General features: G+C 65.7%; 19 protein-coding genes and 3 pseudogenes (2 of these 22 running past the window's edge). 9 read left to right on the top strand and 13 right to left on the bottom strand.

The genetic code is table 11. From position 1 onward, the window contains the following. Positions 1–1,316, bottom strand: partial view of an NADPH-dependent 2,4-dienoyl-CoA reductase gene (locus tag PSEMO_RS16010; protein ID WP_075803949.1) — the 5' portion only. It extends 721 nt beyond the left edge of the window; only the first 1,316 of its 2,037 coding nucleotides appear in the window; its start codon is at positions 1,314–1,316; the stop codon falls past the left edge of the window. Positions 1,317–1,499: 183 nt separating this feature from the next. Here PSEMO_RS16010 and PSEMO_RS16005 point away from each other — a divergent pair, with 183 nt between their 5' ends. After that, on the top strand, positions 1,500–2,609 hold the full coding sequence (locus tag PSEMO_RS16005; RefSeq protein WP_075803948.1) for a carbon-nitrogen hydrolase family protein: 1,110 nt from the start codon (positions 1,500–1,502) through the stop codon (positions 2,607–2,609). Between the two features lie 4 nt (positions 2,610–2,613). After that, complete coding sequence (locus tag PSEMO_RS16000; RefSeq protein ID WP_075803947.1) at positions 2,614–3,654, top strand: AraC family transcriptional regulator; 1,041 nt, start codon at positions 2,614–2,616, stop codon at positions 3,652–3,654. A gap of 501 nt (positions 3,655–4,155) precedes the next feature. On the opposite strand, the gene PSEMO_RS15995 is transcribed toward PSEMO_RS16000, so the two are convergent. Continuing rightward, the gene (locus PSEMO_RS15995) at positions 4,156–5,007 is read right to left on the bottom strand and encodes a DUF2242 domain-containing protein (RefSeq protein ID WP_075803946.1); all 852 of its coding nucleotides are present in this window, start codon (positions 5,005–5,007) and stop codon (positions 4,156–4,158) included. 203 nt (positions 5,008–5,210) lie between these two features. On the opposite strand from PSEMO_RS15995, the gene PSEMO_RS15990 reads away from it, so the two are divergent. From PSEMO_RS15990 to PSEMO_RS15980, 3 genes are all read left to right on the top strand, one after another. Beyond that, a complete protein-coding gene (locus tag PSEMO_RS15990; protein ID WP_075803945.1) occupies positions 5,211–6,875 on the top strand; it encodes a cyclic peptide export ABC transporter in 1,665 nt (554 codons plus the stop codon). 324 nt (positions 6,876–7,199) lie between these two features. Beyond that, positions 7,200–9,596, top strand: a complete 2,397-nt coding sequence (locus PSEMO_RS15985) for a TonB-dependent siderophore receptor (protein WP_075803996.1) — start codon at positions 7,200–7,202, stop codon at positions 9,594–9,596. Between the two features lie 340 nt (positions 9,597–9,936). Continuing rightward, positions 9,937–12,174: a TonB-dependent siderophore receptor gene (locus PSEMO_RS15980; protein ID WP_075803944.1), complete on the top strand. Its 2,238-nt coding sequence runs from the start codon at positions 9,937–9,939 to the stop codon at positions 12,172–12,174. Between the two features lie 155 nt (positions 12,175–12,329). On the opposite strand, the pseudogene PSEMO_RS15975 reads toward PSEMO_RS15980, so the two are convergent. The 6 genes and pseudogenes from PSEMO_RS15975 to PSEMO_RS32540 form a co-directional block, all read right to left on the bottom strand. After that, positions 12,330–16,295 (bottom strand): annotated as a pseudogene (locus PSEMO_RS15975) (amino acid adenylation domain-containing protein); the annotation flags it as partial. 146 nt (positions 16,296–16,441) lie between these two features. Further along, positions 16,442–28,618 (bottom strand): non-ribosomal peptide synthetase, encoded by a 12,177-nt coding sequence (locus PSEMO_RS15970; protein ID WP_075803942.1) that lies wholly within the window; start codon positions 28,616–28,618, stop codon positions 16,442–16,444. Position 28,619: 1 nt separating this feature from the next. After that, positions 28,620–39,428 (bottom strand): non-ribosomal peptide synthetase, encoded by a 10,809-nt coding sequence (locus PSEMO_RS15965; protein WP_075803941.1) that lies wholly within the window; start codon positions 39,426–39,428, stop codon positions 28,620–28,622. Next, positions 39,425–42,796, bottom strand: a complete 3,372-nt coding sequence (locus PSEMO_RS15960) for a non-ribosomal peptide synthetase (protein WP_075803940.1) — start codon at positions 42,794–42,796, stop codon at positions 39,425–39,427. Before PSEMO_RS15960 ends, PSEMO_RS15965 begins: the two co-directional genes overlap by 4 nt. A 374-nt stretch (positions 42,797–43,170) precedes the next feature. Further along, positions 43,171–43,653, bottom strand: a complete 483-nt coding sequence (locus PSEMO_RS15955) for a DUF6392 family protein (RefSeq protein ID WP_075803939.1) — start codon at positions 43,651–43,653, stop codon at positions 43,171–43,173. Continuing rightward, positions 43,654–44,631, bottom strand: a pseudogene (locus tag PSEMO_RS32540) (S-type pyocin domain-containing protein). Positions 44,632–44,677: 46 nt separating this feature from the next. Here PSEMO_RS32540 and PSEMO_RS33825 point away from each other — a divergent pair. After that, positions 44,678–44,881, top strand: a complete 204-nt coding sequence (locus PSEMO_RS33825; RefSeq protein WP_075803937.1) for a hypothetical protein — start codon at positions 44,678–44,680, stop codon at positions 44,879–44,881. 91 nt (positions 44,882–44,972) lie between these two features. Here the strand turns inward: PSEMO_RS33825 and PSEMO_RS34300 are convergent. Beyond that, positions 44,973–45,134 (bottom strand): annotated as a pseudogene (locus PSEMO_RS34300) (hypothetical protein); the annotation flags it as partial. Between the two features lie 489 nt (positions 45,135–45,623). On the opposite strand from PSEMO_RS34300, the gene PSEMO_RS15940 reads away from it, so the two are divergent. Then, the gene (locus tag PSEMO_RS15940) at positions 45,624–45,866 is read left to right on the top strand and encodes a hypothetical protein (protein ID WP_075803936.1); all 243 of its coding nucleotides are present in this window, start codon (positions 45,624–45,626) and stop codon (positions 45,864–45,866) included. 100 nt (positions 45,867–45,966) lie between these two features. On the opposite strand, the gene PSEMO_RS15935 is transcribed toward PSEMO_RS15940, so the two are convergent. After that, positions 45,967–46,944, bottom strand: a complete 978-nt coding sequence (locus PSEMO_RS15935; RefSeq protein ID WP_075803935.1) for a TauD/TfdA family dioxygenase — start codon at positions 46,942–46,944, stop codon at positions 45,967–45,969. 225 nt (positions 46,945–47,169) lie between these two features. On the opposite strand from PSEMO_RS15935, the gene PSEMO_RS15930 reads away from it, so the two are divergent. Then, positions 47,170–48,360 carry a PepSY-associated TM helix domain-containing protein gene (locus tag PSEMO_RS15930; RefSeq protein ID WP_075803934.1) on the top strand — a complete coding sequence of 397 codons (1,191 nt, stop codon included), beginning with the start codon at positions 47,170–47,172 and terminating at the stop codon, positions 48,358–48,360. Then, complete coding sequence (locus PSEMO_RS15925) at positions 48,357–48,896, top strand: thiamine pyrophosphate-binding protein (RefSeq protein WP_075803933.1); 540 nt, start codon at positions 48,357–48,359, stop codon at positions 48,894–48,896. The genes PSEMO_RS15930 and PSEMO_RS15925 overlap by 4 nt, the downstream gene beginning before the upstream one ends. Positions 48,897–49,001: 105 nt before the next feature. On the opposite strand, the gene PSEMO_RS15920 is transcribed toward PSEMO_RS15925, so the two are convergent. The 3 genes from PSEMO_RS15920 to PSEMO_RS15910 form a co-directional block, all read right to left on the bottom strand. After that, positions 49,002–49,223 carry an MbtH family protein gene (locus tag PSEMO_RS15920; protein WP_075803932.1) on the bottom strand — a complete coding sequence of 74 codons (222 nt, stop codon included), beginning with the start codon at positions 49,221–49,223 and terminating at the stop codon, positions 49,002–49,004. Between the two features lie 52 nt (positions 49,224–49,275). Next, positions 49,276–50,670, bottom strand: a complete 1,395-nt coding sequence (locus PSEMO_RS15915; protein WP_075803931.1) for an aspartate aminotransferase family protein — start codon at positions 50,668–50,670, stop codon at positions 49,276–49,278. A gap of 220 nt (positions 50,671–50,890) precedes the next feature. Next, positions 50,891–57,671, bottom strand: the end of a protein-coding gene (locus PSEMO_RS15910) for a non-ribosomal peptide synthetase (protein WP_075803930.1). 13,793 nt of this gene lie beyond the right edge of the window; the window shows 6,781 of its 20,574 coding nt (coding positions 13,794–20,574); its start codon lies off the right edge, out of view; the stop codon is at positions 50,891–50,893.

Raw genomic sequence — 57,671 nt, 5'->3', positions numbered from 1 at the left:
AACTTGCGATCGAAGTAGCGCAGGGTCTCGTAGAACTCTTCCTTGCCCGGCACGCGCTTGGCGACATTGAACTGCCCGCCGATCTGCCCGGCGGCATCGAACAGCACCACCTGATGCCCACGCTCGGCGGCCACCGTCGCCGCCGCCAGACCGGCAGGGCCGGCGCCGACCACGGCAATACGCTTGACCTTGGCGACCGGGATGTAATTCAGCTCGGTCTCATGGCAGGCCCGCGGGTTGACCAGGCAACTGGTGAGCTTGCCGCCAAAGGTGTGGTCCAGGCAGGCCTGGTTGCAGCCGATGCAGGTGTTGATTTCGTCGGCGCGGCCCTCGGCGGCCTTGTTGACGAACTCCGGGTCGGCGAGGAACGGCCGGGCCATGGAGACCATGTCGGCATCGCCCTCGGCCAGCACCTGCTCGGCGACTTCCGGGGTGTTGATGCGGTTGGTGGTGATCAGCGGGATCTTTACCGCCCCACGCAGCTTGGCGGTGACCTTGCTGAACGCTGCGCGTGGCACCTTGGTGGCGATGGTCGGGATACGCGCCTCGTGCCAGCCGATCCCGGTGTTGATGATGGTCGCCCCGGCCTTTTCGATGGCCTGGGCCAGTTGCACGATTTCGTCCCAGTTGCTGCCGCCTTCCACCAGGTCGAGCATCGACAGGCGGAAGATGATGATGAAGTTCGGCCCTACGGCTTCACGCACCCGGCGGACGATTTCCACCGCCAGGCGCATGCGGTTCTCGTAGCTGCCACCCCAGCGGTCGGTGCGCTGGTTGGTGTGGGCGGCGAGGAACTGGTTGATGAAGTAGCCTTCCGAACCCATGATCTCGACGCCGTCGTAGCCGGCGCTCTGGGCCAGTTGCGAGCAGGTGACGAAGTCGGCGATCTGCTTCTCGATGCCCTCCTCGTCCAGCTCCTTGGGCTTGAACGGGTTGATCGGCGCCTGGATGGCGCTCGGCGCCACCTGTTTCGGGCTGTAGGCATAGCGCCCGGCGTGGAGGATCTGCAGGCAGATCTTGCCGCCGGCCTCGTGCACGGCCTGGGTGACGATCCTGTGCTTTTCGGCCTCTTCAGGCGTGGTCAGTTTGGCCGCGCCGGAGTACACGCCACCTTCCACGTTCGGCCCGATACCACCGGTGACCATCAGGCCGACGCCGCCCCGGGCACGCTCGGCGAAGTAGGCGGCCATGCGCTCGAAGCCGTCGGGGCGTTCTTCCAGGCCGGTGTGCATCGAGCCCATCAGGGTGCGGTTGCGCAGGGTGGTGAAGCCAAGGTCCAGCGGGGCGAGCAGGTGCGGGTAGTGAGCGGCGGTCATGATGATCTCCACGGCGAATCACGGAATGCGGGAACCTCGTTGGCGGGCCCCGTCGATTTGTCTGGAGCCGACATTAAAGGGCGCTCCATCGCCGCTCAATGACCGAAAGTGACAAGTTATTGATCCAAACGCACCGGGGCGATTACCCTTGGGGGCGAATTCCCTGCCGGCCTTGTCCGCCTCATGCGCAAACTTCTTTCAGGCGCCCTGGCGCTTGTCCTCCTCGCCGCCTTCGGTGGCTACATGCTCTGGGCCGAGCAGCGCCCGGAGGGTCATTACCTGTCCGACCTGCGCGTCGAGCTGGCGCTGGACCAGGGCGTGCCCAGCGGCCAGGGCAACCTGCTCGGCATCGAGCCGACCCTCTACCCCGGCGACTACCAGAACCTCACCCGCCTGCACCGCAAGCTTGCCGCGTACCTGGAGCAGGCGCGGGTCAAGGGGCTGGTCAACGAGCGCACCGTGGTCGTGCTCCCGGAGCATATCGGCACCTGGCTCTGGGCCCGTGGCGAAAAGCGCGAGATGTACCAGGTCACCCGGCTGAGCGAGGCCTACCAGTGGCTGGAGCTGAGCAACCCGCTGCGTTATGGCCTGGCGATGTACAGCGCCACCGGCGACGACCGCCGCGGCGATGCGCACCTGCGCATGAAGGCCGGACAGATGGCCGCGGACTACCAGAAGCTGTTCGGCGACCTGGCCCGGGAGTTCGGCGTGACCCTGGTGGCCGGCTCCATCGTCCTGCCCGAGCCCTATCTCGATCACGGGACGCTGCGTGCCGGCTCCGGTGCCCTGTACAACGCCAGCCTGGTGTTCTCGGGAACCGGCGCGGTGCTCGGCCAGGTCCATCGCCAGCAATACCCGGACAGCAATGTGCGGCGCTTCATCGACCCGGGCACGGGCTCTGCGCCGCAGGTGATCGACACGCCCGCCGGGCGTCTCGGCGTGCTGATCGGCAGCGACGCCTGGTATCCCTCGAGCTATGAACAACTGGCCGCGCAGAACGTGCAGATCATCGCCAACCCGGCGTTCGTCGGCAGTTGGCAGGGGCCGTGGCGGGGCAACCGGCATCAGCAGCGCGCCGCGGAACTGGACCTGCAACCCGGTGAAACCAGCGAGGAACAGGCCTGGTATCACCTCAGCGAAACCGCCGTGCCGGCCGGGATCGCCAGCATGAGTGTGTTCCTGCGTGGGCAATTCTGGGAGGTGCGCGGCGAAGGTCTCGGGTTCGCCAACCTGAACGCCCTGTATCACGCCAGCGCCAGCCACGGCGCGCGCCTGCTCAACCTGTGGCTGTAGGTCGATGAACCGGCCACGGGTGCGGCTCGGCGATCTTTCGGTCGGTTTTATCCAGAGGATGGAGCTTGCCCTTGGCGAACTCGGCCAGGACCCGGCGCCGCTGCTCGAGCGTTATGGCCTGAGCCCGACGCGCCTGGCCGAAGCTGGAGCGCGCCTGTCGATCCCGCGCTACATGCACCTCGGTCATGCGGCCATGGAACAATGCCGCGAACCGGCCCTGGGGCTGCGCATGGGGCGTCTGAGCCGGCTGGGCCAGGCGGGGCTCGCCGGCATCACTGCGGCCCAGGCCCCGACGCTTGGCGAGGCGGCGCGGACGCTGCTGCGTTTCGAGCCTCTGTACGCGGCCAACTATCGCGGCCAGTCGAGCTTCGAGGAAGACAGCCAGGGTGCATGGCTGCGTTTCTATTCCATCAGCCCGTACAACGCCTACAACCGCTTCGTGGTCGACTCGGTGCTGTCCGGCTGGCTGGCCCAACTGGCGGACCTGGCGGGGCAGCCGGTGCTGGCCGAGCGGATCGAGATCGAGTTCGACAGCCCGGCCTATGCCGAGGCCTATCAGGGCCTGAGCCTTCATCCTGTGCACTTCGCCGCCCCGGACAACCGCCTGCGCCTGGCCCGCGCCACCCTTGACCTGCGTAACCCGGCGCATTGCCCGAGCACCTGGCAGCACCTGTTGCAGCTCTGCGAACAGGACCTGCTGGAGCGCACACGGATCCGCAGCCTGGCCGAGCGCATCGCCCACCTGCTGGGCCCGTTGCTCAATGGCGGGCGCGAGCCGGACCTGGAAGAAGTGGCGCGCCGCCTGCAACTGCCGACCTGGACCTTGCGGCGCAAGCTGGCGGAGGAAGGCACGCAGTTTCGCGCGATCCTCAATGACACGCGACGGGACCTGGCGATGAGCTATATCCGTGATACCGAGCTGGCGTTCGGGGAGATTGCGTATTTGCTGGGGTTTGCGTCGGCGGAGGCGTTCCAGCGGGCGTTCAAGCGCTGGAGCGGGGTGACGCCGGGGGAGTTCAGGCGTAGCCAGCGCAGAGGAGAGTAACGCGGACCCTGTGGGAGCTGGCTTGCCAGCGATAGCTATGGTGAATTCACTGCAGCAATCGCTGGCAAGCCAGCTCCCACAGGGTCCGCGGCGCTCTTGCAATCAATAAAAAAAGGGCCGGTTTCAAAACCGGCCCTTTTCATTCACAGCTCTGTCGCATCATCCGCCGGCTCTGGTACATCCAGCTCCGACGCGTGGAATTCGAGAAGTTCTTCCTGATAGTCATCCATAATCCTGCTCCGTTTCTTCGTCTGTCATGTCTGTGTCCGATTCACCCTAAAGTGCACGGGTGAAGAAAAAATGACAACTGCCTTTCAGAAAATAAACGGTGCAGGTGTTACAGGATTTATCCCCGGACTAGGGTTTGTACGGAAAGTCGCCGAGCGGCGATCAGGCAAGGCGAAAACAGGCGAGGAAGCGGAGTTTACTGATTGTAAATGAGCATTCCGAGCCTGTTTTCAACGCAGCATGCTCGTCGCGCAGGCACTTTCCGTACAAAGCCTAGAGCGGTGCGGAAGGCTCGCCGTTGGTCGCCGGCGCGGTCGGCTCGTTGACCACCGGCGTGGTGGTCGGCTCGGTCACCGTTGGCGCAACCTGCTCGGCGGTGATCGGCGCGGCTTCAGCCGGCGGCGCGACCGGCTGCGAACCCTGGCTATCATCCACCACCGGCGCTGCCTGGGTCTCGGCCACCGGGGCAGCAACGGGTGCGGCTGGAGCCGGCGCTTCGGCCTGCGGTGCAACCAGCGCCGCCGGTTCCGGCATGCCCAGCTCGGCAGCCGGTTTGGCCGGCGCCGGCGCTTCAGGCACAACGGCCTGCTTCTTCGGCGCTGGCGGCAGGAAGCTTTCCACCAGGGCGAAATAGCGCTCGTAGAACTGCGCCGAGGTCACCGTCTCGCTGGCGACCTTGACCATGGAGTCGTCGGAGGAGCCGATCGGCATCGACACCGAACCCAGCACGCCCACGCCGAGGCTGGCCGAGGTGTTGGACTTCTTCAGCGCATAACGGTCCTGCAGGGCATTGGCGAACACGGTGGAGCGCCCGGCGCCACTCATGTCGTCGGCACAGACGATATTGAAGCTGATCTGCATATGGCTTTCGCCGGTCTGCTGGAAGCTCTTGTTGCCGTTGACCTGGCCCTTGTCGGCCGTGGTGATGATGTAGCCCTGGCTGAGCAGCGCACGCCGCGCGGCCTCGCAGGAGCCGGCCTCGCTGACCGGGAAGCTGCGCGAGTAGGTGCCCGAGTTATCGAAGTTCTCGTGCTCGTACACGGCAGCCTTCTTCGAGCTGCAACCGGCGACACCCGCCAGCACAAGGGCCAGCCCGAGCGCACCGCAGACGGTTGACTTAGACATTGCAAATCCTGGAGGGGAAAAACGAACGGCGCCTATTGTGCTACAGCTGGCCGGGCACTTAAACCGCCAGGCTCCGAATCAGCGACAGAATTCATCTCGCCGACATGCGGTCGCACTACGCTGTGCCGCTAAATTTCCCGCCCGGGAGCTCGTCCTCTCCCTGACGGCGCAGAGCCCGTTTGCCCGCAATCCGAGAGAAACGCATGACCCTCAAGACTGAAAGCCTGGCCCGGGAAACCCTGAGAATCCTCAAGCCCTACTGGTGGCTGGTGGCTCTGTCGACGGTACTGGGCGTGGTCAGCGGGCTGAGCGTGACCGGCCTGATCGCCACCATCAACCGCGCCATGACCCAGGAAGGCGGCCCCGGCGTCGACATCGCGCTGCTCTTCGCCGGCCTCTGCGTCCTGACCCTGGCCTGCTCCACCAGCTCCAGCCTGCTGAGCAACCGGGTCGGCCAGCGGGTGGTGGCCAACCTGCGCCGCGAGCTGGCAGCGAAAATCCTCGTCGCGCCCATCGAACAACTGGAACGCTACCGCGCGCACCGGCTGATTCCGGTGCTGATGACCGACGTCAACACCCTGAGCAACTTCGCCCTGGCCGTGGCGCCCATGGTCATCGCCTTCACCGTGACCCTCGGCTGCCTCAGCTACCTGGCGTTCCTGTCCTGGCAGATCCTCGCCCTGACCCTGCTCACCGTGATCATCGGCGGCGGCGCCCAGTACCTGGCGCACAAGGCCACCACGCGCAGCATCCTGCGGGCCCGCGATGGCGAGGACGAGTTGCAGAAGCACTACCAGGCGATCTCCGCCGGGGCCAAGGAGCTGCGCATCCAGCGCCGCCGCCGCCAGCACCTGCTGGACGAGCAGATCCACGGCACCACCGAGCGCATCTGCGCCTCGAACATCCGCGCAGTGGACATCTTCGTCAGCGCCGAGACCTTCGGCTCCATGCTGTTCTTCGCGGTGATCGGCATCGCCATCGCCTTCCAGGCCCTGTGGCCGGCCACCGACAAGAGCGTGCTGGGCGGTTTCGTGCTGGTCATGCTGTACATGAAAGGCCCGCTGGAGCGCCTGATCACCTCCCTGCCGATCCTCTCCCGGGCGAAGATCGCCCTGCGCCGGATCGCCGAGCTGTCTTGGAAATTCTCCTCGCCGGAGCCGCACCTGCTGGTCAAGGATCGCCCGTCGAGCCTGGGCGCCATGCGCACCCTGGAACTGCGCCAGTTGCGCTACGACTATCCGCCGGTGGAAGGCGTCGAATCCTTCCACCTCGGCCCGGTCAACCTGAGCATCAAGCAGGGCGATATCGTCTTCGTCGTCGGCGAGAACGGCGGCGGCAAGACCACCCTGATCAAGCTGCTGCTGGGCCTGTATCAACCGCAGCAGGGCGAGATCCTGTTCAATGGCCAGGCGCTGGCCGCCGAGCAACTGGACGACTATCGCCAGCTGTTCACCACGATTTTTGCCGACTACTACCTGTTCGACGACCCGCTGCCGGGCGACGCACCCATCACCGCCGACGCGGCGAAATACCTGGAACGCCTGGATATCGCGCACAAGGTCGGCATCCGCGACGGCGCCTTCACCACCACCGACCTGTCCACCGGCCAGCGCAAGCGCCTGGCGCTGATCAGTGCCTGGCTCGACGAACGCCCGTTGCTGGTGTTCGACGAATGGGCCGCCGACCAGGACCCGGCCTTCCGCCGGGTGTTCTATACCGAGCTGCTGCCGGAGCTGAAACAGCAGGGCAAGACCATCATCGTGATCTCCCATGATGACCGGTACTTCCCGGTGGCGGATCAACTGGTGCGGATGCAGGGTGGGCGGATTTCCGTGGAGCAGGTAGAAGACAGCGCCATTCCTGCCTGACTCAGATTTGGCTGACTGTTCACCGAACCTGTGGGAGCTGGCTTGCCAGCGATAGCTATAGTGAATTCACCGACGCTATCGCTGGCAAGCCAGCTCCCACAGGGTCAGTGGTGCCCTCTAGATCAAGACACCATTCGTCGCTTTATCCCCTCCCCCGCCCCGGTCCAGCCGCGGCGGGAAAAAGTCTTTGCCCCGAACAATATGCAAATTTTTAGAAATGGATATCATTAACGTCGCGCAAAAACGCCATCACCCTGATATCAATCCAGATCCCACCCAATGCAAAGACTGCAACGACGCTGTCCGCTGCGCCTCGCCTGGCTGATGAAACAGCTGCTGCACCGCCGCCCGGCGCTGCTGGCCGGTGCCGCCCTGCTGCCACTGATGATCAGCACCCAGGCCCAGGCCCGGGAAATCAGCTTCGATATCCCCGCGCAACCGCTGTGGAGCGCGCTGCAGGAATGGGGCCGGCAGAGTGATTTCCAGGTCTTGGTCAACCCCGACGATATCCAGGGCAAGACCAGCAGCCCGGTGCAAGGCCGCTATTCTCCGGAGCAGGCGGTGCAGATCCTCCTGCGCCACACCCAGATCAACTACAGCCTGGCGGGCGATACCCTGACCCTGGTGATGACCCAGACCTCGTCGACCCTGGACATCACCCCGACCTCGATCAGCGCCGAGCCGCTCGACCCGACCACCGAGGGCACCGGCTCCTACACCACGCCCATGCTGACCATTGGCAAGTCGGCCGAGTCGCTGCGGCGCACCCCGCAGTCGGTCACGGTGATGACCCGCCAGCTGATGGACGACCGCAACCTCACCAGCCTCGACCAGGTCCTGGCGCAGACCCCGGGCATGACCTTCGGCCAGCGTAACTACGGCTCGCACCTGTACCAGTCGCGCGGTTTCGCGGTGAACGACGAAAGCTACATGATGGACGGCATCCCCGGGCAGGCCTACAACCCCACCGCCTGGCTGCCCACCGACATGGCCATCTACGACCGCGTGGAGGTGCTGCGCGGCGCTGCCGGCCTGCTGATCGGCGCGGGCAGCCCGGGTGGCGCGGTCAACCTGGTGCGCAAGCACGCCAGCGCCGAACCGCGCCTGACCCTGATCGCCCGCGCCGGCTCCTGGGACAACTACCGCCTCGACCTCGATGCCGGCGGCAAGCTCAACGACGACGGCAGCGTGCGCGGCCGCTTCATCACCGCCTACGAGGACGACGGCTCCTACCTCGACGAAAAGCACACCAGCGCCCCGCTGTTCTACGGCATCGTCGATATCGATCTCGACGAGGACACGGTGCTGACCACCAGCCTGCGTCGCCAGACCAGCGACGTGCGCGGCTACTCGATCTTCGGCCTGCCACGCTACAGCGACGGCACCGCCCTCGACGTGCCGCGCTCCACCGCCCTGGTGCAGGACTGGAACCGGCACCAGCCGGAGATCACCGAGGTCTTCGGGGAAATCGCCCACCGCTTCAACGACGACTGGACCGGCAAGCTGTCGCTGATCCATTCCGAGGGTGGCTTCCATCAGTCCATCGCCTATGCCCGCGGCGCGGTGGACCCGGTGACCGGCAGCGGCTCGCAGTTTCGCGGCGTCGAATTCCGCCACACCGATATCGACAGCACCGGGGTAGATAGCGTGCTCGACGGGCATTTCGAGCTGTTCGGCCAGGCGCACCAGATCTCCAGCGGGGTCAACTGGTCGCGCCAGACCGTGCTGGAGAAGCGTGCACCGCTGGCGCTACGCATCCCTATCGATCTCGAGGATGTCGACCATGACGCCTTCCCCAAACCGGCGCGTCCGGCCTGGTCGGCGATCAACCGGGTGGTCGACGAACGCTACGGAATGTTCACCAAGGCCAACCTGCACCTGGCCGATCCCCTCGCGCTGATTCTCGGGGCGCGGCTCAGTTGGTACACCTATGACTTCGACTACCGCATCGGCGGCGGCGACTTCACCGACCACCAGCAGGCCCGGGTCACGCCGTTCGCCGGGCTGATCTACGACCTCGACGACGACTGGTCGTGGTACGCCAGCTACACCGATATCTTCCAGCCGCAGAGCATCTATCGCTCGGTGGACGGCTCGACCCTCGACCCGTCCATCGGCGCCAGCTACGAAACCGGGATCAAGGGCGAGTTGCTGGACAAGCGCCTGAACGTCTCGGCGGCGCTGTTCTATATCCGCCAGAAGGGCGTGTACGCCATCGACACCGCCAGCGACGGCAAATGCCTGACCAACGATGTCGCCGGCACCTGCTACGTCAACAGCACCGTGCAGCGCAGCCGGGGCATCGAACTGGAGACCAGTGGCGAGGTGCTGCCCGGCTTGCAGGTGCTGGCCGGCTACACCTTCAACCTGACCCGCAGCAGTACCGGCGGCGCGGTCTCGCCGGAAACCCCGAAGCACCTGCTGCGCGCCAGTGCCAGCTACACCCTGCCGGGCGCCTGGGATCGCCTGAGCATCGGCGGGGGTGTCTCGGCGCAGTCCGGCTACCGCAACGATGCCGGTCAGGGCGTCGATTATGGCGCGGCGGGCTATGCCGTGTGGGATGCACGCATCGCCTGGAAGCTGGACGAGCACTGGACCCTCGGCCTCAACGGCGACAACCTGTTCGACCGCAAGTACTACGCCGCCGCAGCCGCCCTGGACCGCGGCAATCTCTACGGCGACCCGCGCAGCTACATGCTGACCTTGCGCGGCGACTTCTGACGCCCCCGCTTCACCTCCCTTCTGCGGCGTTCTGCCGACAATTTCTTCCTATCTCGACTGGCATGGATGCCTTCAGGCATACCCCTGTAGGAGCGTGGGTCGACGGTATCAAGGCGCCACAAAACCGACGATCTGCGCCCAAAAACCGTCATCACGCACAAATCAGCAGAAAGTGAAAATTCCGTTAAATCCTCGCACCTGCAACTCGTTCTCTACAACGACCAAACGCGCTCCGCCAGGAAAGACCCGGCCTCCCCTCCCTTGAAGCCGGCGCAGAAGCGGGCCGTTGACTCAGCACGCCATCACTCATGACACAACCCTTAGAACGAGTCTTCTGCACATGCATACACCGTCCCGACTTACGCCCTTGAGCAAGGCCTTGCTCCTGCGCCAGGCCGCCTTCAGCCTGGCCCTGACCCTGCCGTTGGCCGCCCAGGTCCACGCCCAGGACGTGGAGGGCGAGAGCGAGGCCAAGGCCGCCAACGGCGCCCCGGCGACGCTGAACCTGGCACCGACCAACATCAATTCCGAGGTCCTCGGCACTACCACGGAAAACACCGGGTCCTATACCACCGGTGCGGTGACCATCGGCAAGGGTGCGCATTCCCTGCGGGAAACCCCGCAATCGGTGTCGATCATCACCCGCAAGTTCATGGACGACAAGAACATCACCAGCCTTGACCAGGCCTTGTCCAAGGCCCCTGGTATCTCGTTCACCCAGCGCAATTTCGGCTCCCACCAGTTCATGTCGCGCGGTTTCACCCTCGGTGAAGAGTCGTTCCTGATGGATGGCGTTACCGGCCAGACCTACAACCTGACCGGGTGGATGCCGCTGGACATGGCCGACTACGACCGCGTCGAAGTCCTGCGGGGCGCTGCGGGGCTGCTGGTCGGTGCCGGGAGTCCGGGCGGTGCGGTCAACCTCGTGCGCAAACGCCCGACCGCAGACCCGCAGTTCTCCATCACCACCCGCGCCGGGTCGTGGGACACCTACCGCATGGACCTCGACGGCAGCGGCCGCCTCAACGACCAAGGCACCCTGCGCGGCCGGATCGTCGCGGCCTACGAGGACAAGGGCTCGTACATCGATGCGCAGGAGACCCAGACTCCGCTGCTCTCTGCCATCGTCGAAGCCGACCTTTCGGACAGCACCACCCTCGCCGCTAGCGTACGCCGACAGCGCAGCAACATGAACGGCTACAGCATCTACGACCTGCCGCGCTACAGTAACGGCAGCGGTCTGGATATCTCGCGCTCCACCTCGCTGAGCCAGAAATGGGCGTACAAGGACGTCGAGATGGACCAAGCGTTCATCGAGCTGAGCCATCGCTTCAACGACAACTGGACCAGCAAGACCACCATTGCCCACACCGAGGCCACCATGGACTCGGCGGTTCCCTATGCCCAAGGCGCGATCAGCCCAGTCACCCAGACGGGCTCGACCTATCGCCTGGTGGAATTCCGCGACGTCAGTTCCAAAGGCAATGGCGTCGACACATTCCTGGAAGGCAACTTCGATGCCTTCGGCCTGACACACCAGGTGACCTTGGGCGCCAACTGGTCGAAGCAGACCGCCAGCACCAAGCGCGCGACCAACAACGCGTACTTCGGCCGACCGATCAACATCTTTGACGTCGACAACAACGCCTTCGACAAGCCCACCCAGCCCGCCTGGTCGCAGATTTTCGAGTACACCGAAGAGCGCAAGGGCCTGTACGCCAACACCCGCATCCACCTGGCCGAGCCGTTGACCCTGGTACTGGGCACCCGCGTGAGCTGGTTCGAGTACGACTACAACGACAAGCTCGCCGACAGCAACGACTACGTGAACAAGCAAACGCGCGAGGTCACGCCGTTCGCCGGCCTGATCTACGACATCGACGAAAACTGGTCCTGGTACGCCAGCTATGCCGACATCTTCAAGCCGCAGGCCAACAACCGCACCGCCAGCGGCTCGCCACTGGATCCGGCGATTGGCTCCAACTATGAAACCGGTATCAAGGGCGAACTGTTCGACAAGCAATTGAATGTGTCGATGGCGCTGTTCTACATCAAGCAGAAAGATATCGCGGCGATCGACAACAGCGTCGGCCCGATCTGCATAGGCAGCGATGCGTCCAACAACTGCTACCTCAACGATGTTGTCCAGCGCAGCAAGGGCGTGGACCTCGAAGCCAGCGGTGAAGTGTTGCCTGGCCTGCAGGTCATGGGTGGCTACACCTTCAACATGCTCGACAACAGCTCCGCATCGCCGGTTCTGGTCGACACACCGAAGCACATCGCCCGCCTGAGCACCATGTACACCTTGCCCGGCGAGTGGAACCAGGTCTCGATGGGCCTTGGCGTTTCGGCCCAGTCACGCATCGAGAACAGGATCAATGGCGTTGACGTCAACCTCGGCGGGCGCGCCATCTGGGACGCTCGCGTCGGCTACCAGATCGACAAGCACTGGAACATCGCGGTCAACGGCGAGAACCTCTTCGACCATCGTTACTACGCAGCAGGTACCGCACTGGACCGGGGCAATATCTTCGGTGCACCACGCAGCTACATGCTGACCCTGCGCGGCGATTTCTGATCGTTCGGCAGCGGTAAAACAAAAGGCCAGTCGGTTATCCCGACTGGCCTTTTTTGTTGCATCTGCGCGGACCCTGTGGGAGCGGGTTCACCCGCGATTGCGATGGTGAATTCACTACAGCAATCGCGGGTGAACCCGCTCCCACAGGTATCGCGTTACTCCATGCCTTCGAGTTGCTGCGAAACAGCAGTCAAAAGCTCCGGCGCCAACACCACATCATCATGCTTCACCCCCGCCAGCGTCGCCGACCAGACCTCCTCCAGCCCGCAACCCGCCTTCAACAGCACCTGCGCCGCCGCCACCTGCTCTTCAGTGCGACTGCCACCGGCCCACCAGCAATGCGGCTTGACCCGCAGCGGCTTGAGCACGAACGCCTGCCCCAGCGCCATGTTCGCGCTGAGCAATTCATAGCCGCTGGCGATCTCCGCCTGCACCCCGATATCCCGGTGAATCGCCCGCAGCGCCTCGATGTCCGTGCCGCTGATCCCAGCCACCTGGACCATCACCCAATCCGCCGCTTCCTTCGGATCCTCAAAGCGCGCAGTGCCTTCCTCGATCAGGTCCAGCACCACCGCCTCGCCAATCCCCGGCGCGAACGCCAGCAGGCTGCGCACCAGCCCTTCCCACGGCCCGGCTTCAGGTTCCTCGGCATCCTCATTGGCCAGCACTTGTTCGCCCCTGGGCAGGTGGGTATCCACCAGCCCGAGGAAGCCCACGGTCTCGCCGGAGGTTTCCAGGACATGCGCCACCTCGATGGCCAGCGCCCCGCCCAGGGACCAGCCGAGCAGGTTGTAGGGCCCGTGCGGGCGCACCTTGCGGATCTGCTCGACGTAGTAGCCGACCATGTCGTCCCAGGAGGTTTCCTTCCAGCCCGGCACCACATAGCTCTTGTTGACCACCCCCAGCACACTGCGCTGCGGGCCCAGGTGCCCGGCCAGCGGATAGTAGGCGTAGGTACCGCCGCCACCGGGCGGCAGGCAGAACAGCGGGGCCTTGTCGCCGGCACTGATGTTCATGCTGACCACCGGGTTCCTCACCCGGCGCTCGCCCGCAGCGATGAAGTCCGCCAGGTCCTCGAAGGTTTCCAGCAACAGGAAATCATGCAGGCTGAGGCTGGTCTCGAAGGCCTCGCGCAAGCGGCTGACCAGGGTGATCACCAGCAACGAGTGACCGCCCAGGGCGAAGAAGTTGTCCTTGAGCCCGACCCGCTCGACCTTGAGCACGTCCCTCCAGATCTGCGCCAGTTGCCGCTCACGCTCGTTGCGCGGCGGTTCGTGTTCGCCCTGCGCCTGGCTGGCATCGGGCTTGGGCAGGGCCTTGCGGTCGAGCTTGCCGTTGGGGGTCTGGGGCATCCTGTCCAGCCAGGTGAAATGGCTGGGGACCATGTAATCGGGCAAGCCGGCTTTCAGGTGGGCCTTGAGGGCGCTGCGCAGCTCCGGGGTGTCCTGTTCCGCGATCAGGTAGGCCGCCAGCTGGTGATCGATATCGATCACTACAGCTTCGTGGACCGCCGGATGCTCCAGCAGACGCGCCTCGATCTCGCCCAGTTCGATACGGAAACCGCGAATCTTCACCTGGTGGTCGAGACGGCCAACGTACTCGATCACACCATCAGCGCGGTAGCGGGCCACGTCACCGGTGCGGTACAGCCGCCCGCCGGTACTGGAAAACGGATCGGGCACGAAGCGTTGCGCCGTCAGGGAAGGACGCTGGTGATAACCACGGGCCAGGCCGTCGCCACCAATCAGCAACTCGCCCCGGGCACCGACCGGCAGCACATCGAAGTCATCGCTGACGATATGCAGCGCCGTGTTGGCCAGCGGCTTGCCCAACCAGACGTCATCGGCGCGGGTCAGGTAATGCCGGGCCGACCAGATGGTGGTCTCGGTCGGGCCGTAGACGTTCCACACGTGGCCAGCCTGGTCGATCAGGCGCTGGGCCAGTTCAGCGCTCAGCGCCTCGCCGCCGCAGAGGAGGGTCTTGCCCTTCAATGCACCGGCTGGTGCGGCGTCGAGGATCATCCGCCAGCTCGACGGTGTGGCCTGGATCACGCTGGCCTGCTGCTCGGCGATTACCTGCAGCAGGGCTTGCGGGTCCTTGTTCTGGTGGGTCTTGAGCAGGACCACCGCAGCACCGCGGATCAGCGGCAGGTACAGCTCCAGGCCGGCGATATCGAAGGACAGGGACGTCAGCGACAGCACCCGGTCAGCCGCCGTCAGCCCTGGCTTTTCCGCCATGCTGCAGAGGAAGTTGACCAGGGCCTGGTGGTGAATGGTCACGCCTTTCGGCAGGCCGGTGGAGCCGGAGGTGTAGATCACATAGGCGAGGTTCTCCGGGCCGGCCGAGGCCGGCGGGTTTTCGCGGCTGTAGCCCTCGAGCCAATCGCCGCCCTGATCCAAGCACAGGGTCTGCACGGCAGGCGGAATGCTCAGTTGGTCGACCAGGGAAGACTGGCTCAACAGCAGTTTCAGTCCGCTATCTTCCATCATGTAGGTCAGCCGGTCCGGCGGGAAGTCCGGGTCCAGCGGCACATAGGCGCCACCGGCCTTGAGGATCGCCAGCAGGCCGACGACCATGTCCGGCCCCCGCTCCAGCGCCACGCCCACCAGCACATCCGCGCCGACACCCAGCTCACGCAGCTTGTGCGCCAGCTGGTTGGCGCGGGCATTCAGTTGCACGTAACTCAGCGATGCATCGGCGGACACCAATGCAACTGCATCCGGCGTAACAGCAACCTGGGCCTCGATCAACGCTGGCAGGCACTGCTCGCGGGGATAGTCGAGCTGGCTGCGGTTCCAGTCCACCAGCATGCGCTGGCGCTCGCCGGCATCCAGCAAGGGCAGTTCGGCAATCCGTTGCCCGACATTGGCACAGATGCCTTCCAGCAGATGACGCCAATGCCGGGCAAAACGCTCGGCGGTGGCCGGGTCGAACAACGCCGTGGCATAGGTCAGCGCCGCGCCGATACCGCTGTCGCGTTCGAGGGTTTCCAGGGTCAGGTCAAACTGCGCGGTGTGCTGGCCGAACTGCAGCTTCTCCACGCTCAGCCCCGGCAACTGCCGGGCCTGGCCCTGGGCCTGGGTCTGGTGGTTGAACAGCACCTGGAACAGCGGGCTGCGGCTCAGGTCGCGCTCCGGCTGCAAGGCCTGCACCAGTTGTTCGAACGGCAGGTCCTGATGGGCCTGGGCCTGCACGGCGGTGTGCTTGATCTGTTGCAGCAGTTGCCCGAAGGTCGCGTCTGCGCTGAATTCGGCCTTGAGCACCTGGGTATTGACGAAGAAGCCGATCAGCCCTTCGGTCTCGGCACGGTTACGGTTGGCGGTGGGCACGCCGACACGGATATCGGCCTGTCCCGAATAGCGGTGCAGCAAGGTCTGGAACGACGCCAGCAGGAGCATGAACAGGGTCACGCCCTGCTGCCGCGCCAGGTCCTTGAGCTGCTGCGCCAATGCAGGCGGCAGGTCGATGTCCAGGCGCGCGCCGGCATGGCTCTGCACCAGCGGCCTTGGACGGTCGGTGGGCAATTCCAGCACCGGCTGTTCACCACCCAGTTGCCCGGTCCAGTAGCCCAGTTGGCGCTCCTGTTCCCCGGCTTCCATCCAGTTGCGCTGCCAGATCGCATAGTCGGCGTACTGGATCGGCAGCGCCGGCAGATGCAGCGGCTGCCCGCAGCGATGAGCGTCGTAGCGGCGCACCAGCTCGTCGATCATGATCGGCATCGACCAGCCATCGGAGACGATATGGTGCTGGACCACGGTCAGCACATGCTCCTCGGCGCCCACCCGCAGCAGGCGAACCCGCAGCAGCGGCCCCGCCTGCAGGTCGAACGGCGCACGCAGCTCGGCGCCGACCCGGGCCTGCAGGTCCGCCTCGGCGACCTCCTCCACCGGCAACTGGAACGGCTGCGCCTCATGCACCACCTGCACCGCCTGCTCGCCGTCCTGGCGGAAGGTGGTGCGCAGGGTTTCATGGCGGGCCACCAGCCCGGCGAACGCCGCCTCCAGCGCCGCGACGTCCAGCACCCCGGTCAGGCGCAGGGCCACCGGGATGTTGTAGGCGCTGCTGTGCGGCTCCAGTTGCCAGAGAAACCACTGGCGCTGCTGGGCGTAGGACAGCGCAGCGCTGGCCTCCAGCTCGCGCCTGAAGATCGGCGTGACGCCGTACAGATTCACCCCCTGGCGCTTGAGCAAGGCGGCCAGCGCCTTGCGTTCACGGGCAGACAGGGATTTCACGGAGTCAAGCAGCTCTTGCACGTTGGGGTCTCCAGTCAGGCGAGCAGGTTGTCGATTTCCTCTGCACTAAGACGTTTGAGGGCCTCCAGGGATTTAGTCAGTTCGTCCTGGGCATGGTCCACCTGGCCCTGTTTCGCCTCGACCACGGCGCACAGGTCCTGCAGCGTGCTCTTCTCGAACAGCTCGCGCAGGGCGATATCGCAGCGCAACTGGTCGCGGATGCGTACCAGCATCTGCACCGCCAGCAGCGAGTGGCCGCCCAGCTCGAAGAAGTTGTCGGTGAGGCCGACCCGCTCCACTTGCAGGACATCCACCCAGATCGCCGCCAGCTGCTGCTCCAGCTCGCTGACCGGGGCCACATGCGCGCCTTGCAGGCTGGCCGCGTCGGGCTTGGGCAGGGCCTTGCGGTCCAGCTTGCCGTTGGCGGTCAGCGGGAAGGACTCCAGCAGGACCAGATGGGCCGGGACCATGTAGTCCGGCAGGTTGGCCCGCAGGTGAGCCTTCAGGCTGTCACGCAGATCACCCTGATCAGGATTGGCCGGGATCAGGTAAGCCGCGAGTTGCTGACCCGCCGGGCCATCGACTGCCAGCACCACCACCTCGCGGACACCTTCGTGTTCCTGCAGGCGCGCCTCGATCTCGCCCAGCTCGATACGGAAGCCACGGATCTTCACCTGATGGTCGATGCGGCCGGCGTATTCGATCACGCCCTCTTCGCGGAAGCGGGCAAGGTCACCGGTGCGGTACAGGCGGCTGCCATCGGTGGCGAACGGGTTGGGCACGAAGCGTTCGGCGGTCAGGGCGGCGCGATTGTGGTAACCGCGAGCAAGACCGGCGTGACCGACATGCAGTTCGCCACAGACTCCGGTCGCGACCGGGTTGAAATCAGTATCCAGCACATACATCGACAGGTCTGGAATGGCTTCGCCGATCGGGCTGACTTCCGCCTGCACCAGGTCCGCCTTGGTGATCGGCCGATAGGTCACGTGCACCGTGGTTTCGGTGATGCCGTACATGTTGATCAAACGCGGCTGTTGATCACCGAAACGCTCGAACCACGGTTGCAGGCTGCCCACGTCCAGGGCCTCACCACCGAACACCACGTAACGCAGGGACAGCGCTGCGCAGGCGACCGGGACCAGTTGCTTGAAGGCCGATGGCGTCTGGTTCAGTACCGTGGCCTTTTCGTCCACCAGCAACTGGTTGAAGTCTTCCGGCGAGCGGGTCACTTCACGCGGGACAACGACCAGGCGACCGCCATGCATCAGCGCGCCGAAGATCTCCCACACCGAGAAGTCGAAGGCATACGAGTGGAACAGGGTCCAGACGTCCTTGTCGTCGAAGCCGAACCAGTCCTCGGTCGCCTGGAACAGGCGCAGGACGTTGTGGTGCGGAAGCAAGGCACCTTTCGGCTTGCCGGTCGAGCCGGAGGTGTAGATCACGTAGGCCAGGTTGTCCGGCGAGGTCAGGTTGACCGGGTTTTCATCGCTGTAGCCCTCGAAGGAGCCCAGCAGATCGGCCTGGGTCAGCAGCAGCTTGATGCCGCTGTCCGCCGTCATGTAGTCGAGACGGTCCTGTGGATAATCCGGGTCCAGCGGCACGTAGGCGCCGCCGGCCTTGAGGATGCCCAGCACCCCGACCAGCATTTCCAGACTGCGCTCGACCGAAAGCCCGACCAGCACATCCGGCCCCACGCCCTGCTCGCGCAGCTTGTGCGCCAGCTGGTTGGCCCGGAGGTTCAGCTGTGCATACGTCAGTTGCTCGCCAGCAAAACTCACGGCTACCGACTCCGGCACCCGCGCCGCTTGCGCTTCGATGCGCTGATGAATGCACTGCTCGCCCGGGTAGACCGCCACTTCCTGGCTCACCACCGAAGGCAAGGCCAGCTCACCCAGCGCCGCCTGCGGTTCCACCACCAGCGCCCGCAACAGATGGTCGAAATGCCCGACCAGCCGCGCCATGGCTTCATCACTGAAGCGCTGGCGATCGAAGTTGAAGCGCACGCCCAGCGTATCGCCGGCCGCCACGATCAGGGTCAGCGGATAGTGGGTCTGCTCCAGGTTGATCACGCTGCCGAACTTCAGGTCCTCCGGCGCCGCCTGTTGCAGCGCCTCCGACACCGGGTAGTTCTCGAACACCAGGATATTGTCGAACAGCGCTTCACCGCCCTGCCCGGCCCAGCGCTGGATATCGTAGAGCGGCGTGTGCTCGTGCTCGCGCAGGGCCAGGTTGAGGTTCTGCACCTGCTGCACGAAGTCCGCCACGCTCTGTTCGGAACGCGGGCTGCCGACCACCGGCAGGGTGTTGATGAACAGGCCGAGCTGCTCCTCGATCCCCGCCAGCTCCGCCGGACGCCCCGACACGGTAGCGCCGAAGGTCACGCTGGGCTGCCCGGTATAGCGTTGCAGCAGCAACAGCCACGCGGCCTGGACCAGGGTGTTGAGGGTGACCCGCTGTTCGCGGGCGAACTCGTTGAGCTTGCGGGTTTCCCCTTGATTTAGCGCGTAATGCTGGTCGGTGTAACCCTGGGCGCCGGTGCTCGACCTGAGCACCTGGACCAGCCGGGTCGGCTCGTCCAGCACCGCCAGTTGCTCGCTCCAGAACCGCTGGCTGAGCGCCGCGTCCTGGCGTTGCAGCCACTCGATATAGTCGCGATAGCGCGCCCCGCTCGGCGCCGGCACTTCACCGTGGTAGCGCTGCAGGACTTCCCCGAGCAGGCGCGAGTTGCTCCAGCCGTCCATCAGGATGTGGTGGCTGGTGTAGACCAGGTGATGGCTGTCCTCGCCAGTACGCATCAGGGTCAGGCGCAGCAGCGCTTCCTGCTCCAGGTCGAAACCGCGCTGGCGGTCGCCATCGGCCCAGGCCTTGAGCGCCGCGTCGGAATGATCGCGACCGCGCCAGTCCTGCTCGGCGAAGGCTGCCGCGACCTGGCGACGGATTACCTGCAACGGCCGCTCCATATCGCTGACGAAACCGGCGCGCAGCACTTCATGCTGGTCGATCAGTGCCTGCCAGGCCGCCTTGAAGCGCGGCACATCGAGGCCGCGGACATCCACGCGCATCTGGTTGATGTAGTTGCCCGCTTCCTTCTCGTACAGGCTGTGGAACAGCATGCCCTGCTGCATCGGCGACAGCGGGTAGATATCGGCGATCTCCGCCACGGCGATCGGCAGCCGGTCGATCTGCGCCTGCTCCAGGCGCGCCAGGGGGAAGTCCGACGGCGTCGCCCCGGCCACGCCGGCGCCCAGGCAATGGGCGATCAACTGGCGCAGTTCCTCGCCATATCGGTTGGCCAGGTCCTGCAACAGCGCTGGGGCGAAGGCCTCGGTGCTGAAACGCCAGTTCAGTTCCAGCTCGCCGCCATAGACCTGGCCGCTGACGCTGATCAGGCTGTCCAGCGGCGCCTCGGCGCTGTGCATATCGCCACGGCTTTCGCTGGCCGGGACGAACAGCGCGTCCTCGGCGGCAAAGCTGCCGTCGAACTGGCCTAGGTAGTTGAACACGATTGTGCCCTTGGCCAGGGCCGCCAGGCTGCGCCGCGCCTCGTCGCTGCCGAGGTAGCGCAGCACGCCGTAGCCGATGCCCTTGTTGGGGATCGCCCGCAGTTGTTCCTTGATGGTCTTCAGCGAGCCAGCCAGGTCCGCCTGCGGGCTGAGTTTCACCGGGTAGAGGCTGGTGAACCAGCCGACGGTGCGGGTGATATCCAGTTCGTCGAACAGGTCCTCGCGGCCATGGCCTTCCAGCTTGATCAGTGCCGAGGCCTGCCCGGTCCACTGGCAGATGACCCGGGCCAGGGCAGTCAGCAGCAGGTCGTTGATCTGCGTGCGGTAGGCCGCCGGGGCGTCCTGCAGCAACTGGCGGGTGGTGTCGCGGTCGAGACGGGTCGAGACACTGGTGATATTACGGCTGGTCAGCGGGCCGGAGGCGTGATGCGGCAAGGCATCGCTGACGCCCTCCAGTTGCGCCTGCCAGTAACCCAGCTCCTGCTCCAGCGCGGGGCTGCGGGCATAGTCGCGCAGGTGCTCGCCCCAGTGCCTGAAGGCGCTGGTCTTGCGCGGCAGGGCCGCGGGTTTGCCGTCCAGCAGCGCGCTGTAGGCCTGTTGCAGGTCTTCCAGGAGGATGCGCCAGGACACGCCATCCACCACCAGGTGATGGATCACCAGCAGCAGGCGCTGCGAGCCATCCGGCAGGTCGGCCAGCAGGGCGCGCAGCAGGTGGCCCTGTTGCAGGTCGAGGCTGCGCTGGGCCTGTTGCACCAGCGGCTCCAGCTCATCGACATGGGTCAGCTGGCGCTGCCAGAGCAGGGCCGCATCGTGACGGGCGCCATGACGGGCCTGCCAGACGCCGTTGTCTTCAGCGAAGGCCAGGCGCAGGGCGTCGTGCTGCACCAGCAGCGCGCGCAGGGCCTGTTCCAGCGCCTTGCCGTCCAGGGCGCGGGACGGCTGCAGCAGCACCGCCTGGTTGAAGTGATGGCGCTGCGGCAGGTCGCCGTCGAAGAACCAGTGCTGCACCGGGGTCAGCGGGGCGATGCCCTCGACCGCGCCCTGCTCGATAGTGGTGGCTTCGGCCAGCCGCGCCACCGCCGCCAGGCTTTGTACGGTCTGGCGCTGGAACAGGTCCTTCGGTGTGAAGAAGATCCCGGCATGACGGGCGCGGCTGACCACCTGGATGGAGATGATCGAATCACCGCCCAGCTCGAAGAAGTTGTCGGTCAGGCCGACCTTCTCCACCTTGAGCACATCGGCCCAGATCGCTGCCAGTTGCTGTTCCAGGGCACTCTGCGGGGCCACGTAGGCGGCTTGCAGAGTGGCCGCGTCAGGCTTGGGCAGGGCCTTGCGGTCCAGTTTGCCGTTGGCGGTCAGCGGGAAGGATTCCAGCAAGACCAGATGGGTCGGGACCATGTAGTCCGGCAGGTTGGCTTTCAGGTGGGTTTTCAGGGTCTCGCGCAGGTCGGCCTGGTGCGGATCGGTCGGGACCAGATAGGCCGCCAGTTGCTGCCCGCTCGGGCCGGCTACTGCCAATACCACTACTTCGCGCACGCCGTCGTGTTCCTGAAGGCGTGCCTCGATCTCGCCCAGCTCGATACGGAAGCCACGGATCTTCACCTGATGGTCGATGCGGCCGGCGTATTCGATCACGCCCTCTTCGCGGAAGCGAGCGAGGTCGCCAGTGCGATACAGGCGGCTGCCGTCTTTCGCGAACGGGTTCGGTACGAAGCGTTCGGCAGTGAGCGCGGCGCGGTTGTGGTAGCCGCGAGCCAGGCCGGCGTGGCCGACATGCAGCTCGCCGCAGACACCGGTCGCGACGGGGTTGAAGTCGGTGTCGAGCACGACCATCGACAGGTCCGGGATCGCCTCGCCGATCGGGCTGACTTCCGCCTGCACCAGATCTGCCTTGGTGATCGGGCGATAGGTCACGTGCACCGTGGTTTCGGTGATGCCGTACATGTTGATCAAACGCGGCTGTTGATCACCGAAGCGCTCGAACCACGGTTGCAGGCTGCCGACGTCCAGGGCTTCGCCGCCGAACACTACGTAGCGCAGGCTCAGTGCTTCGCTGGCGACCCGGGACAGTTGCTTGAACGCCGATGGCGTCTGGTTCAGCACGGTGACCTTTTCGTCCACCAACAGCTGGCTGAAGTCTTCCGGCGACCGGGTCACTTCACGCGGGACAACGACCAGGCGACCGCCGTACATCAGCGCGCCGAAGATCTCCCACACGGAGAAGTCGAAGGCATAGGAGTGGAACAGGGTCCACACGTCCTTGTCGTCGAAACCGAACCAGTCCTCGGTCGCCTTGAACAGGCGCAGGACATTCTGGTGCGGCAACAGCGCGCCTTTCGGCTTGCCGGTCGAACCCGAGGTGTAGATCACATAGGCGAGGTTGTCCGGCGACGTCAGGTTGACCGGATTCTCATCGCTGTAACCCTCGAACGAGCCCAGCAGATCCGCCTGGGTCAGCAGCAGCTTGATGCCGCTGTCCTGCTGCATGTAGTCGAGACGGTCCTGTGGATAATCCGGGTCCAGCGGCACATAGGCGCCGCCGGCCTTGAGGATGCCCAGCACCCCGACCAGCATTTCCAGGCTGCGCTCGACGGAAAGCCCGACCAGCACATCCGGCCTAACGCCCTGCTCGCGCAGTTTGTGCGCCAGTTGGTTCGCCCGACGGTTCAGCTGTGCATAAGTCAGCTGTTCGCTACCGAAACTGACGGCCACCGCTTCCGGCACCCGCGCCGCCTGCGCCTCGATACGCTGATGAATGCACTGCTCGCCCGGGTAGACCGCCACTTCCTGGCTCACCGCCGAAGGCAAGGCCAGCTCACCCAGCGCCGCCTGCGGATTGGCCACCAAGGCTCGCAGCAGATGATCCAGATGCGCGGCCAGTTGCACCACCGCCGCATCGGCGAAGAAGCGCCGGTCATGGCTCAGGCGCATGGACAGCGTGGCGCCGACGTTGACCACCAGGGTCAGCGGATAGTGGGACTGTTCGCGGTTGACCAGCGTACCGAATTCCAGGCCCTGCGGTGCGGTCTGCTGCAGCGCCTCGGACACCGGGTAGTTCTCGAACACCAGGATATTGTCGAACAGCGCTTCGCCGCCCTGCCCGGCCCAGCGCTGGATCTCGTTGAGCGGCGTATGCTCGTGCTCGCGCAGGGCCACGTTCTGCTCCTGTACCTCGCGCACCCAATCGGCTACCGACTGTTCGGAACGCGGGCTGCCGACCACCGGCAGGGTGTTGATGAACAGGCCGAGCTGTTCCTCGATGCCCGGCAGCTCCGCCGGACGGCCCGCCACCGTGGCGCCGAAGGTCACGCTGGACTGCCCGGTGTAGCGTTGCAGCAGCAACAGCCACGCAGCCTGGACCAGGGTGTTGAGGGTGACCCGCTGCTCCCGGGCGAACTCGCCGAGGCGCTGGGTCAGGGAAGCGTCCAGCACATGGGACTGCTCGCCGTAACCCGTGCCGGCAACCCCGGACTTGAATGCCTGGACCAAGCGGGTCGGCTCGTCCAGGCGGTGCAGGTGACGCACCCAGAAGCGCTGGCTGGCGCTGCCGTCCTGGCGTTGCAGCCACTCGATATAGTCGCGATAGCGCGCGCCCTGACGAGCAACGTCCTGGCCGCTGTAGCGCTGCAAGACCTCGCCGAGCATGCGCGAGCTGCTCCAGCCGTCCATCAGGATGTGATGGCAGGTGTACACCAGTTGATAACGCTGCTCACCGATGCGCGCCACGGCCAACCGCAGCAGCGGCCCGCTACTCAGCTCGAAACCGCCCTCGCGCTCGCCGGCCGCCCAGGCATCCAGCCAGGCCTGCTGGTCGGCCTGGCCACGGACATCGACCTCGCTGAACGGCACCTCGACCTGGCGCAGCACCACCTGCAACGGCTGCTCCAGCTCGCTGACGAACACGCTGCGCAGCACATCGTGCTGGTCCACCACCGCCTGCCAGGCCGCATGGAAGCGGGCGACCTCAAGGCCATTGACCTCGACCCGCAACTGGTTGATGTAGTTGCCGGCCTCCTGCTCGTAGAGGGTGTGGAACAGCATGCCCTGCTGCATCGGCGCCAGCGGGTAGAGGTCCTGGATATTGCCGGCGGGCACCGGCAGGCCATCCAGCTCGGCCTGGGTCAGTTTCACCAGCGGGAAGTCCGAGGGGGTGATGCCGGCCACGGCCGGCGCGGTGCAGTGCTCCACCAGCAGGCGCAGCTCGGCGGCGTAGTCATCCGCCAGGCGCTGCACGGTCTCGCGCTCGAACACCGCGCTGCTGAAGCTCCAGCCCAGGTCCAGCTCGCCGCCGTAGACCTGGCCGTTGATGCTCAGCAGCGCGGCCAGTGGCGCAGCAAAGTCCTGGCCGTCGCCGGCGCTTTCGCCAGACGGCGCGAACAGCGCGTCCTCGGCGGTGAAGCTGCCGTCGAACTGGCCCAGGTAGTTGAAGACGATATTGCCCTGGGCCAAGGCGCCCAAGGCCTCACGGGCGGCATCGTTGCCCAGGTGACGGAGCACGCCGTAGCCGATGCCCTTGTTCGGGATCCCGCGCAGCTGTTCCTTGATTGCCTTGAGCGAGGCCTCCAGCGACGCGGCCGGGGTCAGGCGCACCGGGAACAGGTTGCTGAACCAGCCGACGGTGCGGCTCAGGTCGATATCCTCGAACAGGTCCTCGCGGCCATGGCCTTCCAGGCGGATCAGCGCATGGGCCTGCCCGGTCCAGCGGCAGATCACCCGGGCCAGGGCGGTCAGCAGCAGGTCGTTGATCTGCGTGCGGTAGGCCGCCGGGGCGTCCTGCAGCAGGCGGCGGGTCAGTTCGGCATCCAGGTGGGTGCTGACCGACGCAGCATGCCGGCGCTCCTGGCTGCCCTCGGGATGGTCGCAAGGCAACTCGTCGCTGAGCCCGCGCAACTGCGCCTGCCAGTAATCCAGTTCCTGCTCCAGCGCCGGGCTCACGGCGTAATCGTGCAACTGGCCGGCCCAGGCTTTCAGCGAGCTGGTCTTGGCCGGCAATTCGATCGCCTTGCCCGCCGTCAGCGCGGCGCAGGCCTGTTGCAGGTCTTCCAGCAGCACGCGCCAGGACACGCCGTCCACCACCAGGTGATGGATCACCAGCAGCAGGCGCTGTTCGCCATCGGCGAGGTTGACCAGCAGCGCACGCAGCAGCGGGCCGTCGCCCAGGTTCAGGCTGCGCTGGGCCTCGTTGGCCAGCTCGCGCAGGTCGCCCGCTTCGGCCAGCTCACGGACCCACAGCACACCCGCGCTGCTGGCCGGGGCAAAGCTGGCCTGCCAGCCGGCGGACTGCTGCTGGAAGCTCAGGCGCAGGGCGTCGTGCTGTTCGATCAGTGCGTGCAACGCCAACTGCAGATGGGCGGCGTCGAGGCGCACGCTCGGCTTGAGCATCACCGCCTGGTTCCAGTGCTGGCGCTCGGGGATCGCGGTGTCGAAGAAGCGCGCCTGGATCGGCAGCAGCGGCAGGCGCCCGCTGATCTGTGCCGGGGCCGGGGCGGCGGTTTTCTTCTCGATCAGCTTGGCGACGGTGGCCAACTGGCCGATGGTCTGTTTCTCGAACAGCTGCTTGGGGCTCAGCTTGATGCCCTGGCGCTTGGCTCGGGCAATGATCTGCAGGCTGAGGATCGAGTCGCCACCGAGTTCGAAGAAGTTGTCGGTGCTGCCCACCTGTTCCAGCTTGAGCACGTCGCGCCAGATCGCCGCGAGCTTTTCCTCGATCTCGCCGGACGGTGCCACGTAACGCTGCTTGACCGCGCCCGGCCTGGGCAGGGCGCGCTTGTCCAGCTTGCCGTTGGCGGTCAGCGGCAGGCGCTCCAGCAACAGGATCTGCGCCGGCACCAGGTATTCCGGCAGGCTTGCCGCAAGTTGCTGGCGCAAGGCTTCGGCGTGCAGGGTGACGCCGCTGGCCGCGACGCAGTAGCCCACCAGTTGCAGGCGCGCTTCATCGCTGTCCTGCGGCAGGGCCAGGACCACCGCCTCGGCCACGCCGTCGAGGCCTTGCAGCAGATGGCCGACCTCGCCCGGCTCGACACGGTAGCCACGGATCTTCACTTGGTCGTCGGCGCGGCCCAGGTATTCCAGCACACCGCCAACAAGGCGCGCACGGTCGCCGGCACGATAACGGCGCTGGCCGTTGTCGGCCGGGACGAAACGCTCGGCAGTCAGCGCCGGCTGGCCCAGATAGCCCTGGGCCAGGCCCTCGCCACCGAGGTACAGCTCACCGGCAACGCCTTCGGCGACCGGGTTGAGCCAGGCATCCAGCACCTGTGCTGTACCGTTCGCCAATGGCTGACCGACCGGCACGCTGCGGCAGCCGTCGAGGCGCTCGCCAGCTTCGTGGGTGAGGATGCCCACGGTGGTTTCGGTCGGGCCGTAGTGGTTGAGCACGCGGCAGTCCTTCAGGCCGCGGATCTGTTCCAGCAGGCTCCAGCTGCTGGCTTCGCCACCGAGCACCAGCAGTTCGCGCGGCAGCACGTCCGCCGCTTTCGCCGCCTGCAACAGGCCTTGCAGATGGCTAGGGACGATCTTCAGCACGTCGATACGGTGCTCGGCCATGTAGGCGGCGAAGCGGTCCGGATCGAAGGCGTGTTCATGGGACAACAGGTGCAGCGCACGACCGGATGCCAGGGCGCCGAACAGCATGGTGTGGCCGAGGTCGGCGGCGATGGTCGAGACCATGGCCAGGCTGGCGTCGGCGCTCAGGTCCAGGCGTTCCAGCACTGCCTGAACGTAGTTGCTGAGGGCGCCATGGCTGATTACCACGCCCTTCGGCTGACCGGTGGAGCCGGAGGTGTAGATGATGTAGGCCGGTTGCTCGGCCTGAATCTGCACGTCTGGGGCGCGGGTCTCGCACTCTGCCCACAGCGATGGATTCCAGCTCAGCGCCGGGCAGCCCAGGTCCATTTCGACACCCTGGATCAGCAGCACCGCGCCACTATCCCGCACCAGCTGACGCAGGCGCTCCTGGGGCTGGCGGCTGTCCAGCGGCAGGTACACCGCGCCGAGCTTGAGCACCGCCAGCAGGCTGACCACCCACTCGATCCCGCGCTCCTGACACAGGGCTACGACCTGCCCGGCCTGCACGCCCTGCCCTTGCAGGTAATGGGCGAGCTGGTTGGATTGCGTCTCCAGTTGCGCGTAGTCGAGGGTCTGCTCGCCAGCGCGCAGGGCCAGCTTGCCGCGACCGGTCTGCAAGCCTTGCTGCCACAAGGAAATGAAGTTGCCACCGGTCAATGCCGGCGCCTGTGGCGCAGCCAGTTGCGGCGCCTGCTCGGGGAACGCCAGCACCGGCTCGGCGACATGGGCCACGAGGTTTTCCAGCACCGTGCGCAGCGACCCGGCGATGCGCGCGATGGTCGCCGCTTCGAACAGGTCGGTGGCATAGGTGAAGTAGCCGCGCACACCGTCCGGACCATCGACGAAGTCATAGGCCAGGTCGAAGCGTGCATCGCTGGAGCCGGAGGCGTACTTTTCCACGCTCAGGCCATCGACGCCACGCTCGGCCTCGCTGCCGTCCTCGGCGACGAACACCTGCTGGTTGATCTTGAACTGGAACAGCGGGTTGTGGCCGAGGTTGCGCTCCGGGGCCAGGGCGTCCACCAGGTGCTCGAAAGGCAGTTCCTGATGGGACTGGGCACCGCTGACCACCTGCTTGACCTGCTCCAGCAGGGCGGCGAAGGGCTGGCGCTCGTCCACCTGGACGCGCAGCACCTGGGTGTTGATAAAGAAGCCGATCAGCCCTTCCAGTTCGCTGCGGGTGCGCCCGGCGTTCGGCGCGCCGATACGGATATCGGCCTGGCCGCTGTAGCGCGCCAGCACCACCGACATGGCGGCCAGGGTCAGCATGAACAGGGTCACGCCGTTGTTGCGCGCCACCTGCTTGAGTTGCGCCGACAGGCCGGCCGGCAGATCGGCGCGCAGCACGGCGCCGCGGTAGCTCGGTTGCAGCGGACGCTCGTGATCCAGCGGCAGGCTCAGCACCGGCTGCTCGTCGCCCAGTTGTTCCTGCCAGTAAGCCAGCTGGCGCTCGCCCTCGCCGGCTTCCAGCCAGGCGCGCTGCCAGATCGCATAGTCGGCGTATTGGATCGCCAGTTCCGGCAAAGGCGCCGGTTGACCGCTCAGTTGCGCCTGGTAGAACTGGACGAACTCGCGCACCAGCAACTGCCCGGACCAGCCGTCCGAGACCACATGGTGCATGCACAGGGTCAGGACATGCTCGCTGGCCCCGAGGCGGAACAGCTTGACCCGCAGCAACCGGTTACCCAGCAGGTCGAACGGCGCCTGCAATTCGGCTTCGACCAGCGCAGCCAGGGCGCTTTCCTCAGCCACTTCGACCAGCTCCAGCGCCACCGGCACCTGGTCGAGGATTTCCTGGTGGAACTCGCCTTCCACGGACACGAAGCGGGTACGCAGGGTTTCATGGCGCTGCACCAGTTGCTCCAGTGCACGGCCCAGCGCGGCGTGGTCCAGCGGACCGTTGAGGCGCACCGCCATGGGCACGTTGTAGGCGCTGTTGTCCGGCTCCATCTGCCACAGGAACAGCATGCGCTGCTGGGCGTAGGACAGCGGGATACGCGGCGTATCGCTACGGGTCACGGCAATCGGCAGGAGACGGAAGCTCTGCCCGGTCTCGCGCATCTTCTCGAGGATCTGCCGGCGCTGCTCCAGGGGCAGGCCGACGAAACGTTTGGCAATGCGCTCTGCGGTAGTCTTGTCCATCTCAGGCTCCTGCCATTTCGTTCATCAGTTTTTCGATATCGGACAGGCCGTCCTCGGTCAGCGACAGGCCGCTGTCGGCAATTGCCTGGATAAAGTCGTTCAATTGCGGTTTCTCGAAGATAAGGCGCAGCGGTACGTCGATACCGAGGCCGGAATGAATGCGGGAAACGAGCTGGGCGGCGAGCAGCGAATGCCCGCCCAGTTCGAAGAAGTCATCGGCAAGGCCCACGCGCCCGACCTTGAGTACCTCGGCCCAGATCGCCGCGATCTGCTGTTCCTGCTCACTGACCGGGGCCACGTAGGCGCGTTGCGCCAGGCTGGCGTCCGGGGCTGGCAGGGCCTTGCGGTCGAGCTTGCCGTTGGGGGTCAAGGGCATCGTTTCCAGCCAGGTGAAATGGCTGGGGACCATGTAGTCCGGCAGGCCGGCTTTCAGGTGGGCCTTGAGGGCGCTGCGCAGTTCCGCGGTGTCCTGCTCCGCGATCAGGTAGGCCGCCAGCTGGTGATCGATATCGATGACCACGGCTTCGTGGACCGCCGGGTGCTCCAGCAGGCGCGCCTCGATCTCGCCCAGCTCGATACGGAAGCCGCGGATCTTCACCTGGTGGTCGAGGCGCCCGACGTACTCGATCAACCCGTCGGCGTGGTAACGGGCCACGTCGCCGGTGCGGTACAGGCGCCCGCCGGTGGTGGAGAACGGATCCGGCACGAAGCGCTCGGCGGTCAGAGCCGGACGCTGGTGGTAACCACGGGCCAGGCCGTCGCCGCCGATCAGCAGTTCGCCCCGGGCGCCAACCGGCAGCACGTCGAGGTCGTCGCTGACGATGTGCAGGGTGGTGTTGGCCAGCGGCTTGCCCAGCCAGACATCGTCGGCACGGGTGAGGTAATGCCGGGCCGACCAGATGGTGGTTTCGGTCGGGCCGTAGACGTTCCACACATGGCCGGCCTGGTCGATCAGGCGCTGGGCCAGTTCGGCGCCCAGGGCTTCGCCACCGCAGAGAATGGTCTTGCCCTTCAGCGCGCCGACTGGCGCCGCATCGAGGATCATCCGCCAGCTCGACGGCGTGGCCTGGATCACGCTGGCCTGCTGTTCGGCGATTACCTGCAACAGGGCCTGCGGGTCCTTGTTCTGCTGCGGCGCAAGCAGCACCACCGACGCGCCGCGAATCAGCGGCAGGTACAGCTCCAGACCGGCGATATCGAAGGACAGCGAGGTCAGCGACAGCACCCGGTCTTGAGCCTTCAGCCCGGGCTGGTCGGCCATGCTGAAGAGGAAGTTGACCAGCGCCTGATGGTGGATGGTCACGCCCTTCGGCAGGCCGGTGGAACCGGAGGTGTAGATGGCATAGGCCAGGTTGCCAGGGCTGGCCGTGGCGGGCAGGTCGTCGCTGGCGTAACCCGCCAGCCAGTCGCCGCTCTGATCCACGCAGAGGGTCTGAACGCCCTGCGGGATGGTCAGTTGCTCCAGCAGCGAGGTCTGGCTCAGCAGCAGTTGCAGGCCGCTGTCCTGCATCATGTAGGCCAGGCGGTCGCGGGGGAAATCCGGGTCCAGCGGCACATAGGCGCCGCCGGCCTTGAGGATCGCCAACAGGCTGACGACCATCTCCGGCCCGCGCTCCACGGCCACGCCCACCAGCACATCCGGGCCGACGCCCAGTTCACGCAGCTTGTGCGCCAACTGGTTGGCATAGGCGTTGAGTTGCGCGTAGCTCAGGGACGCTTCGCCACTGACCAGCGCCACGGCCTCCGGCGTCGCCAACACCTGCGCTTCGAACAGCGCCGGCAGGCTCTGCTCGCGGGGGTAGTCGAGCTGGCTCTGGTTCCAGTCCACGAGCATCTGCTGGCGCTCCTCGGCATCCAGCAATGGCAGCTCGGCGATGCGCTGGTTGGCGTCGGTACAGATGCCTTGCAGCAGGGTGCGCCAGTGCCGGGCCAGGCGCTCGATGGTGGCGGCATCGAACAGCGCCGTGGCGTAGCTCAGTTCCGCTTCCAGGCCGGCGGCATGCTCGACGGTGTTCAGGGTCAGGTCGAACTGCGCCGACTGGCTGTCGGCGCCCAGCACCTCCACGCTCAGGCCTGGCAGTTGACGCGCCGTGCTGCGGGCTTCGGCCTGGTGGTTGAACATCACCTGGAACAGCGGGCTGTGGCTCAGGCTGCGCTGCGGTTGCAGGGCTTCCACCAGTTGCTCGAAGGGCAGCTCCTGATGGGCCTGGGCTTGCAGGGCGGTGTGCCTGACCTGCTGCAACAGCTGGCTGAAGGTGCCGTCGGCGCTGAACTCGGCCTTGAGCACCTGGGTGTTGACGAAGAAGCCGATCAGCTTCTCGGTCTCGGCCCGGGTGCGGTTGGCGATCGGCACGCCGACGCGAATATCCGTCTGCCCGCTGTGACGTTGCAGCAGGGTCTGGAACGAGGCCAGCAGGAGCATGAACAGGGTCACGCCCTGCTCCCGGGCCACGGCCTTGAGGCGCTCCACCAGTTGCGCGTCGAGGGCGATGGCCCGGCGGGCGCCGGCCAGTTGCTGGATCGCCGGGCGCGGACGGTCGGTGGGCAGTTCCAGCACCGGCTGTTCGCCGCCCAGTTGCGCGGTCCAGTAGGCGAGCTGGCGCGCCTGCTCGCCGGCTTCCATCCACTGGCGCTGCCACAGGGCGTAGTCGGCGTACTGGAATGGCAAGGCGTCGAGGACGATGTCCTGGCCCTGGCTGAAGCCTGCGTACAGGCGCACCAGCTCGTCGACCATGATCGGCATCGACCAGCCATCGGACACTGCGTGATGCTGGGTCAGCACCAGCACGTGCCGGTTTTCGGCGAGATGCAGCAGCTTGACCCGCAGCAACGGGCCCTGTTGCAGATCGAACGGCCGACAGACCTCGGCGGCGATGCAGGCTTCCAGGGTTTCGCCGGCTGCCAGCGACTCGACCGCCAGCACGAACGCCGTGGCCGGGTGGATCACCTGCACGCCGCGCTCGCCGTCCTGGCGGAAGGTGGTGCGCAGGGTTTCATGGCGGGCGATCAGGGCGGCGAAGCTGGATTCCAGGGCTTCGATATCCAGCTCGCCGTCCAGGCGCAGGGCTACCGGGATGTTATAGGCGGCGCTTTCCGGCTCGAGCTGCCAGAGGAACCACTGGCGCTGCTGGGCGTAGGACAGTTCCAGCGGCTGGCTGCGGTCGGCGTGGACGAAGGCCGGGGCGCGGCTGCCCTCGCCCTGCCCGGCCAGCGCGGCGAAGGCGGCCAGGTCGGCGGCTTCGAAGAGGTTGCGCAGAGTCAGTTCCAGATTCAGTTGCTGGCGGATGCGCGAGACGACCTGGGTCGCCAGCAGGGAGTGGCCGCCCAGTTCGAAGAAGTTGTCGGTCAGGCCGACCTTCTCCACTTGCAGGACTTCGGCCCAGATAGTCGCAAGCTGTTGTTCCAGCTCGCTGACCGGGGCGACATAAGCACCTTGCAGGTTGGCCGCGTCCGGCTTGGGCAAGGCCTTGCGGTCCAGCTTGCCGTTGGCGGTCAGCGGGAAGGCATCCAGCAGGATCAGGTGGGCCGGGACCATGTAGTCCGGCAGGTTGGCTTTCAGATGGGTTTTCAGGGCCTCGCGCAGATCGGCCTGGTCCGGGTTGGCCGGGATCAGGTAAGCCGCCAGTTGCTGACCCGCCGGGCCATCGACGGCCAGCACGACCACTTCACGAATGCCTTCGTGCTCTTGCAGGCGCGCCTCGATCTCGCCCAACTCGATACGGAAGCCGCGGATCTTCACCTGATGGTCGATCCGGCCGGCGTACTCGATCACGTCCTCTTCGCGGAAGCGGGCAAGGTCGCCGGTGCGATACAGACGGCTGCCGTCCTTGGCGAAAGGGTTCGGCACGAAGCGTTCGGCGGTCAGGGCGGCGCGGTTGTGGTAGCCGCGAGCCAGGCCGGCGTGGCCGACATGAAGCTCGCCGCACACACCGGTCGCGACCGGGTTGAAATCGCTGTCCAGCACGACCATCGACAGGTCCGGGATCGCTGCACCGATCGGGCTGACCTCGGCCTGCGCCAGGTCCGCCTTGGTGATCGGCCGGTAGGTCACGTGCACCGTGGTTTCGGTGATGCCGTACATGTTGATCAAACGCGGTTTCTCATCGCCGAAGCGCTCGAACCACGGTTGCAGGCTGCCCACCTCCAGGGCTTCACCGCCGAACACCACATAGCGCAGGCTGAGTGCTTCACTGGCAACCCGGTACAGCTGCTTGAACGCCGATGGCGTCTGGTTCAGTACGGTGACCTTTTCATCCACCAGCAACTGGTTGAAATCTTCCGGCGAGCGGGTCACTTCACGCGGGACAACGACCAGGCGACCGCCATGCATCAGCGCGCCGAAGATCTCCCACACGGAGAAGTCGAAGGCGTAGGAGTGGAACAGGGTCCAGACGTCCTTGTCGTCGAAACCGAACCAGTCCTCGGTCGCCTGGAACAGGCGCAGCACGTTGTGGTGCGGCAGCAAGGCACCTTTCGGCTTGCCGGTCGAGCCGGAGGTGTAGATCACGTAGGCCAGGTTGTCCGGCGAGGTCAGGTTGACCGGGTTTTCATCGCTGTAGCCCTCGAATGAGCCCAGCAGATCGGCCTGGGTCAGCAGCAGCTTGATGCCGCTGTCCTGCTGCATGTAGTCGAGACGGTCCTGTGGATAATCCGGGTCCAGCGGCACGTAGGCGCCGCCGGCCTTGAGAATGCCCAGCACGCCCACCAGCATTTCCAGACTGCGCTCGACCGAAAGCCCGACCAGCACATCCGGCCCGACGCCCTGCTCGCGCAGCTTGTGCGCCAGTTGGTTCGCCCGACGGTTCAGCTGTGCATAAGTCAGTTGCTCCCCGCCAAAGCTCACAGCCACCGCTTCCGGCGCCCGCGCCGCCTGCGCCTCGATACGCTGATGAATGCACTGCTCGCCCGGATAGACCGCCACCTCCTGGTTCACGGCCACCGGCAACACCAGCTCACCCAGCGCCCGCGCCGGATCCTCGATCAGCGCCGCCAGCAGATGATTGAAATGCGCCGCCAGTTGCTCGACCGCCTGCACGCCGAAGGCACTGCGGTCATGGCTGATGCGCAGCGACAGGCGCTCACCGGTGTTCACCACCAGGGTCAGCGGATAGTGGGTCTGCTCCTGGGTGCGCACCTCACCGAAGCGCAGCCCGTCCGGCGCCGCCTGTTGCAGCGCCTCGGACACCGGGTAGTTCTCGAACACCAGGATCGAATCGAACAGCGCCTCGCCGCTCCAGCCCGCCCAGCGCTGCACGTCGTACAGCGGCGTGTGCTCGAACTCGCGCAGGGCGATGTTCAGCGCCTGCACCTGGTGCACGAACCCGGCCACGGACTGTTCGGAACGCGGGCTCGCGACTACCGGCAGGGTGTTGATGAACAGCCCCAGTTGCTCTTCGATACCCGCCAGCTCGGTCGGGCGCCCGGCCACGGTGGCGCCGAAGGTCACGCTGGACTGCCCGGTATAGCGTTGCAGCAGCAACAGCCACGCCGACTGCACCAGGGTGTTGAGGGTGACCCGCTGCTCACGGGCAAACTCGCCCAGGCGCTGGCTCAATCCCGCGTCCAGCGCCTCCAGGTATTCGCCATAGCCCTCGCCATCCGCCGCGCCCTTGAGGGCTTGGGCCAGACGGGTCGGCTCGTCGAACCCGGCCAGTTGCTCCAGCCAGAAGCGCTTGCCGGCTTCGGCGTCCTGGCCTTGCAGCCAGTGGATATAGTCGCGGTACTGGCCGCCCTGGCGCGCCGGCACCTGCCCGGCATAACGCTGCAGGACTTCGCCGAGCATGCGCGAGCTGCTCCAGCCGTCCATGAGGATATGGTGGCTGGTGTAGATCAGTTCATGCCGATCATCGCCGGTGCGGATCAGCGCCACCCGCAGCAGCGGGCCCTGGCTCGGTTCGAAGCCCTTGTTGCGCTCGACCCGTGCCCAGTCGTCGAGCCAGTTGTCGAGGTCGGCGCGCTCGCGGGCGTCGATTTCCACGAACGGCAGTTCGACCCGGCGCTGGACCACCTGCACGGGCTGGCTGGCATCGCTGACAAAGCCGCTGCGCAGCACCGGATGGTGGTCCAGCAGCGCCTGCCAGGCCTGGTGCAGACGGGCCGCTTGCAGCCCGCTGACACTGACCCGCAGCTGGTTGATGTAGTTGCCGGCCTCTTGCGCATACAGGCTGTGGAACAGCATGCCCTGCTGCATCGGCGCCAGCGGATAAATGTCCTCGATACTCGCGGCGGCTTGCGGCAGACGGTCCAGGTGTTCCTGGCTCAGCCCGGCCAGCGGGAAGTCCGAGGGGGTCACGCCGTGGTTGCCGGCCTGGCAATGGCGGATCAGCGCGGTCAATGCCTGTTCATAGGCACGGGCCAGCGCCTCGATGGTCTCCGGGCGATACATTTCGCGGCTGTAGGTCCAGTCCAGGCGCAACTGGCCGTCGAACACCTGGCCATTGACGCTCAGCCAGTTGCCCAGCGGGCCTTGCGGGCACAGCGGCTGGCCGCTGCTTTCGCCAGCCAGGGCAAAGGCACCCTGCTCCTGGTCGAAACTACCGTCGAACTGGCCCAGGTAGTTGAAGGTCACCCGTGGCTGCGGCAGGGCCGCCAGCTGGTGGGCGAAATCGCCGTCGCCGAGGTAGCGCAGCACGCCAAAGCCCAGGCCCTTGGCCGGGACGCTGCGCAGTTGCTCCTTGATCGCGCAGATCGAAGCGCCAGCCTGCGCAGCCGGGGCCAGGCGTACCGGGAACAGGCTGCTGAACCAGCCGACGGTGCGGCTCAGGTCGATATCGTCGAACAGGTCCTCGCGGCCATGGCCTTCCAGTTGCACCAGCACCGAGGGCTGCCCGCTCCACTGGCACAGCACCTGGGCCAGGGCGGTCAGCAGCAGGTCGTTGACCTGGGTGCGGTAGGCCGCCGGGGCGACCTTGAGCAGTTGCGTGGTCAGCTCGACGTCGAGGGTCGAGGCGACATGGGCGGCGCTGTCGATACGCAGGCTGCCTTGCGGGTTGTCCTGCGGCAGCGCGTCGGCGGCACCGTCGAGTACGCCGTGCCAGTAGTCACGCTCGGCTTCCAGCGCCGGGCTGTTGGCCCAGGCATGCAGCTTCTCCGCCCAGGCCTTGTACGAAGTGGTCTTGGCCGGCAGGGCCGCGCCGGCCAGGGCCTGTTGCAGGTCCTCCAGCAGCACGCGCCAGGACACGCCATCCACCACCAGGTGATGGATCACCAGCAGCAAGCGCTGCTCGCCCCCGGGCAGGTCCGCCAGCACGGCGCGCAGCAGCGGGCCGTTCTTCAGGTCGAGGCTGCGCTGGGCTTCGTCGGCCAGATCTTGCAATGCTTCCAGGTTCGCCAGTTCGCGGGTCCACAGCACCTCGGCACTGTTCAGCGGCGCGAACACCGCCTGCCAGCCCGCGTACTGCCGGGCGAAGTTCAGGCGCAGGGCATCGTGCTGTTCCAGCAGGGCGTGAAGAGCCTTCTGCAGATCGGCGCTGTCCAGCTTGCGGATCGGTTTGAGCAGCACCGACTGGTTCCAGTGCTGGCGCTGCGGGATATCGGTTTCGAAGAAGCGCGCCTGGATCGGCAGCAACGGCAGGTTGCCAGTGACCTGCTCGACCAGCGGGGCGGCGGCTTTCTTCTCGATCAGTTTGGCGACCGTAGCCAGTTGGCCGATGGTCTGCTTTTCGAACAGCTGCTTGGGATTGAGCTTGATCCCCTGGCGCTTGGCCCGGGCGATGATCTGCAGGCTGAGGATCGAGTCGCCGCCCAGCTCGAAGAAGTTGTCGGTGGTCCCGACCTGCTCCAGCTTGAGTACTTCTCGCCAGATGGCCGCGAGTTTTTCCTCGATCTCGCCCTGCGGGGCGACATAACGCTGCTGCACCGCGCCCGGTTTGGGCAGGGCGCGCTTGTCCAGCTTGCCGTTGGCGGTCAGCGGCAGTTGCTCCAGCAGGACGATCTGCGCCGGCACCATGTACTCAGGCAGCACCTGCGCCAGTTGCTGGCGCAGGGCTTCGCCGGTCACGCCCTCGGCCACGACCCAGGCCAGCAGTTGCAGGCGGCTGGCATCGTCGTCCTGCGCCACGGCGAGGACCACGGCCTGGTGCACCAGGCCTTGCAGGACGCGGGCAACTTCCGCCGGCTCGACGCGGTAGCCGCGGATCTTCACCTGGTCGTCGGCGCGGCCGATGAATTCCAGTTGGCCTGCGCGGTTGCGGCGCACGCGGTCGCCGCTGCGGTACAGGCGGGCGCCTGCGGGGCCATGCGGGTCCGGGACGAAGCGCTCGGCGGTGAGTGCCGGCTGGGCGAGGTAGCCGTCGGCCAGGCTGTCGCCGCCGATATACAGCTCGCCGGGCACGCGCTCGGCAACGCCGTTGAACACATCGTCCAGCACCCGGACCACGGCGCCGGGCAGCGCTTCACCCACCGGTACCACTTGCGGCACATCGCCGGTGACTTCATGGGTCAGCACGCCGACCGTGGTTTCGCTCGGGCCATAGTGGTTGACGACGCGGCACTGCGGACGCAGCTCGCGCACCCGCTGCACCAGCCCGGCCGGGCAGGCTTCGCCGCCGACGATCAGCAGGTGCCGGGGCAGCACGTCCGCCGGCCGTGCCGCCTGAAGCAGCGCGGCGAGATGGCCGGGAACGATCTTCAGCACGCCCACCTGGTGGGTGGCCATGTAGTCGGCGAAGGCATCCGGGTCGAAGCCCAGGGCCTCGGGCAGCACATGCAGGGTGCGACCGGCACACAGCGCGCCGAACAGCACGGTATGGCCGAGGTCGGCGGCGATGGTCGAAGCCAGGGCCATGCTCGCCCCCGGCGCCGGTTGCAGGCGTTCCAGCAGGCCACGCACATAGCTGGCCAGGGCGCCGTGGCTGACCAGTACACCCTTGGGCTGGCCGGTGGAGCCGGAGGTGTGGATCACGTAGGCCGGGGATTGCTCGTGCAGCGCGATGGCGGGCGCAGTGGCCGGTTGTTGCTGCCAGAGCGCGGGCTGCCAGGCGATATCGACGGGCACATCAAGGCGCTTGTCGCCTTCAGCCCGGAGTACGGCGGTGACGCCCGCCCGTTCCAGCATCTGTTGCAAGCGTTCATCCGGGGCTTTCACATCGAGCGGCATATACACCGCGCCGGCCTTGAAGATCGCCAGCAAGGCGGTCAGCCACGGTAGCGAGCGCTCCATCAGCACCGCCACCGGCTGGCCCTGGATGACACCCTGTTGCAACAGGTGGTGGGCCAGGCGATTGGCCGCTTCGTCCAGTTCGCGGAAGGTCAGGCTGTCGTTCAGGCAGCGGGCGGCGATGGCTTCAGGCTGCAGGGCGACATTGGCTTGCCACTGGCTCAGGACCGACGGCGCAGTACTCGGTGCCGGGGCCGGTTCGGCCTGCGGCAGGGCTGCCAGATGGAAAAGTGGCGCCTGTGGTTCGGCCAGCAGGGCTTCGAACAGACCCAGCAGTTGCGGGATAAAGGCCTCGACGGTGGCGCGCTGGTAGAGGTCGCTGGCATAGGCGAGATCGCCATGGATCAGTTGGCCGTCGTCGGTGATATCCAGGGCCAGGTCGAAGTGCGCGCCTTCGCGGTGCATCGGGTACTCGCTGACTTCCAGCCCCGGCAGCTTCAGCGACAGTTCCTGCTTGAGCACCACGTTCTGGTTGAATTTGGCCTGGAACAGCGGGTTATGCCCGAGGCTGCGCTCCGGCGCCAACTGGTCCACCAATTGCTCGAAGGGCACGTCCTGATGGGCCTGGGCCTCGAACGAAGTTTCGCGGACCTGCGCCAGCAGGTCGAGGTAGCTGAGGCGCTCGTCCAGTTGGCAGCGCAGTACCTGGGTGTTGATGAAGAAGCCGATCAGCCCTTCGGTCTCGCTGCGGCCACGGTTGGCGTTGGGCACACCGATGCGGATATCGCGCTGCCCGGACTGGCGCGAGAGGAACAGCGAGAAACCGGCCAGCGCCAGCATGAACAGGCTCATGCCCTGGCTGCGGGCGAAGGCGTTCAGGCGTTGCGAGAGCTCGGCGCCGAAATCGAATTTCAGGTGCTCGCCCCGGAAACTCTGGGCCGGCGGACGCGGGAAGTCCTGGGCCGCTTCCAGCAGCGGTTGCTCGTCGCCCAACTGGCGGCGCCAGTAGTCGAGCTGACGCTCGCCCTCCCCGGCTTCCAGCCACTGGCGCTGCCAGATCGCGTAGTCGGCGTATTGCAGGGCCAGCGCTGGCAGCTCCGGCTCGCGGCCTTGAACACAGGCCTGATAGCTCTGGGCAAACTCCTTGACCATCACTTCCATGGACCAGCCATCGGAGACGATATGGTGCATGCACACCACCAGCACATGCTCCTCGTCGCCGAGGCGGTAAAGGCTGGCGCGCAGCAGCGGGCCCTTGAGCAGGTCGAACGGCCGGGCGATGAACTCGCCAGCCAGGCGCGACAGTTCGGCGTCGTCCTTGACCTCGACGCGTTGCAGGTCGAGCGCCAGCGCCGGCAGGATCACCTGGCGCGGCTGCTCGCCGTCGGTGCTGAACACCGTGCGCAGCACTTCATGGCGCTGCAGCAGGTGGTCGAAGGCACGTTGCAGGGCCTGCTCGTCCAGTCGCCCGCGCAGGCGCAGGGCGGTGCTCATCTTGTAGGCATCGCTGGTCGGGTCGAGCTGCCAGAGGAACAGCAGGCGTTGCTGGGCGTAGGACAGCGGGATCGCCGCGAAGTCGTGGCGGCTTTCGACAATGGGCAGCAGGCTGAAATCCTTGCCGTCCGCGCGCAATTTGGCGAGGAACTGACGGCGCTGATCGAGCGACAGACCGACAAAGCGTTTGGCAATACGTGCAGTGGTGGTCCCGCTCATGCTTCGGTTTCCTCCAGTGAATCCATGAACTGGTCCATCTCGTCCCAGTCGTCTTCATTCGTCGTGGTGTTCAGGGCCGCAACGGCGGCGGCCAGCTCGCTCAGCAGCGGCTTTTCGAACAGGGTGCGCAGCGGCAGGCTGACGCCGAGGTGTTTCTTGATCCGCGCGACCATCTGCGCGGCCAGCAGGGAATGCCCGCCGAGCTCGAAGAAGCTGTCGTTGAGACCGACGCGCTCGACCTTCAGGACTTCGCTCCAGATCGCCGCGAGTTGGCACTCGGTCTCGGTGACCGGCGCCACGTAGCGGGCCTGGGCCTGGCTGGCGTCCGGTTGCGGCAGGGCCTTGCGGTCGAGCTTGCCGTTGGCGGTCAGGGGCATGGCGTCGAGGGCGATGAAGAAGCTCGGGACCATGTAGTCCGGCAGGCTGGCTTTCAGCGAAGCCTTGAGCTGATCGATATCCAGCTCGCTGCAGGTGACCACGTAGGCGGCCAGTTGCTTGCCCTGTGGGCCGTCGATATCGAGGACCACGGTTTCGCGGATCGCCGGGTGTTCCAGCAGGCGGGTTTCGATCTCGCCCAGTTCGATGCGGTAGCCGCGGATCTTCACCTGGTGGTCGGCGCGACCGACGTATTCGAGCACGCCGTCTGCGCGGCGGCGGGCCAGGTCGCCGGTGCGGTACAGGCGTTCGCCTGGGGCACCAAACGGATTCGGAACGAAGACCGGGACGGTGCGGCGGGTGTCGCCGACATAACCGCGACCCACGCCGGTACCGGCGACGCACAGCTCGCCCACGGCGCCGGTCGGGACCAGTTCCAGGGCATCGTCCAGCAGGTAGATCAGGTTGTTGTCGGTCGGGGTGCCGATGGGCAGGTAGGTGCTTTCGGTGGAGTTCAGATCGACGCGGAAGAAGGCCACGTCGTCCGAGCACTCGGCCGGACCGTAGGCGTTCACCAGGCCAATCTGTGGATAACGCAGCAGCCACTGGCGGGCCAGCTCGGGTGGCATGGCTTCGCCGGTCGGCAGCATCCAGCGCAGGCCGTCGAGGCTCACGCGCGCTTCGGCGAGCAGGCCCTGGATCAGCGACGGCACGCTTTCCAGCACGCTGATGCCCTGAGCTTGTACATGCGCCAGCAACGCTTGCGGATCACGGGCGATATCGTTCGGTACGATATCCACTCGGGCGCCGAACAGCGGGGCGGCGAGGAACTGCCAGACGGAAATGTCGAAGCTCTGCGAGGCGGTCTGGGCGATCACGTCCTCTTCGCTCAGGTCGAGATACGGAACCTTGCTCAACTGGTTGTTGAGCATGCCGCGCTGTTCGACCATCACGCCTTTCGGCAAGCCGGTGGAGCCCGAGGTGAAGATCACGTAGGCCAGGTTATCCGGGCCGCTGTAGCGACCTGGATTACCGGTGGCGGTGCTCTGTTGAACCTGTTCCCAGACCAGGAGTTGTACCGACTCATTGCCAACCAGCAACTCGCGAGCCTGGGCCTCGCAGGCGGCGCTGCATACCAGCACCGGCGCCCTGCTCTGCCCGATCACGCCGCTCAGGCGCTGGTTCGGCAGTGCCGGATCCAGCGGCAGGTAGCCGGCGCCGGCCTTGAAGCTGCCGACAATCATGCCCAGCAGATCCGGGCCGCGCTCGGCCAGCAGTGCGATCGGCTGGTCGAAGCCGGCGCCTGCCGCGATCAGGGCATGGCCCAGGCGGTTGGCGGCTTCGTTGAGTTGCTTGTAGCTGCGTTGCTCTTGGAGATAGCTGACCGCAATCCGCTCAGGATGCGCCGCCACGTGCTCCTCGAACTGCGCCACATAGCTGCGCTCCAGCGGATACTCGCGGGCGCTCTGGTTGCAGCCTTGGGTCAGGAATTCACGCTCCTCCTGTGCCAGCAACGGCAAGGCATCGATCCGCGCCTGCGGCTTGGCGCAGATCCCGCCCAGCAAGGTGCGCCAATGCCCGGCCATGCGCTGCACGGTGGCTTCGTCGAACAGATCGGTGGCGTAGGTGAAGTGCGCCTTCAGGTGTTCGCCTTCGCCGCTGGTTTCCAGCATCAAATCGCTGCCGGCCGCCTGCGGGCGCTGGTCTTCGCCCAGTTGCTCGGCGGTCAGGCCGGCAACATTCAGGCCGCAGGCGAGCTCGCGGCTCTCGATGGCATTGACCAGCGGACGGTGGTTGAACATCACCTGGAACAGCGGGTTGCGGTTCTGGCTGCGGGGGATGTCCAGGCCGTCGACGATGGCATCGAAGGACAGCTCCTGATGGGCCTGGGCGCCGATGGCGGTGTGGCGCACGGCCTGCAGCAACTGGTCGAAGCGGGTGTCGCCGGTCACTTCGGTACGTAGCACCTGGGTATTGACGAAGAAGCCGATCAAGCCTTCGGTCTCGCTGCGGGTGCGGTTGGCGATCAGCCCGCCGACGCGGATATCGCGCTGGCCGCTGTAGCGGTGCAGCAGGGCCTTGAACGACGCCAGCAACACCACGAACAGGGTCACGCCCTGCTGCTGGGCCAGGCTTTGCAGGTTCTTCAGCAGACCGCTATCGAGATTGATCTCCAGGCACTTGCCCTGCTGGCTCGGCAGCACGGGATGGGGACGGTCGGTGGGCAGCTCCAGCAAGGGATGCTCGTCGCCCAGGTGCGCGCGCCAATATTCCAGCTGCCGCGCCTGCTCGCCGGCGTCCAGCCAGGCGCGCTGCCACAGGGCGTAGTCGCGGTACTGGACCGGCAGCGGCGCGAGTGCCAGCGGCTGGCCGGTGACCAGCGCGTCATAGCAGGCCAGGCACTCGTCGATCAGCACGCCCATGGACCAGCCGTCGGTGATGATGTGGTGCAGGGTCAGCAGCAGGACGTGTTGCTCTTCGGCCAGACGCAGCACGCGGACGCGAAACAGCGGGCCCTGTTGCAGATCGAAGGGGGTCAGGGCCTGGGTCGCCATCTCTTCGCGGGCGGCGGTCCACTGCTGTGCCTCGGGCAGCGCGCTCAGGTCGCGCAGGCCGATATCCACCTGGCCGGTTTCGGCGACCCGTTGCAGGGCGTCTTCGCCCTCCTGGAAGAAGGTGGTGCGCAGGCTTTCATGGCGCTCGATCAAGCGGTCGAAGGCGCGTTCCAGGGCGCTCAGGTCAAAGGGACCGTTCAGGCACACCGAGACCGGCAGGTTGTAGGCCGCGCTCTGCGGATCGAACTGCCAGAGGAACCACATGCGTTGCTGGGCATGGGACAGGCCATCGCGCTCGGCGAGCCCTGCGCAGGACGGGATCGGAAACTGGGCGAAGTCCACCTCTTCCCGACGCAGCGCGTCAAGGAACAGGCTGCGCTTGGCGGCAGGCAACTCGACGAAACGGCGGGCGAGTGTCCGGGCTTGTTCGGCATTCATGCAGTGGGTCCTTGCTGATCGGCGTGACCGTGGTTTGGTCGTATCAACAAGAACGAACTGGGAGGGAAATATTTAGCAAGGATTGGCGTTCGCCGACGACGCGATCAAGGTAGGCGCTTGGCTTGCCCGCGAAGGGCCACGCAACGCTCACACGACGGTGTGAACAGTAAGAGTTTTGGATCGCTGACGCGGTCCTTCGCGGCGTGGGGATCTACACATCTCGCGCCGATGCGCAGATGTTGGTTCCACACAGGGCTGGAGCGTGGTTCGGCGGCCCGACAAGCCACGCTCCAGACAGCGCAAGTCAGTAAGTCACAGGTGGGTCTATGGGTGAGCGGATTTATTCGCGATTGTTCACGAAGCAGGCCAGCCTTTCAGTCGTGACCGGTATCGATCAAGCGGAAAGCCAAGCCAACAGCAACCTTATCTGCCCCGAACTGAATTGCGACCTCGGCATTCTGGTGTAGAGATCCATCAAGCCGGTAGGCATCCCAGCCTCCAGTCATTCCAATCGGCAGTGGGAGTTTTGTTGGCCCCAGTGAGCGATCAGGTACTCCTAGCCTCGCATGCACACTGGGTTGATCCATCTTGTGGGTAAAAGGCAGGGGCAACTCACCGACATACACAGTCTCTCCCTCGAAATACGAGGCCAAAGTTACAGTGATTCGCTCTAATCTTTCAGTTTTCTCCCAGAACCATAACTCCATGCCAGGCTCGACTTTTTGAATCAAGTCTTCATTCTCGCCTTCCTTGAAAAGAGGGCGTAGTGGCTCGTTGCGGATTAGATTTTCTGCTATGAGTTCTTTGTAGGTGCGGCCCAACCCCTTAACCAAGCTAATCAGTTTCTCGGCGTTCATTTAGTACCACCCTTGTTTTTCATTGATTTTATGCATCGTAGACAGCTTTTCTTCGAGCGTTTCTTCCGAAAAACCGCTTTCTAAAAGGTTAGGCTTGATTGCATTGAAGTTGCTATCCACTGCAGCGCGCAGATCTCCGGCATCTAAAAATTGTTTGTCATGGGTGTTTCGTCCGCCGTAAGCTTCGCTGTACTTCTGATGCGTTGTTGCGGGTATCGCAATGCTAGCGACGCCCCCCATCAGTCGATCGACTTGTTCAGTTGTAAGGTTCGCCATGTGGTATCTCAGATAACGACGCACCGCTGCTTGTGAGGGCATGTGATCCACATGTAGCCCATTACGAGGACGTCCACTGAATGCACCATAGATATCAACCTCCAGCACCTCCACCGCCGGCTTGGCAAATACCAGATAAAGCGGCGGCACCCCTGAGTCCGCCGGGAACGTCAGGATCACGTCTTGCCAGGTAATGTCCTCGGCATCCTGCCCCGGATAGGTCGTGATCTGACTGTCCCGTCCGTTGGGGATGGGGTGGACGAGAATGTTGTCCAGTACGTCCGGACGGGCGCCGGGGTAGGTCGTAGGAGCGGTGACCAACGGGCCGTTGTTGGGCGTCCAGGTGATCGTCAGGCCATCGAGGTGCGCTTCCATCGCGCTTTTGTCGGCGTTCTAGTGCGCTCGCTGGACCTGGACGCGATCTTCGCCACCGTAGTGGCTGAAGGTATGGAAGCCATAGATCTGCACGACGCCCTGGGCATCCCGGCGGAACTGGAAACGCACCCGGGTCAGCGCCTGGCTCATTTCCCGGAGCTGTTCTTCGGTGTAGAGCGTCCCGTCGGCCAGGTCGGATGGCCATAGCGCCAGCAGTAAGGGATTGGCGGCACTGGAGAGTGACGAGGCGGCAGCGCCAAGTCCACGGACCGCCCAGGTTCCAAGACCTTCCAGCAGACCGCTGCCAGCGACCCGGCCAATCGACACGCCTGCCAGCGCTGTTCCCGCTGCTGTTTCGCGAGCGGTTGGCCCGATGACCGCGACCCTGCCGAAGTTGGAGATGGGCTCCGGAGAGCAGGTGTCTTTGGTGGTGCCAAGGCAGGACCGGGCGAATACCCGAGCAGGCATTGCCGTTGCCGCGCTAGGCGTAGTGCTGGTTGTCGTATTGGCGGCCGGTGTTTCAGCCAGGGTCGCTGCCTGTGCCGCCGTGGTTCGGGCTGATGCCGGGCTGCTGTGATCTGGGTGGTGGAGCCATAGACCACATGGTCCGGGCAGCGACAGGCCACCCGGTCGCCAGTGGCCACATAAGGTTGGTCTTCGCACCAGTCGATGGCCGTGCCAACGATCGGGAAGCTTCCGTCGCACTTGTCGCACCGGGCCAGGTCGCCAGTCTGGACGATGGGTTTGTCCCCTTCGTACCAGGTGGCGGTAGCCGATAGGACCTGGCCGTAGGTCGTTTTGTCGCCAAGGCATGCCAATGGTCTCGCCATAAACCCTCCGTAGTTGTTGAGGGGGCGGATCATTGATGTGAGAAGGGGGCGGGGTCAGCAGGGCGATTCCCAGTGTTATGTGGGAAATTTCGGCAATCTGTCCGAGCGACGTTAGGAAGAGGAAGCGCCTCACGTAGGAATGAATCTGTGCTCTACAAGATGTTGCATATCAGCTGCGAACTTCACCAATTTCCGACTTTCTTGTAGGCAATTTCCCAAGCATACTCGCCGGCCTGTTTTTTGGTTGCGTAGGGTGGAAAGGGTGCCTAGTCTGCGTCGGTCGTTGCTAATGCAGTGACCGGATTAGCAGTCCGAAGCCCTAGTAAAAACCACCAGCCAACCTTTTTATGGCGGCTGTACGTGTGGGCACCTTCGGGTGCGCCGGGTATTTGGTTCCTAGGGCTCGGTCTGCTAACCCGCGTACAGTCGCCACCCTTCGTTTAGCAGCGAATTGTGGTTTTTCATCCTTGAAACCTAGGAACAGAAACCATGAAAAAGCTCGTCCCTGATCCACCTTATGTACTCTGCACTACACCCGGCCTCACCCGCGAGGAAGCCATGCAGCATGCGCTGGACCACCTCGGCAAGGCCCTCACCAATGTGTCCCTCCTGCCGGCTCCACCCATGGAGCACCACCTGGAAATGCTCAACAATGCGCTGCTCGATCTGCAAATCAGCAAGGCGTTGATGACGGTGGCGGTGGCGGCTTCGACCTTGAGTGTTCAGGTCTGACAGATCGCCGCATACCTCGGACGCGTGGCTTGTCGGACCTTCGCGGCGGTTCGGCGGCCCGACAAGCCACGCTCAAGAGCAGTCCGTGCTCGCTTCTTGCTCAGCGCTCCGAATACCCCTGCGCCATCGCCACCACCACCTTCCGCTTCCCGGTAAACGGCGACCGCGCATGCGCCGCCAACATGTTGTCGAGCATCATCACGTCGTTCTCCAGCCACGGGAACTTGATGGTGCATTCGTCCAGCACACCCCGAACCTCATCCAGCAGGTCCACCTCGATCGGCGAGCCATCGCCGTAGTAGACGTTACGCGGCAGATCCTCCTCATCCACCACATCCAGCAAGCTCTCACGCACTTCCGACGGCAGGTTGGAGACGTGGAACAGGTGCGCCTGGTTGAACCAGACCTTGTCCTGGGTCACCGGGTGCGTAGCCACCGACTGGCAGATCTGCCGGGTGCGCAGTTCGCCGTCATCCTTCCATTCACACTGGATCGCGTGCGCCCGGCAGTACGCCTCGACCACGCTTTCGTCCTCGGTGTTGAACACCTGGCTCCATTCCACATCCAGGCCGTTGCCGTAGTTGCGCACGTACATCAGCTTCTTCTCGACGAAACGCTCGCGGATCCGCGCCGGGATGCGCCGGTAGATTTCGCGGCTGTCGGCAATCGGCGTTTCACCACCGGTCTCGGCAGCGATCATGCTGTAGAACCAGATGCGCATCGGCCAGTCCAGGGTGTAGGCCTGCTCGTTGTGCAGCGGGATGCTCTGGTGCGCCGGGTATTCGGTGGAGGTGTAGACGCCCTTGGTCACGTTGCTGCGCGGGGTCGAGCCAAATTCGTAGCTGAGCAGCGGGTCACCGAAACCCGCGGCGAATTCGCGGAAGCGCTCGGCACCACCCACCTCGAAACCGCGGAAGAGAATGCCGCCGGCGGTGTACAGGTGCTGCGCCACCAGCGGCTTGAATTCGCCAAGCGCTTCCATCAGGTCCAGCCCCGGCTCCGGCGCTTCGATCAACATGGGCAAGGTGCCCGCCCCGGCGAGCAAGGGGCGGATGTCCAAACTCAACGCATGACTCATGCAAATTCTCCCTGAAGGGTACGGCCGCCCGGTCCACAACGGTCGGGCACGCCTGGTCTGCTGATGGAACGTTTGGCCAGTGCGGAAAATTAACCCCGCCGGGCAGTGCAATGGCGGGCAGAAACATTTGCTTGCATCTACAGAGGCGGTTTGGCTTAAAGCCGCCCTGCCCTTGTTCGTAAAGAAATGGATGTCTTTCACGGATTTGCAGCGAGAGCGTTACCCATGTCGAAGAAGTCCCGCTCGAAACTCTGGTTTCTGGTGCACAGCTGGCTGGCCCTGCCGATCTGGTTCTTCGTCCTGATCGTTTGCGTCACCGGGACCCTGGCGGTGGTGAGCAAGGAGATCATGTGGCTGGCCTACCCGGAGATGCGCGCCACTGCGCCGTCCGACGACGCCCAGCGCCTGAGCTTCGAGGCGATCAAGGACCATCTGGCGCAGAAGCACCCGGAGGCGATCATCGCCGCGCTGTACCAGCCGGACGGCGATTATTTCGCCCTCAACGCCACCATCAACCTGCCCGGCGGGCGCACCAGCATGGCCTACGTCAACCCGTACAGCGGCGAGATCCAGGGCTTTGCCCCGCAGTTCGACTTCCGCCGCTTTACCCGCGCCCTGCATGGCTGGTGGCTGATCCCGGCGACCAACGGTCATTCCTGGGGCTGGTACCTGGTGTCCTTCCTCGGCCTGCCGCTGCTAGCGTCGCTGATCACCGGGCTGGTGGTGTACAAGCGCTTCTGGAAAGGCTTCTTCAACCCGGTGCTGCGCCTGCGCCACGGCGCGCGGATCTTCTGGGGCGACCTGCACCGGTTGAGCGGGATCTGGTCGATCTGGTTTATCGCGACCATCTCCATCACCGGTACCTGGTTCCTGGTCCAGGCGCTGCTGGAGGACAACCAGGTGAGCATTTCCAGCTATTCCCCGGCGACCCTGGTGATGGCCCACAACAGCGTACCCCTCACCGCCGACGGCGAACCGCCGCCGATGATCAGCCTGGACCGCGCCGTGGCCATCGCCCGGGAGAAGATCCCCAGCCTGGACACCAGCAACATCATCATGCCGAGCAACACCTACGGCACCCTGCAGGTCGGTGGACGCAGTTGGTATCCGCTGATTCCGCAACTGGTGGATATCCATCCCTATACCGGCGAGATCGCGGCGTCCCATCTGCTCTCGGACCGTACCGGGGTGGAGCTGCTTACCGAATCCATGCGCCCGCTGCATACCGGGGATTTCGGCGGGTTCTGGATCAAGGCGATCTGGGCCTTCTTCGGCCTGGTGCTGAGCCTGATGGTGCTCAGCGGGTTGCTGATCTGGACCAAGCGCACCGCCCTCGCCACCGCCGCCGCCCTCAAGCGTGAAGCCCGGGAAGCGCGCAAGCCGCGTCCCGGCAAGACCGTGGAGAACACCCTGTGAGCAAGGACCTCGCTGCCCGGCCCGAATCGGCGCTGGGGCGTTTCTGGCGCAAGTGGCGCTTTCATCTGAATATCCTGCTGATCCTGATTCCGCTGGGCTTCATGCCGCGGTATTTCGCCGAGACGGCGTTGTTTCGTGGGGACCGGGGGCTGGGGCAGCGGGTGGTCGGTGATATCCAGGTCGGGCCGTGGAGCCTGAAGCTGGCCGAGCTGAAGGAGCGCGGGCCGGAGCTGGATGGTGCGTCCGGGTATATGAAGAGCTTCAATGCCGAGCTGTGCGAGGCCTGCGCCAGGCGGGTCAAGGCGACCTATCTGCGGATCGGCAAGCCACGCAGCCTGCGGGCGGCGGGCGTGATTTTCTTTGGTTCGGCACATCGGCTGGGGGCCGGGTTGCCGGTGCCGAGGAATACGCCGGTGGATGCGCAGTTGTGGATCACCATGGAAGGCTGGGACGGGGCGGTGCACCAGGCGGCGATTCCGTTGGCGCAGGCTTCGCCGCGGACGGTGGAGTGGTTGGAATCGCAGGCGGGCAGATGACGATGCGGTGACCTTCGGGGCCCTATCGCGGGCAAGCCAGCTCCCACAGGGTCTGCGGCGCGACACAAACACAAAAAAGCCCCGGTCTTCACCGGGGCTTTTGCTTTACTGCGCGGCCTGCGCTTCCATCTTCTGCCGCAGGCTCAGCGGACGCATGTCGGTCCAGACCTCTTCGATGTAGGCCAGGCAATCCTTCTTCAGGCCGCTCTTGCCCACGGTGCGCCAGCCCGCCGGGACTTCCTTGTAGTCCGGCCAGATGGAGTACTGCTCTTCGTGGTTGACCACTACCTGGAACTGGATGTCGTCACGGTCGAAAACTGAAGTCATTGCTGCTCTCCGAAAATAGATATGCAAATAGACGTGCGGGGACGCCAGAAAATTAGAGGCTGGCGACCGCCGCCGCCAAGGCCCGGCCGAAGATCGCCGAGACATCGTCGACCTGCTCGGCAGTAATCACCAACGGCGGCAGGAAGCGCACCACGCTGCCATGCCGGCCACCCAGCTCGAGGATCAGCCCGCGCTTGAGGCATTCACGCTGCACCAGCGGCGCCAGGCGCGGGAAGTACGGGGCGTGGCCGAGGGCATCGCGCTCGCCTTCCGGGTCCACCAGCTCGATCCCGAGCATCAACCCGCGGCCGCGGATATCACCCAGTTGCGGGTAGTGCTTCTGCAGGTCGCGCAGGTGCCCGCCCAGGCGCTCGCCCATGGCCGCGGCGTGGCTGCAGATGTCGTGTTCCTTGAGGTAGCGAATCACCGCCGAGCCCGCCGCCATGGCCATCTGGTTGCCGCGGAAGGTCCCGGCGTGGGCACCCGGCGCCCAGCTGTCCAGCCACTGCCGGTAGACCACCACCGCCAGCGGCAGGCTGCCGCCGATGGCCTTGGACATGACCACCACATCGGGGATGATCCCGGCGTGCTCGAAGGCGAACATCTTGCCGGTGCGGGCAAAGCCGCTCTGGATCTCGTCGACGATCAGCGCCACCCCGGCCTTTTCGGTGATGGCACGCACGCCGCGCAGCCAGTCCAGGTCCGCCGGGATCACCCCGCCCTCGCCCTGCACCACCTCGACGATCACCGCCGCCGGCAGTTGCACACCGGCTTCGGGATCGTTCAGCAGGTTTTGCAGATAGGCCAAGTTGGCCTTGACCCCGGCCTCGCCGCCGAGGCCGAACGGGCAGCGGTAGTCGTAGGGATAGGGCATGAACTGCACGCCGCTGCTGAGCAGCGCACCCAGCGGACGCTTCGGCCCGAGACTGCCCATCAGGCTCAGGGCGCCCTGGCTCATGCCGTGGTAGCCGCCCTGGAACGACAGCACGGTGCTGCGCCCGGTGGCGGTGCGTACCAGTTTCAGTGCGGCTTCCACCGCGTCGGTGCCGGTCGGGCCGCAGAACTGGATCTTCGCGTCCGCCGCCAGTGCCGGTGGCAGGATGCTGAACAGGTCCTGGACGAACTGGTCCTTGACCGGGGTGGTCAGGTCCAGGGTGTGCAGCGGCAGTTCGTCCGCCAGCACTTGCTGGATGGCCTCGATCACCACCGGGTGGTTATGGCCCAGGGCGAGGGTTCCGGCGCCGGCCAGGCAATCGATGAAGCGCCGGCCTTCGACGTCCTCGACATGGATGCCCTTGGCCCGTTTCAGCGCCAGCGGAATCCGCCGCGGGTAGCTGCGCGCGTTGGATTCCTGGCGGCTTTGCCGGGCCAGCAGGGGCGACTCGTCGAACTGATAGAGCGTTTCGCCGGCGTCCTGGTCTTCGGCAAACCTGATAGCGACTGACATCTGTGCAACCCTCAAGAAAGTTGGATGAGGTGAGTTTCCTTCCTGGAGAAACGCTCCAGCGCGGTGCGGATTTACAGGGTGAAACAGATTTTTCCTGTTTTGCGTGGACCTTGTGGGAGCTGGCTTGTCGGACCGCCGAACCGCAGCGATTACTGTAGTGAATTCACCATCGCAATCGCTGGCAAGCCAGCTCCCACAGGGATGGGTGGCGTGCTCTCGGTTAGAGCGCCTCCAGCTCGGCCATCAGGTCCGACAGGCGATCGACCTTGGCGTCGTCGATGCGCTTGTCCTGCTGCCCCTCGATGTACGCCGCCAGCGCCTGCAAGGTGTTCAGCTCGAACATGGCGCGCAGCGGGACGTGGTGCCCCAGTTCCTTCTGCAAACGACTGACGATCTGCGTCGCCAGCAACGAGTGCCCGCCCAGCTCGAAGAAGTCGTCGCTCATGCCGACCTTGTCCACCTTGAGCACCTCGGCCCAGATCGCCGCCAGCTGTTGTTCCAGCTCACCCTGCGGCGCCACATAGGCCGCATGGGCATGGCCGATATCCGGCTGCGGCAGGGCCTTGCGGTCCAGCTTGCCGTTCGGCGTCAGCGGCAACTGCTCGAGGAACAGCCACTGCGTCGGCACCATGAAGCCCGGCAGGTCCTGACCGAGCTGGGCCTTGAGTTCATGGACCAGGTCGTCGCCCGCGAGCACGCCCTGCCCCGCCACCACCCAGGCCACCAGTTGCGTGCCGTTGGCGCTGTCCCGCGGCAGCACCACGGCCTCGCGCACCGCCGGCTGACGCAGCAGCAGCGCTTCGATCTCGCCCAGCTCGATGCGCAGGCCGCGGATCTTCACCTGGTGGTCGATCCGCCCCAGGTAGTCGATCACCCCATCGGCGCGGTAGCGCACCAGGTCACCGGTGCGATACAGGCGCGCGCCCGGGGTGAACGGATCGGGCACGAAGCGCTCGGCACTCAGGTCCGGACGCTTGTGGTAACCCCGCGCCAGCGAGTCGCCGCCGACATACAGCTCGCCGGCACTGCCCACCGGGCAGACCTGCAGGTTGGTATCGAGGACATAGGTGCGCACGTTGCTGATCGGCCGGCCGATCGCCGCGATCGCCGTGTCCACCGGGCCGTCGATCAGCAGGCTGCTGGTGTCGATGGTCGCTTCGGTCGGGCCGTACAGGTTGTAGACCCGGCCGCCCCACTGCTCGCGCAACTGCTCCACCAGCGCGCCACTCAGGGCCTCGCCACCGAAGGCCAGGGTGCGCAGCGAATCCAGCTGGCCTTCGCGCACGTCCGGGAGCAGCGCCTGAAGCACCGATGGCGCCAGTTGCAGGACGCTGATGTCCTGCACCGCCACTTCGCGCCACAGCAGGCTCAGGTCGTCGCTCAGCGCCGGGCTGGCGAGGACCAGTTGCGCGCCGTTGAGCAGCGGCAGCCAGAACTCCCAGACCGAGGCGTCGAAGCTGAACGCGGTCTTCTGCAAGACGCGGTCGGCCGGCGCTAGCTGCAGTTCGTCCTGCATCCACAGCATATGGTTGGCCAGGGCGCCATGGCGGATCTCCACGCCTTTCGGCCGGCCGGTGGAGCCGGAGGTGTAGATCACGTAGGCGAGGTTGTCGGCATTCACCCGGACCTGCGGCGGCGTAGCCTCGGCGAGGTCCTGCCAGTCGATCAGTTCGTCGAGGCTCAGGCTGGTCACGGCGTCGTTCAGCGGCAGGTCGGCGAGCAGCGACGACTGGGTCAGCAGCAGGCCGATACCGCTGTCGCGGACCATGTAGTCCAGGCGCTCGCGCGGGTACGCCGGGTCCAGCGGCACATAGGCACCGCCGGCCTTGAGGATCGCCAGCAGGCCGACGACCATTTCCAGGCTGCGCTCCAGGGAAATCCCCACCAGCACATCCGGGCCGACACCCAGCTCACGCAGACGGTGGGCCAGGCGGTTGGCCTGGCGATCCAGCTCGGCATAGCTCAGTTGCAGCTCGCCGAGGACCAGTGCCCCAGCCTCCGGCGTGGCCTGGACCTGCTGCTCGATCAGGTCGTGGATGCAGGCTTCGGGGACGTCCACGGCCGTGGCGTTCCAGTCATGCAGCAGGTGCTGGCGCTCGGCTTCGTCGAGCAGCGGAAGCTCACCGAGCAGGGCCTGGCCGTCGGCGGCCAGGGCCAGCAGCAGGTGCTCGAAGTGCCGCAGCAGTTGTTCGATGGCGGCCTGGTCGAAGTGCGCCAGGTCGTAGCCCACCGCCAGGGACAGGCGCTCGCCCGCCTCCACCGCCAGGGTCAGCGGATAGTGGGTCTGCTCCTGGTTCACAACGTTGGCGAAGCTTGGCGAGCGCGGCGACGCCTGTTGCAGCGCCTCGGCGATCGGGTAGTTCTCGAACACCATGATCGAGTCGAACAGCGCCTCGCCGGCCCAGCCAGCCCAGCGCTGCACGTCGTACAGCGGCGTGTGCTCGTGCTCGCGCAGCACCAGGTTGAGCGCCTGGACTTCCTGCACCCAGTCCTGCACGCGCTGCTCGGCACGCGGGCTGCCGACCACCGGCAAGGTGTTGATGAACAGGCCGAGCTGTTCCTCGACACCCGCCAGCTCCGCCGGACGCCCGGCCACGGTGGCGCCGAAGGTCACCATGGCCTGCCCGGTGTAGCGTTGCAGCAAGAGCATCCAGCTCGCCTGCAACAGGGTGTTGAGGGTGACCCGCTGCTCGCGGGCGAACTCGCCCAGTTGCGCGGTCACGGCCGCGGCGAAGTCATGACGCAGCTCGGCATGGCCCTGCCCCGCCGCGCGGAAGCATGGCGCCAGGCGGGTCGGGGCCTCCAGCTCGGCCAACTGGCCGTTCCAGAAGTGCTCGGCCACGGCGGCGTCCTGGCGTTGCAGCCAGTGGATATAGTCCTGGTAGCGACCGCCGGCCGCCGGCACCGCCTCGCCGTGATAACGCTGCAATACCTCGCCGAACATCCGCGAGCTGCTCCAGCCATCCAGCAGGATGTGGTGACAGGTGAAGACCAGTTGGTAAACGTCCTCGCCGGTGTGCAGCAGGCTCAGGCGCAGCAAGGCGTCCTGTTCCAGATCGAAACCACGCTGGCGATCGGCTTCGGCGAAGTCGACCAGTGCGGCGTCGACATCATCCCGCTCACGCCAGTCCTGCAGTTCGAACGGCACCGCGACCTGCTTGCGGATTACCTGCAGCGGCTGGCCAAAACTGCTGACGAAGCTGGCGCGCAGTACCTCGTGGTTATCCAGCACCGCCTGCCAGGCGGCCACGAAGCGCTCGACCTCGATACCGCGCACTGCAGTGCGCATCTGGTTGACGTAGCTGGCCTTGTCCTGCGCGTACAGGCTGTGGAACAGCATGCCCTGCTGCATCGGCGACAGCGGGTAGATATCGGCGATCTGCGCTGCCGGCAGCGGCAGGCTGTCCAGCTCGCGCTGGTCCAGGCCGGCCAGCGGGAAGTCCGATGGCGTCACCCCGCCCGCACCGGCAGACAGGCAGTGTTCGATCAGCAGGCGCAGTTCGCTGGCGTAGGCATCGGCCAGCCCTTGCACGGTGCTGGTATCGAACAGCTCGCCACTGAAGCTCCAGAGCATTTCCAGCTGGCCGTCGAGGACCTGGCCGTTGATCGCCAGCAGGCTGTCCAGCGGCGCTTCGTCGCTCTGGCCCTGGCCGCTGCCTTCGCCGGAGGGCGCCAGCAGCGCATCGTCGCCGGCAAAGCTGCCATCCAGCTGGCCGAGGTAGTTGAAGACGATCTGGCCCTGGGCCAGTGCCGCCAGGCGGCGTTGTGCCTGCTCGTCGCCGAGCCAGCGCAGCACGCCGTAGCCCAGGCCCTTGTTCGGGACTGCACGCAGCTGTTCCTTGATGGTCTTCAGCGAGCTGGCGAGGTCGTCGCCAGCGCTGAGCTTGACCGGGTACAGGCTGGTGAACCAGCCGACGGTACGGTGGGTGTCGATGCCATCGAACAGCTCTTCACGACCGTGACCTTCCAGGCGCACCAGGGTGTCGGTACGGCCGGTCCAGCGAGCGATTACACGGGCCAGGGCAGTCAGCAGCAGGTCGTTGATCTGCGTGCGATAGGCCGCCGGAGCCTCCTGCAACAACTGCCGGGTCAGGTCGGCATCGAGACGGCTGCTGACGGTGACTTCGTGCTGGTGCTGGCGCCCGCCTTCGGCGTGGTCCAGCGGCAGTTCGTCACTGACGCCTTGCAACTGTGCCTGCCACCAGTCGAGTTCGGCGGCCAGTTGTGGCGTAGCGGCCCAGGCTTGCAGTTGCTCGGCCCAGACCTTCACGGAGTGGGTCTTGTCCGCCAGCGCCGCGCCGTTATAGGCCGCCTGCAGGTCTTCCAGCAGGATGCGCCAGGACACGCCGTCCACCGCCAGGTGATGGATCACCAGCAGCAGGCGTTGTTCGCCCTCCGGCAGCTTGACCAGCAGACCGCGCAGCAGCGGACCTTCGACCAGGTTCAGGCTGCGCTGTGCTTCATCGCACAGGGCACGCAGCCCCTCGCGGGCGTCCAGCTCACGCACCCACAGCAGCTCGCCGCTGACCGCATCGCGGAAGGTGGCGTTCGCGTCGACGAAGCTCAGGCGCAGGGCATCGTGGTGCGCCACCAGGCGTTGCAGCGCCGCCTCCAGGCGCACGGCATCCAGGGCCACGGTCGGGGTGAACAGCACCGACTGGTTCCAGTGATGACGCTCGGGGATCGGGCTGTCGAAGAACCAGCGCTGGATCGGCAGCAACGGCGTCGGGCCACTCAGGGCGCCCTGCTCGATACGCACCGCCGGGGCACGGCTGGCCACCTGGGCGATGCCCTGGATGGTCTGGCGCTGGAACAGGTCCTTGGCGCTGAACAGGATCCCGGCCTGACGGGCGCGGCTGACCACCTGGATGGAGATGATCGAATCGCCGCCCAGCTCGAAGAAGTTGTCGGTCACGCCGACCTGCTCCAGCTTCAGCACATCGCGCCAGATGGCGGCCAGTTCGGCTTCCAGCGGGCTGCTCGGGGCCACGCCGGACGAGGCGTTCTGGCTCAGGTCGGGTTTCGGCAGCGCTCGGCGATCAAGCTTGCCGTTGGCGTTGACCGGCATGCGCTCAAGCCAGATGAAGTGGCTCGGCACCATGAATTCCGGCAGGTGCACCTTGAGGTGGGCCTTGAGGATTTCCTTCAGTTCATCGGTGTCCTGTTGCGGATCGCGGGCCACCAGATAGGCCGCCAGCTGCTTGCCGTTGGCGCCGTCGATATCGATGACGCTGCCCTCGCGCACCGCCGGGTGCTCCTGCAGCCGTGCATCGATCTCGCCCAGCTCGATACGCAGGCCACGGATCTTCACCTGATGGTCGATCCGCCCGGCGTATTCGACGATGCCCTCGCCGCGATAGCGGGCCAGGTCGCCGGTGCGGTACAGGCGGCCGCCGTCGCTGGAGAACGGATCCGGCACGAAACGCTCGGCGGTCAGGGAAGGACGATTGTGGTAACCGCGGGCCAGGCCGACGCCGCCCAGGTACAGCTCGGCGGCGCACCCCGGCGCGGCCGGCAGCAGGCCGTCCTCGAGGATATGGGTCTTGATGTTGTCGATCGGGTGGCCGATCGGCACGTTCAGGTCATCGACGCTGCAGGTCCAGTGGGTGACCTCGATCGCCGCCTCGGTCGGCCCGTACAGGTTGTGCAGGTCGGCATGGGGCAGCCGCTTGAGCACCTGGGCCGCCAGTTCCACCGGCAACGCCTCGCCACTGCACATCACGCGGCGCACGCTGGTGCAGCTCTCGACGTCCTCGTGGGTCATGAAGGCCTGGAGCATGGACGGCACGAAGTGCACGGTGGTGACGCCGTACTGGCGGATGGTCGCCAGCAGGCGGTCCGGGTCGCGGTGGTCGCCCGGCAGGGCTACCGCCAGGCGCGCGCCGGAAAGCAGCGGCCAGTAGAACTCCCAGCCCGAGACGTCGAAGCTGAACGGGGTCTTCTGCAGCACAGTGTCGCTGGCGTCCAGCCCATAGGCCTTCTGACCCCAGTGCAGGCGGTTGATCACCGCGCGATGGCTGTTGCCGGCACCTTTCGGCTTGCCGGTGGAGCCCGAGGTGTAGATCACGTAGGCCAGGTTGTCGGCCAGGCTCAGCGGCACCGGGTTGGCGTCGCTGTAGTGTTCCAGCGGCAGGCGGTCGAGGCTCAGGGACTGCACGTGGCCCGGGATCGGCAGGCGCTCCACCAGGGCCTCCTGGGTCAGCAGCAGCTCGACGCCGCTGTCCTCGATCATGTAGGCCAGGCGGTCGCTCGGGTAATCCGGGTCGAGCGGCACATAGGCGCCGCCGGACTTCATGATCGCCAGCAGGCCGATGACCATTTCCAGGCTGCGTTCCACCGCGAGGCCGATCAGCGCATCCGGGCGCGCCCCCAGTTCGCGCAGCTTGTGCGCCAGCTGGTTGGCCCGGCGGTTGAGCTGGGCATAGCTCAGTTGCTGGCCGGCGAAGACCAGCGCCGGAGCGTCCGGGGTTTTCGCCACCTGGGCTTCGAACAGGTGATGGATGCCGGTGTCGCCGGGGAACGGCGCGGCAGTGGCGTTCCACTGCTGGACGATGCGGCGCTGGGCCGGCGCGTCGAGCAGGGCCAGGTCACCGATCCGTTGCTGCACATCGGCACTGATCGAGCGCAGCAGTTGCTGCCAGTGTTCGGCCATGCGCGCGATGGTGTCCGCTTCGAACAAGGCGGTGGCGTAGGTCAGCGAGGCGCTCAGGCCGTCGCTGTGCTCCACGGTATGCAACATCAGGTCGAACTGCGCGGTGTGCTTCTCCGATGGCACCGCTTCCAGTTGCAGGCCGGCCAGTTGCGGCACCAGGTGCGCGGCTTCGCTCTGGTGGTTGTACATCACCTGGAACAGCGGGCTGCGGCTCAGGTCGCGCTCCGGTTGCAGGGCTTCCACCAGTTGCTCGAACGGCAGGTCCTGATGGGCCTGGGCCTCCAGGGCATGGCGCTTGACCTGTTGCAGCAGCTCGCCGACGCGGGTCTGCGAGTCCAGTTCGGCCTTG

Origin of the sequence: Pseudomonas putida (genome assembly GCF_001941965.1) — a bacterium.
GTDB classification, from domain to species: Bacteria; Pseudomonadota; Gammaproteobacteria; order Pseudomonadales; family Pseudomonadaceae; genus Aquipseudomonas; species Aquipseudomonas putida_L.
Note: the sequence above shows the minus strand (reverse complement) of the source record. Positions and strands in the feature narration are given on the sequence as shown.

Coding starts and splice junctions, on each gene's coding strand:
- PSEMO_RS16005 (WP_075803948.1), top strand. CDS start 1,500: ATGCGCAAACTTCTTTCAGGCGCCCTGGCGCTTGTCCTCCTCGCCGCC.
- PSEMO_RS16000 (WP_075803947.1), top strand. CDS start 2,614: ATGAACCGGCCACGGGTGCGGCTCGGCGATCTTTCGGTCGGTTTTATC.
- PSEMO_RS15995 (WP_075803946.1), bottom strand. CDS start 5,007: ATGTCTAAGTCAACCGTCTGCGGTGCGCTCGGGCTGGCCCTTGTGCTG.
- PSEMO_RS15990 (WP_075803945.1), top strand. CDS start 5,211: ATGACCCTCAAGACTGAAAGCCTGGCCCGGGAAACCCTGAGAATCCTC.
- PSEMO_RS15985 (WP_075803996.1), top strand. CDS start 7,200: ATGAAACAGCTGCTGCACCGCCGCCCGGCGCTGCTGGCCGGTGCCGCC.
- PSEMO_RS15980 (WP_075803944.1), top strand. CDS start 9,937: ATGCATACACCGTCCCGACTTACGCCCTTGAGCAAGGCCTTGCTCCTG.
- PSEMO_RS15970 (WP_075803942.1), bottom strand. CDS start 28,618: ATGGACAAGACTACCGCAGAGCGCATTGCCAAACGTTTCGTCGGCCTG.
- PSEMO_RS15965 (WP_075803941.1), bottom strand. CDS start 39,428: ATGAGCGGGACCACCACTGCACGTATTGCCAAACGCTTTGTCGGTCTG.
- PSEMO_RS15960 (WP_075803940.1), bottom strand. CDS start 42,796: ATGAATGCCGAACAAGCCCGGACACTCGCCCGCCGTTTCGTCGAGTTG.
- PSEMO_RS15955 (WP_075803939.1), bottom strand. CDS start 43,653: ATGAACGCCGAGAAACTGATTAGCTTGGTTAAGGGGTTGGGCCGCACC.
- PSEMO_RS33825 (WP_075803937.1), top strand. CDS start 44,678: ATGACCGCGACCCTGCCGAAGTTGGAGATGGGCTCCGGAGAGCAGGTG.
- PSEMO_RS15940 (WP_075803936.1), top strand. CDS start 45,624: ATGAAAAAGCTCGTCCCTGATCCACCTTATGTACTCTGCACTACACCC.
- PSEMO_RS15935 (WP_075803935.1), bottom strand. CDS start 46,944: ATGAGTCATGCGTTGAGTTTGGACATCCGCCCCTTGCTCGCCGGGGCG.
- PSEMO_RS15930 (WP_075803934.1), top strand. CDS start 47,170: ATGTCGAAGAAGTCCCGCTCGAAACTCTGGTTTCTGGTGCACAGCTGG.
- PSEMO_RS15920 (WP_075803932.1), bottom strand. CDS start 49,223: ATGACTTCAGTTTTCGACCGTGACGACATCCAGTTCCAGGTAGTGGTC.
- PSEMO_RS15915 (WP_075803931.1), bottom strand. CDS start 50,670: ATGTCAGTCGCTATCAGGTTTGCCGAAGACCAGGACGCCGGCGAAACG.